Here is a 55,208-nt window from a genome sequence, read left to right as displayed (position 1 = left end):
CGCCCCGGTCGAGAACTACACGGACGAACTGCTCGCCACGTTGCGCTCGATCGCCCCGCGCTCGGCCTCGCGCGATCCGGTCGTGGTGCTGCTTACCCCCGGCATGTACAACTCGGCCTATTACGAGCACTCCTTCCTGGCCGATCGCCTAGGCATCGAGATCGTCGAGGGGGGCGACCTCTTCGTGCGGGACGAGATCGTCTATATGCGCACCACCGAGGGGCCCCGCCGGGTCGACGTGATCTATCGGCGCATCGATGACGACTTCCTCGATCCCCTCGCCTTCCGCCCGGACTCCGCTCTCGGCGTTCCCGGCCTGATGACCGCCTACCGCGCCGGCAATGTCACGCTGACCAATGCCGTCGGCACCGGCGTCGCCGACGACAAGGCCGTTTATTCCTATATGCCTGACATCGTGCGCTTCTTCCTCGGAGAGGAGCCGATCCTACGGAACGTGCCGACGCATCGCTGCCGCGAGCCCGAAGCCTTGGCCTATGTGCTCGACAATCTCGAAAGCCTGGTGGTCAAGGAGGTCTCGGGATCAGGCGGCTATGGCATGCTGATCGGCCCGCATGCCAGCAAGGCCGAGATCGCCGATTTCCGCGCCAAGCTGAAGGCCCATCCCTTCGGCTATATCGCCCAGCCGACCTTGGCGCTCTCGACCTGTCCCTGTTATGTCGAGGAGGGAATTGCCCCCCGCCATGTCGACCTTCGCCCCTTCGTCCTCACCGGCTCGGACAAGATCCGCATCGTGCCGGGCGGCCTGACCCGGGTGGCCTTGAAGGAAGGTTCTCTGGTGGTCAATTCCAGCCAGGGCGGGGGTACCAAGGATACTTGGATCCTGGACCGATGAGGCAGGCCATGCATTGTCTATTATCGCTCCTCCCGCCTCCTCCCGTTCGGACGAAGAGCCATGCTGTCGCGTACCGCTGATAATCTGTTCTGGCTGGCCCGCTATGTCGAACGGGCCGAATATCTCGCCCGCATCCTCGATGCGGCCTATCGGCTGTCCTCCCTGCCGGCCTCCTATGGCGGCCTGACCACGGAATGGGAGAGTGCGGTAGAGACGGCGGGATGCGGCCCAGCCTTCTTTGCCGCCTATGAGGAGGCCAATGAGCGTACGGTCACCGAGTTCCTGGCCTTCTCCGCCGAGAACCCCTCCTCGATCCGGAACTGCTTCGAGATGGCACGCACCAATGCCCGCGGCGTCCGCACGGCGCTGACCGCGGAGATGTGGTCGACCATCAACGACTCCTGGCTCCAGCTCAAGCGCTACAATCCTTCGCATATGAGCCGCGAGGAAGTCTCCCGCTTCCTCGACTGGGTCAAGGGCGTCTCCCTGATGTTCGACGGCTCGGCCTATCGCACCATGCTGCGCAACGATGCCTACGCTTTCGCGCGCCTCGGCCTGTTCCTGGAACGCTCCGACAACACGGCACGTATTCTCGACGTCAAATATCATGTGCTGCTGCCACCGTCCGAAAGCGTCGGCGGCAGTCTCGATTACTTCCAATGGACGGCCATTCTGCGCGCCGTCTCCGCCCTCACCGCCTATCACTGGGTCTACAAGGAAAGCCTCAAGCCGTGGCTGGTCGCCGACCTTCTGATCCTGAACACGCAGATGCCACGTTCCCTCGCTTCATGCTATGAGAACCTCAATGGGAATCTCGATCAACTCGCACAGGTCTATGGCCGGCAGGGCCCGGCCCAGCGCCTGGTGCGCGTGACCCAATCGCGCCTCCAAAATCTGAGTATCGACGAGGTTTTCCAGTCCGGGCTGCATGATTTCATCACCGATTTCATCACCGACAACAACAATCTAAGTGCGGCGATCGCCGAGCAATATCTGATCTGAGAGACTGTTACGGACCATGCGCATCTGCGTCGCCCACGAGACCGTCTATCGCTACGAGCGGCCGGCCAAATCCGTGATCCAGACCCTTCGCCTGACCCCACGCTCGCATGACGGCCAGCATGTGGTGCGCTGGCGCATCGACGTGGACCAGGATGTCAGATTGAGCCAGGCCGAGGATGCGTTCGGCAATATCAGCCATGCCTTCGCGGTGATCGGCAGCATCGACAGCTTGACGGTGCGCGTGGAGGGCGAGGTGGAAACCCATGACAATGCCGGTGTGCTGCTCGGCGTCGTCGAGCGCTTCCCCGTCTCCCTCTATCTGCGCGATACCGATCTCACCCGTGCCGATGTCTCGATCCAGGCGTTCGCCCGCCAGAGCGTAAGCGAGGCCGAGGGCGGTCTTGCCGCCTGCCATGCCCTGATGCAAGCGATCCATAAGCGCATTGACGTCAGCCGCGATCCGAAACGACTGGCATCCGGCCTGGTGGAGGCGTTCGCCGCCGGCAACGGCGTCGCGCAGGACGTCAGCCATCTCTTCATCGCTTGCGCCCGCACGCTCGGCATCCCGGCCCGCTATGTCAGCGGGCTGCTGTGGCAGCCTCAGGCGCAGCAAGGCAGCGCCAGCCATGCCTGGGCCGAGGCCTATGTCGAAGGTCTGGGTTGGGTCGGCTTCGACCCGACGCTGCCGGTCTGTCCGACGGTCCACCATGTCCGTGTCGCGGTCGGCCTGGACTATCTTGGCGCTGCGCCGGTCCGGGGCGCCCATTACGGCGGCGATGGCGAAAGCCTGGAGGTGACGGTCGATATCGCTGAAAAGGGCGAGCGCCCGCAGGCGCAGCATCAGTCACAGAGCTGAGTTTTAAACCCGACCGCCCGTGTCAGGGTCGATGGAGTGTCAAGGCAGGCTGGAATCGTGTTCGTGCTCGTAGCGCACTGCGCCCGGACGCAATTTCGGCGCAAGCTTGCTGATGGCAAACAAAGCGAGGATACCGACAACATAGCCCACCTGCAGGGTTACGGCGATCGCCACCATGTCGATCAAGGCCACGCCAAGGCCGAAGCCGGCCACCCAGATAACGATGGCGCTGCCGACAGACGCGACCACGGCGACGATCGTGAAGGCCAGCACGGGAACGAAGGTTCCGCACACAACCCCTAGCGCCATCGCTACGATGACAGGCCAGATCACGAACATTGTCCTCTCCAAGTATGCCGATGCTCTGTCACCGGAACCCGGTATTTGGCCGCACCCGCCTGCGCGACCGACCCTCGCTTCACCGTATCTGTTCGAGCATTGCCTTGTGTCGTAGCTCCTCCGAAAGAAGGGCGTTTACACCCGGGAAGCTCGATCTCCTTCTTTAGAAAATGCCCCGACAGTGAGCATATTCTCCACGAAGGAAGCAATGCCCTATTCGGATTAGGTAAGCATAATATGCTATCGACGTGACAGGAAAGTAGTTTCTTGGCGTCGAGAGAGGTATGGTGCTGTCCCGACGACTTTTCCAGCGTCAAGCTCCCGCTATCGTCATCCGACCCAGCTTGAGCTCGAGATAGGCAAGGCGTCAGATCGGCGTCAGCACATCTTCGGCGTGTCAGGAAGCGAGCACCTTGCCGGGGTTCATGAGACCCGAGGGGTCGAGCAGGTCCTTGACCGATCGCATCAAGGCCAGCTTGACCGGATCGGCCGTGGCGTAGAGGGCATGGATACGCTTGGAGCCGACACCGTGCTCGGCCGAGAATGAACCGCCACGCAAGCGGATGCCGCCATAAAGCACGGCCTCCACGCCGGCGATATCGTCGGGCGTCAGCGCATCCGCCGCCCGGTTGAGCATGATGTGCAGATTGCCGTCGCCCAGATGGCCGAAGACAAAGGGAGCGAGCCCTGGCGAGACGCCCGCCAGGCCGGCAACACTGGCGCGGACATAGTCGTCCACCTGTGACAAGGGCAGCGAGACGTCGAAACTCGGCGAGTTGGGATAATCGACATAGAGGACTGCGGATTCCTCGCGCAGCCGCCAGATCGCCTGCTCCTGCGCCAGCGAACTCGCCAAGACGGCGCTGGTCTCGGGATGGACGTCCAGCAATTCCTCATAGATCGCCGCCAGTTCTTCCTGCAGTGCCGCTTCGTCGGCACCGCCCAGGGAAAGGATGAGATAGATCTGGTGGTCGAAGGAAAAGTCGGGCGCCGACCAACCGAAATGGCGGGCGGCATAACGGAAGTAATCGGCCCACATCGCCTCGGCCGCGCGCAATTCGCCGACCCGCGCGTCGAGGGCGCGCCGGATGGCGGCAAGTGCCGCGGGCACCGAGCCGAAACCGAACAGGGCGACGGCATGGGCTTTCGGTACGGCGTCCAGTTTGATTGCCACCTTTGTGACGATGCCGAGCGTTCCCTCGGCCCCGATCAATAGATGCTTGAGATCGTATCCGGCGGAATTCTTCACCACCCGGGTGAGATCGGAATAAACAGACCCATCCGGCAGCACCGCTTCCAGGCCGAGGATGCGATGGCGCGTCACACCATTGCGGAAGGCCATGATGCCCCCGGCATTCGTGGAGATCATGCCGCCGATGCTGGCCGACCCCCGTGCCGGGAGGTCGATGCCGGGTTCGAGATGATGGACGAGTGCTGCCTCCTGCAGAGCCTGAAGTGTGCAGCCGGCCTCCACCACCGCCACGCGCTCATCGGCGTCGAGCCGCTCGATCCGGTTCAAGCGGCGTGTCGATACGACGACCTGTCCCGCCGTCGAGATACCGCCGCCGACGAGACCGGTGCGACCACCTTGCGGCACGATCGAGACGCCGTCGCGCAGGCAAAGCCTGACGATCGCAGCGACTTCCCCGGGCGTCGCCGGCGAGACGACGGCTGAGGCGCCGAGATTATCCGGCTCTTCGCCTGGGTCGAGCTCGGCGATCGCCGCGTCGGTACGGATATTCGTGGCAGCGACGATGGAGGCGAGATCGGACAGAAAGTCCGCCGGCAGCCCGTTTTCCTGCGCGATCATCGCCTTACCCCATTACTTTTCGCCGTGAGCGCTCAGGCCGCGCGGCGCAGAGCCTGCGCCATGCAATGAATGCCGCCGCCCGTCTTGGATATCTCGCCGGTGTCGACGGCCGCAACCTCGAATCCGCGTGCCTTGAGCTGGCCGATCAGGCTCTTGCTCGCGGTGGGCGCGATGATCCGGTCATTGCCGAGCGACATGAAGTTGCAGCCGAGCGCCATGGTGTCCTGGAACGGTACGTCGATGATCTCGTGGCCCTTGGCCTTCAGCCAGTCGACGATACCGGGCTCGGTGCAAGCCAGGCATACCGCCGTCAGCTTCGGGGCGATCGGCACCACCATCAGGTCGATATGAACGTAATATTCGTCGATGAAGGCAAGCCGGGTTTCCCAGCCTTCCTTTTCGAACCACTCGGCAACCTGGCGGGCGCCCTCCTCCTGGGTGCGGGCTCCACCGCAGCCGATCAGCACGCAACCTTCCTCGATCACGTTGAAATCGCCGCCCTCGAAGGTGCCAGCCGTCACCATGTCGTAGATCGGAATGCCCATCTTCTCATAGGCCCGGATGGCGGCATAGTTCTCGCCCCGGCGCCACCAATTGGCCATGGCGGTGATGACGACGCCATAGGGGGTCATTACGCTGGAATCGCGCGTGTAGACCTGCATCGGCAATTCGACTTCCGGCTCCAGCCAGTGAATGTTGACGCCGAAATGCTCATAGGCCGAGGCGAGTTCCTTGTGCTGGGCCTGCGCCGTCTGGATGTTGCAGGGCGCCTCGCGCAGATGCTTGCGCGACAAGGAACTGGTCGCCATATGCCGGAGATAGGCCGGAGAGCCGAGCAGAACGTCGGTCAGGCGGTCGGTCTCGTTGCGAAAGCCCCAATGCTTGAGCGGCTTGGTGCCGCCGGCGAGATTCCTGCGACGCAGGGTGAAGGCGTCGTCGACATGGATCTGTTCTATGCGGTTCATGATCGTTTCTCTTTTCATCAGGTGGGGATCCACCATTCGCGCCCGCGAACGGTGGTGACATATTCAGGCCAGCGAAAGCCGATCGGCGGCGGATAATCGGCCAGCGGTGGGATCCAATTGGAGCCGCCGACGCCGCCTCCGGTACGTTCCTCGAATTCGCGACGGGCGGCGGCGCGCGCCTCCCCGTCCTCGATCAGACGAAGGGCCGAGAGCGCGATCGTCTTGGCAGCGGTCGTCACCATCGGATCGATGGTGGCAGGCATGCCGCCCAGCGCATTCATCACCCAGCCCGGATAGGTGTAGCCCTCCGGCGCCCTGAGGGCCGGCCGGGCCACGTAGAAGCGCGCCGTCGGGGCATGCCAGCTCATGTCGGTATAGTCGTCCGAGGTCGAGTTGAGCTGCGAGGGCGGCAGATCCCGCCGCAGGATCGCCTCGGCTTCCTGCGGGGCGATCAAACGCTCGCATTCGGCCAGGAAGGGCTTTTCCATCGGCTCCAGGCCAAGATTGACCTGGATCTCGCGGGCGAGCCGGCAGGCTTCCTCGCCCCAATGCGGCGCTCCAACCGTTGACATCGCGTCCCACACCACGTTGGCGATGGCATGGTTGGCCAGGCCCGGGCGCGACTTGCACACCCAGTGGCGCTCGTAACGGCAGCCGGTCATCTTTGCCGCCATCTCCGCATTGCGGTCGAGCATGGCAGTCGCCTGCTCGGCCATGTCGAGGGTGGGCATGCGCATCATGTACTGGATCTCGGCGAGGCCCGCGGGGAGATTGTCCGCCGTCGCCTGGCCGGCCGTCAGGATCGCCTCGCTGATCGACCAGCCGCCCTGATGGGTCAGCATGGAATCGCGCAGGGCCTTGGAGGCCATGTACATCATCATCAGCGCGTCATTGGCGCCGGGCGCGCGCACGGCGGAATGCGATTGCGGGATCGGTGCTCCCGCCGCCCGGTTCCAGGCTTCCGGCTCGTCGCAGACAAAGCGGTAGATCATCGAATAGGCGGCGCCGCAATGGGTATCCCAACGCACCGTGTTGCACATCGGCAGCATGTAGAAGGGATGGAAGGAGAGCATGCCGTCGAGGCCGTCATAATAGCCCTTGGCGGCATGGAGGGGCTTGGATCCCCTCACCTTCTCGGCCGGTTCGCCAGTGAAGCGCAGCGTGCCGGCGAGGCCGTGGCGCTCCATCGCCTGTTTGGTGGCGAGCAGGCCGCCAAGGCTGGAGGTGCCCAGCGCCGAATGGGGGTCGGTGTGGCCGCCGGCGTGCTCGCTGAGGCCCGGGCGCGGGCGCTTGACGGTGGCCGCATCCTGACAATTGCCAGGCACCGCGTCATATTCGGCATACATGCCGATAACAGGCCCGCCCGGTTTGCTGGTCCAGTGCGCACAGAAGGCCGTCGGCATGCCGGCCGAACCTTCCTCGACGGTAAAGCCATGCCGGCGCAGGAGATCGACATACCAGCGCGCGGATTCGTATTCGCGCCAGGCCGTCTCGCCGAGGTCGAAGATGGTGCGCGTCCAGGTCGACAGATCACCGGCGATGGCATCGACATGCGCGAGCGCCGTTTGCTGAGCTGAACTGGTCACATTCCACCTCCCTGATTGCCATGGAGGATAAGCGGTGAACAACGCTATCAAAAAGTGATAAGTTTTGCTTGTTTGAGCAAATTCCATTCACCAATTCGATACCCACCCAGGGCGCGAGATTTCCGGAGCCTCCTTTGCGTATTCCCTCCACCCAAGCCCTGCGCGCCCTCGACAGCTTCGCGCGCCACGGCAGTGTCTGGCGCGCCGCCGAAGAACTCTTTCTCACGCGCAGCGCCGTCAGCCATCAATTGCGTTTGCTCGAGCGCGATCTAGGCTTCGATCTCCTGGAGCGCAACGGCAAGGGCGTAATGCTGACCGCGCGCGGGCGCCACTATGCCAACGAAGTGCGCAAGGCGCTCACGGTGATCGGCGACGCCTCGCTACAATATGGCGGCAGGGGCGTCGCCGGCACGCTGCAGGTGAGCTGCACCCCTGGTTTCGCATCGCTGTGGCTGTGCACCCATATCGCGGAATTCCAGGAGATGTACCCCGACGTGTCATTGCGCGTGGTGACGCCGCGGCGGCTCGACGACGTCTCCAATCCCGATGTCGACCTCTTCATCACCTTCGGTGATGGCAACTGGCCCAACCGGGCCGTCGAACTGCTGTGCGAAGTGCAGTTCACACCGTTGTGCAGTCCCGCTTTGCTCAACAAGGTCGGTGGTCTCAACGAGCCCTCGGACGTGCTGAGGGCGCCGCTGCTTCACCTGGGCGACTTCGACGATTGGACGCGCTGGCTGGCGCTCGCCAATGTCGAGAATCCCAATGCCGAATGCGGCATGATCTTCTCCGACATGAATCTCGTCTTCGCCGCGGCCACCGCCGGCCAAGGCATCGCCATGGGAGACGAGTTGACCTGCAACACCGCCATGAAGGCCGGCCAGTTGGTCCGCCCCTTCGACCTCGCCATCAAGTCCCCCCGCTCCTATTTCCTGGTGATGGAGCATGCTAAGGCCGGCCATGCCGTGTCGCAGGCCTTCGCGGATTGGTTGAAGTCGGCTTTGGCGCAGACCAGCTCGACGCATCGTTCCAATTATGCTTGAGCGCCTGTAGCGGGCTACCCGTTGGGGTGAATCAAATTTTTCCCCAGAGGCAACAACATTCAATTGTCGTGAACGATAATCACGCTTAGGCTTTGAACGGTTTTCCGGGAGGATATGCATGGCGCAAAGCGGCGGGGTAGCGGCCGGCAAGGCAGCCGGTCATTCGAGCATCGAACACGCTGCCGAGATCCGGGCCCAAGGCATCGGCAAGACATTCGGCAAGTTCGCGGCGCTCAAGGACGTTTCGCTCACCATTGCCCGCGGCGAGTTCCTCACCCTGCTCGGGCCATCGGGCTCCGGCAAGACCACCTTCCTGATGATCCTCGCCGGTTTCGAAAAGCCCACCGTCGGTCGCCTCACCCGCGACGGGACCGATATCACCACTCTCTCCGCCGAAGAGCGCGCCTTTGGCATGGTGTTCCAGGGCTATGCGCTCTTCCCGCACATGACGGTGGAACAGAACATCGCCTTCCCGCTGCATATCCGGAAGATGCCCGGCGACGAGATCCGCCGCCGCGTCGGCGAGATGGTGACCCGCGTCGGCCTCTCCGGCCATGGCCACAAGCTTCCCTCCAAGCTTTCCGGCGGCCAGCAGCAGCGCGTGGCACTGGCGCGGGCGCTGGTGTTCGAGCCGCCTGTGCTCCTGCTCGACGAGCCCTTCTCCGCCCTCGACAAGAACATGCGCAACTCGATGCAGGACGAGGTCAAGCGCCTGCACGAGGAACTCGGCACCACCTTCATCTTCGTCACGCATGACCAGAGCGAGGCGATGGCACTCTCCTCGCATGTGGCAATCTTCAACCATGGCCAACTCCTGCAGGTCGGCACGCCGCAAGAGGTCTATGAGAAGCCGACCAACCGTTTCGTCTCGGAATTCCTGGGCGACATCAACCTCCTGCCGCTGCACGACGTCCAGCGGGAAGCCGGCAACGCCCGCGGCTCCTGCGATGGAGTCCTGCTCGACGTGCCGTCCCAGACCCATGTCGGCAAGACCGGCATCCTGGCCATCCGCCCGGAGCATATGGATATCTCGGTGACCCCTCAGGCGGACGCCGTCAATTGCCTGGCCGGCACCGTGACGGCTTCGACCTATCTCGGCTCCGCCACCAAACTGTCCCTTGCGACCAGGAGCGGCACGCCGGTCAGCCTGACCCTGCCGACGGACAAGGCGACACAAGCCCTGGCGAACGGGCCGGACCTTTGGCTTACCTGGCCGAAGAGCAAGGGCTTCCTGTTGCCCGAAGAGGCCTGAGCCCCAGTTCTATCCGACGGTAAATCCAACAAGAACAAGCAATTAAAGCATAATTCCCACCATCCGCCTTCAGAGACCCAACAGGGGAACATCGGCTATGAATGAAGCCTTCCAGAAAGACTGTCTCGAAATCCTCGCCTCGAAGGTCGAAGCCGGCCAGATCAGCCGCCGGCGCTTCGCCCAGCTCGCCGCCATGGTGCTTGCCGGCGCGCCCTTCGCCCTGCGCGCCGATCCGGCCCGTGCCGATGGCGGCCAGTTGGTGCTGGTCAACTGGGGCGGTGACGCAATCAAGGCCTACGATGCCGCCTATGGCCAGTCCTTTCTCAAGGATACCGGTATCACCGTAAAGGAGGATGGCAGCGGCCCGACCGAGGGCGGCATCATCGCCCAGTCCAAGAGCGGCAAGCCGACCTGGGACATCGTGGACGCCGACCCGTTCTCCGCCATTTCCCTGGGCAAGCAGGGCATGCTCGAGCCCATCGACTATAATGTGGTCGACAAGTCCAAGTTCCGGCCTGGCTTTGGCTGGGAGCATGCCTCCTCGACCTATTTCTTCTCCTATATCATCGCCTATGACGCCTCCAAATATGGCGACAAGGCCCCGACCGGCATGGCCGATTTCTTCGACGTGCAGAAATTCCCGGGCAAGCGTTCGCTCTACAAATGGGGCGCCGGCATGTGGGAGGCGCTCTTGCTGGGTGACGGCGTCGCACCCGAGAAGCTCTACCCTCTCGACCTCAAGCGCGCGCACGACAAGCTGGCCGCCTTCAAGGAAAACATCGTGTCCTATTGGGGTGGCGGCGCCGAGAGCCAGCAGGTGCTGCTGAGCGGCGATGCTTCGATGGCCCTGATCTGGTCGACCCGCGCCTCCATCCTGGAAAAGGATTCCGGCGGGCAGGTCAAGTTCATTTGGGACCAGGGCCTGATCTCGCCTGGTGCCATGGCGGTGATCAAGAACAACCCCGGCGGCAAGGACAATGCGATGAAGTTCATCGCCAGCGCGCAGGATCCCAAGAAGCAGCTGGTGATGTTCGACATGCTCGGACAGGGCCCCGCCAATCCGGCGACCGACGCCCTCATCCCCGCCGATCAGAAGCGCCTCAACCCGGTCGATCCGGTCAATATCGGCAAGCAGGTGGCGCTCGACATGAACTGGTATGCCGAAAATTACGGCGCGGCGCTGGATGCCTACACCAAGATCATTTCGGCCTGACCTTTCATCCACTGCCCGGGCAGGACCCAAGCCCGGGCAGTGAAGACATGCGAGAGCTTTCATGCACAAGCCTTTGTCTTCGCTCTCATTCCTGGTTCTGGCAGGACCGCTTCTGGCGTTCCTGACGTTGGTCTATCTCATTCCCTTCCTTGGCGTGGCCCAATGGAGCATCACGCTGCCCGAACCGGGATTGACGCAATATCAAAGGCTTGCCGGCGATCCCTTGGTGCTCTCGGTCTTCCTGCGCACCTTCCGTATCTGCGCCATGGTGACGGTAATCACCGTCATCGCCGCCTACATGATCGCCTATGTCTGGGTGCGCGGTACGCCGATGCAGCAGCGCCTGGCGGAACTGTGCATCCTCATCCCCTTCTGGATCTCGGTGCTGACCCGCGCTTTCGGCTGGCTCGCTTTGCTGTCCAATCGCGGCCTGGTCAACAGCTGGCTCCAGAGTCTGGGCTTCATCTCGGAGCCGCTGACGCTGGTGCGCAACGAATTCGGCGTCATCATCGGCATGTCGCATTTTCTTATTCCCTTCGCCGTGTTTCCGCTGGCCTCGGCCATGCGCAGCCTGGATGAGCGCGTCTTCCTCGCGGCACGCGGCATGGGAGCCGGTTCGATGCGCATCTTCTGGTCCGTTTTCGTGCCGATGACCTTTTCCGGCATCATCGGCGCCACGCTCATCGTCTTCGTGTTCGCCCTCGGCTTCTTCGTCACACCCGCCATTCTCGGCGGCGGCCGCAGCGTGATGGTGGCCGAACTCATCTATCTGCGCATGTTCCAGAGCCCGGACTGGGGCCTGGGCGCGGCGATCAGCGTCACGCTGGTGGTGATCGTGGCGGTGCTGATGGGCCTGCTGTTCCGCTATGCCCGCCTCGGCGATACGGGAGTGTCCAAATGACGTCGCACCGCCCCGGCCTGATCGCGCTCACCGCGGCCGCCCTCGTCGCCATTTTCCTGCTGCTGCCACTGCTGGCCGTGGTGCCGGTGTCGTTCACGGCGGCCCGCTATCTGTCGATGCCCAACGGTAATTATGCCCTGACCCATTACCGTACGCTCTTCACCAATCCGGACTGGGCCAATGCCATCCTGCTCAGCATCCGCATCGGCGTGGTCTCGTCGGCGCTTGCTACCACGCTGGCGACCTTGTTCTGCGTCGGCATCTGGATGTTCCGCCCCCGCTTCAGCGCGGCCCTTGTCGGCTTCGTGCTGCTGCCGATGATCGTGCCGCCGGTCGTTTCGGCGATGACGCTCTATTTCCTGCTCACGGGACTGTCCCAGGTCAGCTCCGCCATCGGTTTCGATACCTGGCTCGGCGTCGTGCTGGCCCATGTGGTGATGATCGTCCCCTTCTGCGTGGTGCTGATCCTGGTCTCGCTCAGCCAGGTCGACCGGCGCATCGATCTGGCCGCCCGCGGCATGGGCGCCAGCGTCTGGCAGCGCGCCACCAGGATCATCCTGCCCAACATCAAGTTCGGGCTGCTGACGGCGGCTATGCTCTCCTTCGTGCTGTCCTGGGAGGAAATCGGCGTCACCCTCTTCATCACCAGCGTGAACGCCATCACCCTGCCCCGGCTGATGTGGAGCGGCGTACGCGACAACATCGATCCGGCCATCGCCGCGATCTCCGTCATCCTGATCGTGCTGACCACGCTGGTGCTGGTCCTGCGCATGGTCTATTCGAGCCTGCGTTCCGCGCCGAAGCACTAAAAGGTTGCCCTGCCGCCTTTTGCCGCTGTCTCGACCGACGTTGCGCCCGTAGGCGGCAAACGAATCTTGCTCTATGGGAAGATCGCTGCAGCCTGGGGTTCGGGTTCGCATGGGGGCACCGCCGGCGGGCGGCTTGGGAGTTCAGTCGATGACCTATTGCGTCGGGATTTCGGTTCGCGAGGGCCTGGTGATGATCGCGGATACGCGCACCAATGCCGGCATCGACAACATCGCCACATTCCGCAAGCTGCACGTGTTCGAGGAGCCGGGCGAGCGCGTGCTGGCGGTTTGCACCTCGGGCAACCTGTCCGTTAGCCAGGCCGTATTGGACCACATCCAGGAGGGCCTGGAAAATCCCGATACCGGCGCCGTCGACACATTGATGAGCATGCCCAGCATGTTCAAGGCCGCTCAGTTGATCGGCCGGGCCATCCGCGCCGTCTACGCCACCGATGGCCGCAGCCTGGAGGAACATAACAGCCGCTTCGACGTGGCCTTCCTGTTCGGCGGACAGATCAAGGGCGGCAAGATGCGACTCTTCATGATCTATTCTGCCGGCAATTTCATCGAGGTTACGGTCGATACGCCCTATCTGCAGATCGGCGAGCACAAATATGGCAAGCCCATCCTCGACCGCGCCGTGAACTACGAGACGGAAATGCCGGATGCCCTCAAGGTCGGCCTGATCTCGATGGACTCCACCATGCGCTCCAATCTCGGCGTCGGCATGCCGATCGACATTCTCACCGTGCGGCGCGACGCGCTCAAATCCGAGATCAGCCATCGCATCGAGCCGGGCGAGCCCTATTTCCACGATTTGCGCGAACGCTGGTCGGCAGCCTTGCGGGCGGCCCACATCGCCATTCCCAGACCGCCCTACATCATCGGCAAGACAGGCGTGCTCGACACGCCCTGAACCATAACGCATCGGCGCATGTCCTACGGCCAGACAGCGGGACGCCGTGGAAAATCCGTCAAGTCTGGAATGAAGTTAAACAAGAACGTGATGGTTCGTGATCGCCTTGCCGGTCGCGCGGGCTGGAAAGACACCAGCGGGTGACCTAAGGCTGCTCTTCCCCTAGAGCAAAACGCTTTAGCCATCCACGGACGGAGCAGCATGTCACAACCATCGACGCAATCGACCCTCCAGGCCTATGCGCCGACCATCCTTTCCCTTGTTCGCATCGTCGCCGGCCTGATCTTCCTGGCGCACGGCACCCAGAAGCTGTTCGGTTTTCCGGCACTCCCGCCCGATCGCGAGATCGCGCTCTTCAGCCTGATGTGGTTCGGCGGCATTCTCGAGGCCTTTGGCGGTCTGCTCATCGTGATCGGCCTGTTCACCCGCCCCGTCGCCTTCATCCTTTCCGGGCAGATGGCGGTGGCCTATTTCATGTTCCACGCACCGAAATCCTTCTTCCCGGCGCTGAATGGCGGAGACGCCGCCATCCTCTATTGCTTCCTCTTCCTCTATTTCGTTTTCGCCGGCCCCGGATCGATCAGCGTGGATTCGGCACGCAGACGGTAGGATCGAACCGCAGCCACCATGCGGATATCCAGGTCCGCCATGGATCGACAAGGGGCGGATGAAGCGTTAGGTTGCGCTCCCTGAATCGGCGCGGGATTGAATTGGGTTGAAACCGAACCCATTTCGCCTGGGCCGATCCTCCTCGCCATGGAAATGGCCACCTCGGCCACCGGGGCTGGTCGCCTGGAACAGGAAGCGTGGTCACGAAACGCTTGTTGTTCCGGCCCCTCCATTCCAAATGCAGCGCGCTTCCCGGGCCTTTGCCCGATCGCGCGATGCATGGTGAGGATCATGGCCAATACCGGGCCCGTGCCGGTCGTTCATGCGATCCGGCATAGGCCTGTCTCCGCCCGGACTGGATGAATGAAATCGACGCTGCTTTCGATCGCCCTGATCGCCCTTACCCTGACACCTGCTCTAGCGCGCCAGAACAACCGGACCGAAGCCGGTCTCGCCAAACTGGCTCCCGCCGATCGGTTTCAGCAGGCCTGCGACATTGAATTGATGGAAAGGCTGCGCCACGAATCCCGGCCCTACAAACCCGACAGCGTCATCGCCTATGCGCTGGGGGATCCCCATGTGACGGGCGACACCCTCAAGGGCGATGGCGGCGCCTTCCGCAGCGGCGGGATCTGGTACCAATATTCCTTTAGCTGCGAAGCGACACCCGATCGCATGAAGGTGATATCTCTGGACTACAGGATCGGCGAAGCCGTGCCGCGCGACCAATGGGATTCCCACGGCCTCTCCATCCACTGATCCTTCGCAACCTCCGGCGGCGAGCAGACATGAGCCGAGCAGACATGAGCAAGGACGGTTCGATCGGCATCATCCGCCGGATCCAGCGTTTTCCGGTCAAATCCATGGGCAGCGATGCCCTCGACACGGTGGAGCTGCGCTGGAACGGCCTGGCGGGCGACAGGCAATATGCCTTCGTGAAAACCAATGACCGCGGCCGCTTCCCCTACCTCACTGGCCGGGATCTGCCGGATCTGCTGCGCTATCGCGCCCGCTACCTCAAGCCGGAAGATCCCAAGGCCTCGGCGCTAACCGTGGCCTCGCCCAAAGGCGGCGAATACGACATCGACGATCCTGCTTTGTGCCGGGAGTTGAGCGAGGCCGCCGGCGAGCCCGTGCATCTGATGCAACTCGGGCGGGGCCATTTCGACAGCGCCGTCCTCTCGCTGGTCAGCACGACCACGGCAGGGCGCCTGGCGCAGGCCCATGGCGACGACATCGATCTGCAGCGTTTCCGCATCAACCTCCTTGTCGAACCCACGGATACCAAGACCTGGGAGCGCGACTGGCTCGGCAAGCGGGTCGCCATCGGCAATCAGGAGGTCCGGCTGCGCACCGACCGGCCGATCGACCGCTGCGTGATGATCACCCTCGACCCTCAGACGGCCCAGCGAACGCCTGCCATCATGAAGACGGTCGCGCGTCAGTTCGCCAACCAGATCGGCATTTACGGCACCGTGGAGCAGCCCGGGCCGATCAGCCAGGGCGACAGCATCCGCTTCATCGAAGCGTAATTGCTTACGGGGTTTGCGCCGCCCTCAAACAGGACTTGTCCGAACCGCCAGTCTCATACCAAAAGCCTCGAAAATGCCGACGCATTCTCGGCTGGTAATTGCTTAAGGTCGTCCAGCCCCTCAACGGTAGGAGGTGAGCAGTTACCGCGGCTTGAACACCTGACGATTTTCAACACCAAATCAAAAATTTGGCGAAAATCGCCTGAAGAAACCGAGAGTCACTTTCAATGGCTCCTGGTATCAGAAGACCGCCAGAGCGCCCTGGAACATCAGATAGCCGAGGCCGGCCGTGATCAGCAGGCCCACGCTGGTGGCGACATAGCCGGCGAGGATCACCGCGCCGTCGCGCTCCACCAAGCCGAGACCGAGGATGCAGATCGGGATACCGAGCGGGATAGCACCGATGACCGGAATGGCCGGAAGCAGTGCCAGGCCCAGGACAAACCCGACTATGCCGATGATACGACGCGAGCGTGCATCGGCGAAAGGCGCCAGGCGAGGCGTGGCGAACCGCTCGACCCACTGGATCCACGGCTCCGCCCTGGTGACGAGCCGCTGCAGATCCTTTCGGGCGAAACTGCGGCGGGCCAGGAATTGCGGCAACCATAGATTGTCGCGGCCGAGGATCATCTGTGCGGCGATCAAAGTAATGATGAAACCGCAAACGGTGGCAAGGCCGGGAATGGGCAGGCAGATCGGTATGCCGAACAATAGGAACAGAATACCGAAGGCGCGGTTGCGCATGGCGGCCGTCAGGTCACCGAAATAGATACGGTCCTCTCCTTCCGCCGAAGCGATAGCCGCAAGGAGTTCGGATGTTCTGGGGTTACGCGGTTCCAAAATAAGGCTGACTCGTGAGATCCTTGCCGGGCTTATAGTGGGACTCTGCGACAATTTCGAGATGATTGTGGTGTCCAATTCCAAACTGGGCGTCGCACACGTCATTTGCGGATGGGTGTTGTGCTTTTGCCGCACAGTTCCCTTCGCAGCACAGCGTACCATGCTGCATCGCAAGGACTTCGCACTCGTGCTTTCTTGTCGCAGGGGCCCGTTCGCCTGCTTTGTTCGAAAAATCGAAAAAATCGCGAAAAACCCCGTGAAAACGGCCCTCAACTTTTCAAGCTTGTCACTTGACCACCGAAAAGAGGGGGTCCAGACTGGAATTATTCCGATCTGCTATATGAGAGTCTTCCGTTCAGGCCGCCAAATGAATGACGGCGAACATAGAGAGGACAACAGATCGCGAACCGGTTGGAGGACCCCATGGCTTCCGTTTCGCTTCTCGTCAATGGACGGGAAATTACGGCTGATATTGATCCACGTACATTGCTTGTCGATTTTCTGCGCGAGCATCTGAGGCTTACCGGCACCCATGTCGGCTGCGATACCAGCCAGTGTGGTGCCTGCGTGGTGCATATCGACGGCAAGGCCGTCAAATCCTGCACCACCCTCGCCGTTCAGGCCAGCGGCGGCTCAGTGACCACCATCGAGGGTCTCGCCAATAATGGCCAGCTCCACCCGATGCAGGAAGCTTTCAGAGACAATCACGGCCTGCAATGCGGCTTCTGCACGCCCGGCATGATCATGACCTCGGTTGCCATGGTCGACCGGCTCGGCGGCGATCTCGACGAGACCACCATCCGCCATGAGCTCGAAGGCAATATCTGCCGCTGCACGGGCTATCACAACATCGTCAAGGCGGTGGCGGCAGGTGCCAAGGCGATGACCGAAGGCGAAACGCTACAGGCGGCCGAATAACCCTATTCTCTCCTGGGATGCGTCACCTCGAACAAGTTTGGCGGCCTATAGGCACCATCGGCTGACGCTCCAACCTCGAGCTTTTCATCGACTCTCTCGGCGAAGCCTTTGTTTGCCGGGGATTATTCCAATCCTGATGGGGAGAGAATGTTATGAACGCCACAGGCGTGGGCGCACCGGTGCGCCGCAAGGAAGATTTCCGCTTCATTACCGGCAAGGGCAACTATACCGGCGACATCAATCGCCCGGGGCAGGCCCATGCCTATTTCCTGCGCTCGCCGCATGCCCATGCGGCGATCAAGTCGATCGACATCGGCGCGGCCCGCAAGCTGCCGGGTATCATCGAGATCCTCACCGGCGAGGATCTGGCGCAGGACAAGATCGGCGGCCTGATCTGCGGCTGGATGATCCACTCCAAGGACGGCTCGCCGATGAAGGCCGGCGCCCATCCGGCCCTGGCGCAGGGCAAGGTGCGCTATGTCGGCGATCACGTCGCCGTCGTATTGGCCGAGACCCTGGCCCAGGCCAAGGACGGCGCCGAAGCCATCAACGTCACCTATGAGGCACTCCCTTCCAGCGCCGATACCGCCAAGACCCAGGCCAAAGGCGCGCCCCAGGTCCACGCCGAAGCCGAGAACAACACGGTGTTCCAGTGGCACCTCGGCGACAAGGCGGCCTCCGACGCGGCCTTCAAGGCCGCCAAGCACATCACCAAGCTCGACATCGTCAACAACCGGCTGGTGCCCAATGCCATCGAGCCGCGTGCCGCGCTCGGTGATTACGATTCCGGCACCGAGGCCTATACGCTCTACACCACCTCGCAGAACCCGCATGTCGCCCGCCTGGTGCTCTCGGCCTTCATCGGCATTGCGCCCGAACACAAGCTGCGCGTGATCGCCCCCGACGTCGGCGGCGGCTTCGGCTCCAAGATCTTCATCTATGCCGAGGAGACGGTGTGCGTGTGGGCCGCCAAGCGCATCGGCCGGCCGGTGAAATGGACCGGAGACCGCACCGAGGCCTTCCTGGCCGACGCCCATGGCCGCGACCACGTCACCCACGCCGAACTCGCCGTCGACGCGAACAACAAGATCACCGGCCTGCGCGTCCACACCATCGCCAATCTCGGCGCCTATCTGTCGACCTTCTCCTCCAGTGTGCCGACCTATCTCTATGCGCCGCTGTTGTCGGGGCAGTACGATATTCCGGCTGTTTATGCCGAGGTCGACGGCGTCTACACCAACACCGCCCCCGTCGACGCCTATCGCGGCGCCGGGCGGCCGGAGGCGACCTTCGTGGTCGAGCGTCTGGTCGAGGTGGCGGCGCGCGAACTCGGCCTCGATCCCGCCAAGTTCCGCAAGAAGAACTTCGTGAAGTCCTTCCCGCACCAGACTCCGGTGATCATGACCTATGACGCCGGCGATTATAATGCCTCGCTCGACAAGGCGATGGAGCTGCACGACGTCAAGGGTTTCGGCGCCCGCCGCCGTGCCTCCGAGCGGGCCGGCAAGCTGAGGGGCCTGGGCTATTCGGCCTATATCGAGGCTTGCGGCATCGCGCCCTCGGCCGCCGTCGGCTCGCTCGGCGCCGGCGTCGGCCTGTGGGAATCGGCGGAGATCCGCGTCAATCCGATCGGCACCGTCGAGGTGCTGACGGGCTCGCACAGCCACGGCCAGGGCCACGAGACGACCTTTGCCCAGTTGGTCTCCGACCGGCTCGGCATTTCCATCGACTCCGTCGCCGTCGTGCATGGCGATACCGACAAGGTGCAGTTCGGCATGGGTACCTACGGCTCGCGCTCCGGCGCGGTCGGCATGTCGGCCATCGTCAAGGCGGTCGACAAGGTCATCGCCAAGGGCAAGAAGGTCGCCTCCTATGTGCTGGAAGCGTCGGAGGACGACATCGAGTTCAAGGATGGGCGCTTCTCGGTGGCCGGCACCGACAAGGGTCTCGCCTTCGGCGAGGTGGCGCTGCAGGCCTATATCGCCCATAAATTCTCCGGCCAGGACCTCGAGCCCGGCCTGAAGGAAGGCGCCTTCTACGATCCCACCAACTTCACCTTCCCGGCGGGCGTGCATATCTGCGAAGTCGAGATCGATCCCGATACCGGCGTCACCACCATCGACAAATGGACGGCGGTGGACGATTTCGGCGAACTGATCAACCCGATGATCGTCGAAGGCCAGGTGCATGGCGGCATCGCCCAGGGCGTCGGCCAGGCTCTGCTCGAAGGTGCTGTTTATGACAAGGACGGCCAGCTCCTGACCGCTTCCTTCATGGATTATTGCATGCCGCGCGCCGACGACCTGCCCTCCTTCAATGTCGGCATGACCAAGACAGTCTGCCCCTCCAACCCGCTGGGCATCAAGGGCTGCGGCGAGGCTGGTGCGATCGCGGCACCACCAGCGGTGATGAATGCCATCACTGACGCCATCGGTCTCGAAGACATTGCCATGCCGGCCTCCCCCCAGGTCGTGTGGAACGCCGTCCAGCGCGCCGCCAAGGGCAAGAAAGCCGCGGAATAAACGGAGGCGGGTCTTTGGACCCGCCTGGAACCACGAACCGATCAAGCAAGGCGGGTCTGAAGACCCGCCCCCCAGTCTAACCGGGAGCCTCCCATGTATCCGTTCACCTATCAGCGCCCGACTTCCGTCCGGGGAGCCGTCGCCGCCCTCGCCAAGGCCGAGGACGCCAAACTGCTCGCTGGCGGGCACACCTTGCTGCCCACCATGAAGCAGCGCCTCGCCAGCCCCACCACCCTGATCGACCTCACCAAGATCGAGGGCCTCAGCGGCATCGAGGTGAAGGGCCGAAACCTCATCATCGGGGCCACCACCACTCATGGCGAGGTGGCTGACAGCGCCACTGTCGGCGAAGCCATCCCGGCGCTCGCCGCTCTTGCCGGCATGATCGGCGATCCGGCGGTGCGTTCGCGCGGCACCATCGGCGGCTCGATTGCCAACAACGATCCCGCCGCCGACTATCCGGCCGCCGCCCTGGCTCTCAACGCCACCATCATCACCAACAAGCGCAAGATTCCGGCCGACGAATATTTCACCGGCCTGTTCGACACCGCGCTGGAGGAAGGCGAGATCGTGACCAAGATCTCCTTCCCCATTCCGGCCAAGGCTGCCTACCAGAAGTTCCCCAATCCCGCTTCGCGCTACGCCCTGGTCGGCGTGTTCGTGGCCAAGAAGGGAAGTTCGGTACGCGTCGCCGTCACTGGAGCCGGCTCCGACGGCGTGTTTCGCCACACCAAGGCGGAAGAAGCCCTGTCGTCGCGCTTCCACGCCAAGTCGCTCGATGGGGTGAGCCTGTCGTCGAAGGGGCTCAATGGCGACATTCACGCCAGCGCCGACTATCGCGCCCATCTGATCGGCGTTCTGACCAAGAGAGCCGTGGCCGCGGCGAAGTGAGGTAAGCCGAGAACGCGAGCGTCCTCTGGGATCGCAGGTGTCTCGCCTGCTCTTGGCAACGGGACGCTCGCGGAAAGGAAGATGCAGGCGAGACGCCTGCGGTCCCAGGATCATGCCCGAACCAGAATTCTTCACGGATCTTGCGAAAACCCGCCTTGAAGTGGTGATCGCCAACATCACCACGCTCGCGGTGGACGCCATCGTCAATGCCGCCAACACCTCCCTGCTCGGCGGAGGGGGTGTGGACGGCGCCATCCATCGCGCCGCCGGACCGGAACTGGTGGCCGAGTGCCGCATGCTGAACGGCTGCAAGGTCGGCGATGCTAAGATCACCGGCGGATACCGGCTGCCGGCCCGCCACGTCATCCATACCGTCGGCCCGGTCTTCAATGGCGGCGGCCAGGGGGAGGCGGCGAGGCTCGCCTCCTGCTATCGGCGCAGCCTGGAAGTCGCTGCTGCCAACGCCATTGCCTCCATCGCCTTTCCGGCCATCTCCACCGGGATCTACCGCTATCCCGCCGACGAGGCAGCCGGCATCGCCATCGCGACCGTGACCGATACCCTGCCGTTGCTCACGGCGCCCCCTTCGCTGATCGTGTTCTGCTGCTTTGACGCGGGCACGGCCACCCATTACCGCCAGGCCTTCGCGGATGCGGGCCTCGCCCCCTTCTGATGCCGGAGGGCTCAAGAACCGATATCCCACGGTTTCGCTTCGACCTGACGGGACTCGTCCTATAGAGCAAAGTGCGATATCTCTGAATCGTACTTTGCTCTAATTCTTTGTTTTTACGTGTTTTCTTAATCGAAAAGTCTTTCAACTTTTCTGGAAAACACTCTAATGCCGGCAGATTTCAGGAGTTTGCCTTGCCTACCCCCCTTCCCGCTTCCATCGACGCAACAGCCGCCCTGCTCGCCGAGGCCGATTACGTGGCCGGACGAGACCTTGCCACCGTTTTGTTCCTTGCCCTGCGCATGGGCCGACCGCTCTTCCTGGAAGGGGAAGCCGGCGTCGGCAAGACCGAGATCGCCAAGGTGCTGTCCGCGACGCTGGGACGCCCCTTGATACGCCTGCAATGCTATGAAGGCCTCGACATCGCCTCGGCGGTGTATGAATGGAACACCATGGCGCAGATGATCGAGATCCGCCTGGCCGAGGCCGGCGGCAGCGTGGACCGCGCAAGCCTGGGCTCCGATCTCTTCTCCGAACGCTTCCTGATCGCCCGGCCCATCCTGGAGGCTGTGCGCCCTCAGGCCGGTGGTGCGCCGATCCTGCTGATCGACGAACTCGACCGCACCGACGAAGCCTTCGAAGCCTATCTCCTGGAGGTCCTCTCGGATTTCCAGGTCACCATCCCCGAATTCGGCACGGTCAAGGCGGAATCCCCGCCCATCGTGGTGATCACCTCCAACCGCACCCGCGAGATCCATGATGCTCTCAAGCGGCGCTGCCTCTATCACTGGGTCGACTACCCCAGCGCCGAGAACGAGCTCGAGATCCTGCGCCGCAAGGTACCCCATGTACCGGCCAAGCTGTCGCGCGAACTGATCGGCTTCGTACAGGCACTGCGCCGGGAGGACCTGTTCAAGTCCCCGGGCGTCGCCGAGATGCTGGATTGGGCCACCGCCCTGACCGAACTCGACGCTGTGGCGCTCGATCCCGCCCTCGTCTCCGACACGCTCGGCGTGCTCCTGAAATATCAGGACGACATTGCCCGCCTCTCCGGCAGCCAGGCCAAAAGGCTGATCGACAGCGTCAAGGCCGGGGCGCAGACCCATGCCTGAAGGTTGCAGCTTCCTGGCCGAGACGCGCGTTCTTTACCCTCTCCTGGAGGGGGAGGGTCGACGCGAAGCGTCGGGGTGGGGTGAAAAGGTGCGGTCTTGCCGGACTTGGATTGGCGAGACGGAATTCTTGCGAGGTGGTCACCCCACCCCGGACCTCCGGTCCGACCCTCCCCCTCCAGGGGAGGGTAGAAAGTCGTCCCGTTCATCCATGGCGGGAGTGGATGATGGCTGACCCCATGCCAATCACGCCCAGCCGCCTTGCCGACAACATCGCCTATTTCGGCCGCTTGCTGCGCGACGCCGGCCTGCCGGTCGGCCCCGCCAGCGTGCTCGATGCCATCCGGGCGGTGGAGACGGCAGGCCTCGGCGCCAGGCAGGATTTCTACTGGACGCTGCACAGCGTTTTCGTGACGCGGCATGAGCAGTCCCTGCTGTTCCGCCAGGCCTTCGAGTTGTTCTGGCGCCAGCGTGCCCTCACCGAAAAGCTCATCGCCATGATGTCTCCCCAGGCGGTGGCGATGAAGGAACCGCCCAAACCCAAGGCCGGTGCCCAGCGCGTCAACGACGCCTTCTACAAGGAACCGCCTCGCGAGGTGGAGGAAAAGCAGCTCGTCGAGTTCGACGCGCGCCTGACCATGTCGGAGCGCGAGATTCTCAAGCAACGGGACTTCGCCCAGATGACCGCGGAGGAAATCGTCGCGGCCAAGAAGGACATGGCGCAACTGCGCCTGCCCTTCGACATCCAGCCGACGCGCCGCCTCAGGCCTGGGGGCAGCGAGGTCATCGACCTGCGAAGGACGTTGAGGGCTGCCATGCGCAGCGGCGGCGATCTCGTCACCATCGCCTATCGGCAAGCCGGCGAGAAACACCCGCCCCTCGTGGCGCTTTGCGACATATCCGGCTCGATGGCGGATTATTCCCGCCTGTTCCTGCATTTCCTGCATGCGATCTCTGAAAAGGGCCGGCGCGTGCATGCCTTCGTCTTCGCCACGCGGCTGACCAACATCACCCGGTCCCTGCGCACGCGTGACCCGGACGAAGCACTCGAACATGCCTCCCGTGCCGTCAGGGACTGGGATGGCGGCACCCGCATCGCCCATTGCCTGGAACGTTTCAACAAGGACTGGTCGCGCCGCGTGCTCGGCCAGGGCGCCACGGTGTTGCTGATCACGGACGGGCTGGAGCGCCAGGTCGATCCCGGCCTCGCCAAGGAGCTCGATCGCCTGCATCGCTCCTGCCGTCGCCTGATCTGGCTCAATCCGCTACTGCGCTTCGATGCCTTCGAAGCACGGGCCGCCGGCATCAAGGCCATGCTGCCGCATGTTGACGAATTCAGGACCATTCACAATCTGAGGAGCATGGGCGATCTGGTGAAAGCCCTCGACCGCAAGGCCGATGCCTCAGCCGATCCCAAGAGTTGGTTAAAACGCGTTGGTTGACGGGCGATACAGCTCACTTAAGGAGGAAACCTTCCAAATTGTCATAGCCGGGCTTGCCCCCAACCGGACCGGTTGTCCGCTGTAGATCCACAAGCCACCCGCGCAACAGGACCCAAGCCTGAATTGTGGGGTCAAGCCTGGATTGCGGGATCAGGCCTGGCAATGACAAAGGTTGTGCAAAACTCCAAGACGCTCAAGTGAACTGCATTGCGGCTGAAGGCCCTGTTTCAAGGAGCAATTTCGATGAGTGATACTGCCAGCAATTTCGCCTCCGACACCGACATCCTCGCCAGCGCCCAGCACTGGCGGGAACAGGGCAAGGGCGTCGCCATCGCCACCGTGGTGGAGACCTGGGGCTCGGCACCACGGCCGACGGGCTCGAACCTCGTGATCGACGAGGACGGCAATTTTCTCGGTTCCGTCTCCGGCGGCTGTGTCGAAGGTGCGGTGGTCACCGAAGCACTCGACGTCATCCAGCAAGGCAAGCCGCGCCTGCTCGAATTCGGCGTCGCCGACGAGACCGCCTGGCGGGTCGGCCTGTCCTGCGGCGGCACCATTCGGGTCTATGTCGAGAAACTGGACTGAAGGCCCCCTTCTTTCGCAACATTCCCGCAGGCTCTGCCATGAAACTTGCCACCCTCCAGGCCCTCAACCGGGCCAAAGCCGCCCGCAAGGCCGTTCTTCTCGTCACCGATCTCGACACAGGTGAGGAACGTCTGGTCGAGGAAAGCGCGATCCCGGCCGATCCGCTCGCCTCCGTGCTTTCGCAGCAATTGCGGCAGGGTCGCTCCGCCACGATCGAGCAGGACGGCAGGCGCCATTTCATCACTGTCCACGTGCCGCCGGTACGTCTGGTGATGATCGGCGCCGTCCATATCAGCCAGGCCCTGGCGCCCCTGGCCCGACTCGTCGGCCAGGATCCGATCATTGTCGACCCGCGCACCGCTTTTGCCACGCCCGAGCGCTTTCCCGGTGTCAAACTGTTCGCCGAATGGCCCGATATCGCCTTGCCTCCCCTCGGCATAGACCATTACACCGCCTTCGTCGCCCTGACCCACGACCCGAAAATCGATGACGGAGCGCTGATACATGCGCTCGAACGCGATTGCTTCTATGTGGGAGCGCTTGGTTCGCGCAGGACGCATGCGCGCCGCATCGAAAGGTTGTGCGAGGCCGGGGTTGGCGAGGCGGCGCTGGCACGTATCCATGCGCCTATCGGCCTCGACATCGGTGCCATCAGCCCGGCCGAGATCGCCGTCTCGATCATGGCCGAGATCACGAGCGCACTTCGATTGGAAAGCGGCGAGAGGCAACCCAGGCCACCCGCCCTGTCAAAACCCTGTTATAAGTGATTGTTTTTTCATGTTTTTCGGTGAAATTTCTATCGATCAGGCTCTAGGCGGCGTTGCTGTCCATTCGATCCGCAAGGGCGGGCTGGTCCTCAAGAAAGGCACGCATATCCGGCCGACCGAAATCGAAGCGCTGCGCCGCGAAGGGGTCGAGTCCATCGTCATCGCCAGGCTCGATCCCGGCGATGTCGGCGAGGACATTGCCGCCGAGCGCATCGCCGCAAAACTGAGAGGCCATGGCGTGCGAGTAGCCGAGCCTTTCACCGGCCGGGCCAATCTGTTTGCCGAACAGGCCGGCGTGCTGGTAATCGATCGCGACGGCGTCGACAGGGTGAACGCCATCGACGAGAGCATCACCTTCGCAACTCTGCCCGCTTTCGATACGGTCAAGGCCGGCGAGATGATTGCGACGGTCAAGATCATCCCCTTTGCGGTCGAGGCTCCGACATTCGAGCGCGCGCTCGCCAGCCTGGGTGCCCCGATCATCCAGATCGCTCCCTTCCGCCCGCTCAAGGTCGCTGCCGTCTCCACTCTGCTTCCCGGCCTGAAGGAAAGCGTGATCGCCCGCACCCTCCAGGTCCTGAAAGAGCGCCTGGCGCCGGCCGCGGCCAGGCTCGTCCTCGACGAAAGGGTGCCGCACCAGGCCCCTGCCCTGGCGCAGGCGCTCGAGCGCGCCAAGGCGGCGCAGGCCGATCTCACCATCATCTTCGGTGCCTCGGCCATTGCCGACCGGCGCGACGTCATTCCCGCGGCCATCGAGATATCGGGTGGCGCCGTCGAACATTTCGGCATGCCGGTCGATCCGGGCAATCTCCTGCTGCTGGGGCGTTCCGGCACAATGTCTGTGCTGGGCGCACCCGGCTGCGCCCGCTCGCCCAAGGAAAACGGCTTCGACTGGATCCTGCATCGACTGCTGGCCGGCCTGCCGGTCACGCGCGCCGACATCGTCGGCCTCGGCGTCGGGGGCCTGCTGATGGAGATCGTCAGCCGTCCGCAGCCGCGCGCCGCCGCCGAAAAGCCGGGCGCGAGCCCTCCGACCGTCGCGGCCATCGTCCTTGCCGCTGGCCGCTCCACGCGCATGGGCGGCCCGAACAAGCTGCTGGAGGACTATGCCGGCAAGCCGCTCGTCCGCCACGCGGTGGAAGCGGCGCTTGCCAGCCGGGCCAGTTCGGTCACGGTGGTCACCGGCCATCAGCAGGCGGAGGTTCGTGCTGCCCTTGCGGGGCTGGCTGTTACCTTCGTGCATAATCCGGCCTTCGCAGACGGCCTCTCCACCTCGGTGCGCGCCGGCATTGCGACCCTTCCTGTCGAATGTGACGCGGCCCTGATCGCGCTGGGCGACATGCCGCTGGTGGATGGCGCCCTGCTCGACCGGCTGATATCGGCCTTCGAACCCGACAAGGGTGCCCTCATCGTGCTCCCCGTCACGCAGGGGCAGCGCGGCAACCCGGTGATCTGGGCGCGGCGATTCTTCGATGAGCTGCAAGCCATCGAGGGCGATGCCGGCGGCCGACAGATTCTCAAGGCGAACAGCGATGCGGTGGTCGAGATTCCCGTCTCTTCGATCGCCGCGAGCTTCGATGTGGACACCCAGGAGGCGCTAGCGCGGTTGCGACAAATCCCAACCTGACATTTTGTTGCTAAGCCCGGCGCCGGCGCTTTCGTCTACACAGTATGTGCGCAATTATTCAGCAACATTCTTTCCCTTGATGAAGGATAGTATGGCCATCGAAATTTCTGTGTGGATCTAGACGAAATCTAACAGCCATTACACGTTTGTACGACTGGAGCCATTCAGCCGCTAAATCGTTTTTTCGGCGTTACTAGGTCAAAATTGACGCTTCCGGCGCCAGCCGACGCTATAAAATTCGCCGGGCTGCATAAATATTTCGTGATTTCCAGAAACTTCGCCTTCGAGACCACCACGGTGATTGTCAGTTTGCAAAGCGCTTGCTATGACAGGAAATCGTCGAATGACTGCCTGTCTCTTAGGCAAAAATCCCGCCAAAGGGAGACCAGGAGAAGCAAGGACGGCGTCGACAGAGGGGAAAGTTTGTAGACGATGGCAGAGTTTTTACAGCAGCTCATCAACGGGCTGGCGGTAGGATCGCTATATGGTCTCATCGCCGTAGGTTACACGATGGTGTTCGGCATCATCGGCATGGTGAACTTCGCTCATGGCGATCTGTTCATGCTCTCAGCGATCATCGCCTTCATCTGTTTCGTGATCCTGGTCACCTTGCTCGGCCTTTCGTCGGTCATCGTGGCCTTGCTGGTGGTGATGGCAATCGGCATGGTCCTCACCAGTGTCTGGAACTGGGCCATCGAGCGCATCGCCTACCGTCCTCTGCGCGGCTCCTTCCGCCTTGCTCCCCTGATCTCCGCCATCGGCGTCTCCATGGCACTGTCGAACTTCGTACAGGTCAGCCAGGGCGCCGAGTCCAAGGCGATCCCCCACGCGGTGGACGCCGCCCTCAGCGCCAAGTACCAGATCTGGTCGGAGGTCTCCGCGGACGGGCGCGCCATGGACGCCTCGCTCTCTCTCAAGGCCATCCTGATCTTCGTCACCACCGCCGTGTTGCTGGCGATCTTCTGGTACATCGTGTCCAGGACCTCGCTCGGCCGCGCCCAGCGCGCCTGTGAGCAAGACCGCAAGATGGCCGCCCTGCTGGGCGTCGATGTCGATCGCACCATTTCCATCACCTTCATCATGGGTGCGGCCCTGGCCGCCGTTGCCGGCCTGATGTTCCTGGTGCTCTATGGCTCCGTGAACTTTCGTGACGGCTTCGTGCCTGGTGTGAAGGCCTTCACCGCCGCGGTGCTCGGCGGCATTGGCTCCCTGCCCGGCGCCGTGCTGGGCGGCATGCTGATCGGCCTGATCGAGAAACTCTGGGAAGGTTCCTTCGAGGGCGACGTTGCGGCCTATCGCGACGTCGCGGTGTTCTCCGTGCTCGCCATCACGCTGATCTTCATGCCGCAAGGCCTGCTGGGACGCCCCGAAGTGGAGAAGGTGTGATCATGGCCGCAACCGGCACCACGCGCATTTCATCGGCCGAGCTGTTCAAGGATCTCATCTTCTGGGCCGTGATCTCCACCTGCATGTTCCTGCCTGTGGTGGGGCTGACGACCTATTCCGACCAGGCGACCAACAGTTTTCGCTTCAACCTCCTCAATCCCGATTTCGGCTTCGGCAAGCGCTTCGGCGGCTTGATCACCACCGCCGTCCTCGTCGGCCTCATCGTCCTGATCCGCCTGTTCGTCCTGCTGCGCCCGCAGCGCCCGGAACACAAGGCGCCCTCCAAATTCGCGGCGACCATGACGCGGATCGGCATGTCGCCCTGGGTGATGTGGTTCGGCGCCGGGCTTGCCGTCGTCTTCCCGCTGGTCATGCTGTGGGGCCTCGGCGACAAGGGGTCTCTGAAGTGGATCGACAGCTACGGCATCCAGATCATGATCTACATCATGCTGGGTTGGGGGCTGAACATCGTGGTCGGCATGGCCGGCCTGCTGGACCTGGGCTATGTCGCCTTCTATGCCGTCGGCGCGTATTCCTACGCGCTTTTGTCCGTCTATTACGGCATGACCTTCTGGGAGTGCCTGCCGATCGCGGGCTTCCTCGCCGCACTCTGGGGCATCATCCTCGGCTTTCCCGTGCTGCGCCTGCGCGGCGACTATCTCGCCCTCGTCACGCTCGCCTTCGGTGAAATCATCCGCAGCGTGCTGGTGAACTGGAAATCCTTCACCCACGGCAATGACGGCATCACCTCGATCAAGCCGCCCACCTTTTTCGGCATCCCCTTCACCGCCGGGCCGAACGGTTTTGCCAAGACCTTCGACCTCGCCTTCTCGCCGATCTACGGCAAGATCTTCTTCTACTATGTCATTCTCATTCTCGCGGTGATGACGGCCTATATCACCAGCCGTATGCGCCGGCTGCCGGTTGGCCGCGCCTGGGAAGCGTTGCGCGAAAACGAGATCGCCTGCCGCTCGCTCGGCATCAACACCACCACCACCAAGCTCGCGGCTTTCGCCAGCGGTGCCTTCTTCGGCGGCCTCGCCGGTGCCTTCTTCGCAGCCAAGCAAGGCTTCATCAATCCCGAGAGCTTCGTGTTCCAGGAATCGGTGATGGTGCTCGCCATCGTAGTGCTCGGCGGCTCGGGCAGCCTGCTCGGCGTGGTCGTGGCCGCCATCCTGCTCGTCGGCGGTTCGGAGATCCTGCGTGAACTCACCTTCATGAAATGGATCTTCGGACCCGATTTCGACCCGAGCCAGTATCGCCCTATGATCTTCGGCCTCGCCATGGTCTCGATGATGCTGTGGAAGCCGCGTGGTCTCATCTCCAATCGCGCTCCGACCGTCTATCTGAAGGAACGCAAGATCGTCTCCGGCGCCCTTGTACAGGAAGGTCACGGATGAGCGCGCCCGGGAACAACGACATGATCGACCCTGCCCTCGCCTCGCACGCCCATCCTGAACAGCACTGGCATGGCGATCCGATCCTCAAGGTCGAGAAGCTGACCATGCGGTTCGGAGGCCTTACCGCCGTCAACGCCGTCTCGTTCAATTGCGGCCGGGGCGACATCACCGCTTTGATCGGCCCCAACGGTGCCGGCAAGACCACGGTGTTCAACTGCATCACCGGCTTTTACAAACCAACGGAAGGCCGGATCGGCCTGCGTCACGGTTCGGCGGCGGCCTGGGACGAATTCGACGCCCTGACCGCCACCACCCTGCAAAAGCTCAGCCATGGCCAGGATACGCTCTATCTGCTCGAGCGCATGCCGGATTTCATGGTCTCCCGCCAGGCAAAGGTTGCCAGAACCTTCCAGAACATCCGCCTCTTCGCAGGCATGACGGTGCTGGAGAACCTGTTGGTCGCCCAGCATGTTCACCTGATGCGCGCGTCGGGCTTCTCCGTCTTCGGCATTCTCGGCCTGCCCACCTACAGCCATGCCGAGAAGGCCGCGGTCGAGAAGGCGAAATACTGGCTCGACAAGACCGGCCTGATGGCGCGTGCCGACGATCCGGCTGGCAGCTTGCCCTATGGCGACCAGCGCCGCCTGGAGATCGCCCGCGCCATGTGCACCGAGCCGGTCCTGCTTTGCCTGGACGAACCGGCGGCCGGCCTCAATCCGAGGGAAAGCCTCGATCTCAACAAGCTGCTGCGCACGATCCGTAACGATCACGAGACCTCTCTTCTCCTGATCGAGCACGACATGTCCGTGGTCATGGAGATTTCGGACCATGTGGTGGTGCTCAATTACGGCACCAAGATCTCTGACGGCACGCCCGAGCAGGTCCGCAACGATCCTGCCGTGATCGCCGCCTATCTCGGCACCGACGAGGAAACGGAGAGTTGAACATGTCCTCGCCCCTGCTGACCGTGCGTGGCGTCCACACCTATTACGGACAGGTGCACGCTCTCAAAGGTGTCGACGTCGACATCAACCCGGGTGAGATCGTCACCATCATCGGCGCCAATGGGGCCGGCAAGTCCACCTTGATGATGACGGTTTTCGGCTCGCCCAAATGCCGTGTCGGTTCGATCTCCTTCGACGGGCAAGACATCACCGATATGCCGATGCATGAAATCGCCCGGCTGCGCATCGCCCAGTCCCCCGAGGGACGGCGCATCTTCCAGCGCATGACGGTCTACGAGAACTTGCAGATGGGTGCCGAGATCGACGGCAATGCCCATTTCGCCGAGGACCTCGAGCGCATGTATACGCTCTTCCCCCGTCTGAAGGAGCGTGCCAGCCAGCGTGGCGGTACACTTTCAGGTGGCGAACAGCAGATGCTGGCGATCGCCCGCGCCCTGATGAGCCGGCCTCGGCTCTTGATGCTGGACGAGCCCTCGCTCGGCCTCGCGCCTCTCATCGTCAAGCAGATCTTCGACGCGGTGCGGGTGCTCAACGAGACTGAGAAATTGACCGTTTTCCTCGTCGAGCAGAATGCTTTCCATGCACTGCGGCTAGCGCATCGAGGCTATGTCATGGTCAACGGCGCGATCACCATGTCCGGCACCGGCAAGGAACTGCTCGCCCGGCCCGAAGTGCGCGCAGCCTATCTGGAAGGGGGTCATTGAGATGGAAACCTATCTCTATGAGGACAAGCTGTTCGTCTTCGTGCTCGTCACCTTGCTGATGGGTGGCTGGGCCGCCTGGATGACCGGCAAGGCCAGCGCCTCGACCTGGAGCCGCTACCCGATCTTGTTCTTCTATCTGGTGCTGCTGACCATGGCGGTGCGCTTCCTCCACCAGGCGCCGTTCGGGGGCAACATGTTTTCCCCCTATTACTTCGTGGTCGATCTCGTCATCATCCAGCTCATCGGCCTCCTGTCTTATCGCGTCCGGCTCGCCAAGCAGATGGTCGGCAAATATGGCTGGATGTTCCAGCGATCGGGAGCACTTGGCTGGAGCGCACGCTCGAGCGGGGAATGATCGAATACAAGCAACAACGAAATCGGATGAGCTGTACGCGCAACTTTGGCTGACGGCCTCGTTCACGTCCTGACTATCCGCAGACCGGAGCCGCAAGCTCCACCAAGCCACTGGGAGAACGACATGAAAAAAGTCTGGTTGACAGGCGCAGCGCTGGCGGCAGGCCTGCTGCTCAGCACGTCCGCCTTCGCGCAGATCAAGATCGGCATCGGTGCACCGATCACCGGTCCGAGTGCTGCCTCCGGAGCCCAGATCAAGCAGGGCGCGGAACTCGCCATCAAGAACCTCAATGCGGCTGGCGGCGTGCTCGGACAGAAGCTGGAATCGACAGTCGGCGACGACCAGTCCGATCCCAAGCAGGGCGTTTCGGTTGCCAACAAGTTCGTCGGCGACGGCGTGACCTGGGTGGTAGGACACTACAACTCCGGCGTGACCATCCCCGCTTCGGAGGTCTATGGCGACAACGGTATCGTCGCCATCACCCCCGCCGCCACCAACGAAAAGGTAACCGACCGCAAGCTCTGGGGCATGTTCCGCACCTGCGGCCGCGACGACCAGCAGGCCAAGGTCTGGGTGGACTATGTCAAGGCCACCTATCCCGGCAAGAAGGTCGCCATCGTCCATGACAAGACCACTTATGGCCAGGGCTTGGGCGAAAACGCCAAGAAGCTGATGGCGGCCGACGGCATGAAGGAAGTCCTGTTCGAAGGTGTGAACACCGGCGAGAAGGACTATTCGGCCATCGTTACCAAGCTCAAGGCGGTTGGCGCCGACGTGCTGATCTATGGCGGCCTCTACACCGAAGCCGCTCTGATCCTCAAGCAGCTGCGCGACCAGGGCATGCAGACCGTGATGGTCTCCGGCGACGGCCTGGTCTCCTCGGAATTCGCCACCATTGGCGGCGATGCCGTGATCGGCACCCAGATGTCCTTCGCGCCCAAGGCCGAGGATGATCCGTCCAACGCCGCCATCGTCAAGCAGTTCAAGGACAGCGGCTTCACCCCGGAAGGCTATACGCTGAAGGCCTATGCGGCGGTTCAAGTCCTGGCCCAGGCCGCGGAACAAGCCAAGTCCGCCGATCCGCAGAAGATCGCCGAGGTAATGCACTCCGGCAAGGCCTTCAAGACGGTGATCGGCGATGTCTCCTATGACGACAAGGGCGACATGAAGCAGATCGACTACGTCATCTTCTCCTGGAAGAAGGGCCCAGACGGCAAGATCGACTTCTTCCAGAACAAGTAATCTGCCTTCTTTTCCACGATACCTCAATCGCCCCGGTTCGCTGGGGCGATTTCTTTGAAGGCCCCCTCTTCACGGCTCGGATTGGGCCGTGACGTAGGACATGACGCAGGGAGAGAGGACTAACCCGCCCTCCCCTTTGCGAATTCGCCTGAATTTCCGTGACAAGCCGTTGGAAATTTAGACAATGGCGTCATCGGGTGCAGCCGAACCGATCCAGAAAAGAACGGTCTGCGCCCAGTACAACAGGGAAGAACCCCCATGAACAAACTTTCATTGGCCGGCGCTGTACTCGCGGCGGGCCTCGCCTTGGGCGGTAGCGCGCAGGCGCAGATCAAGCTCGGCGTCGGCGGCCCGATGACCGGCCCTGCCGCCTCCTACGGCCTGCAGACCAAGGCAGGCGCCGAGATGGCGGTGAAGGACATCAACGCCAAGGGCGGCGTGCTCGGCCAGAAGATCGACGTCAGCGTCGGCGACGACCAGGCCGATCCCAAGCAGAGCGTCTCGGTCGCCAACAAATTCGTAGGCGACGGGATAACCTGGGTCATCGGCCATGTGACCTCCGGCGGCGCCATCGCTGCTTCGGATGTCTATGCCGACAACAACATCATCAACGTCACGCCGTCGGCCTCCAGCGAGAAGCTGACCGATCGCGGTTTGTGGAACACCTTCCGGACCTGCGGCCGCGACGACCAGCAGTCCAAGGTGTGGGCGGACTATGTCCTGGCTCATTTCAAGGACAAGAAGATCGCCATCGCGCATGACAAGCAGACCTATGGCGAAGGTCTTGCCAAGGGTGCGAAGAAATACCTCAACGATTCCGGCGTGAAGGAAGTGCTTTACGAGGGCGTGAACGCTGGTGAGAAGGACTATTCCGGTCTCGTCACCAAGCTGAAGTCCAGCGGTGCCGACGTGCTGCTGTGGGGCGGCTACTACACCGAGGGTGCGCTGATCCTCAAGCAGTTGCGCGACCAGGGCGGCAAGACCATCATGATGGGCGCCGACGGCCTCAACTCGCCAGAATTTGCCACCATCGGTGGTGATGCCGTGGTCGGCACGCTGATGACCTTCGCGCCCAAGATCGAAGACTACCCGGCCAATGCCGATCTGGCGAAGCGCTTCCGCGAGGGCGGCACCGATCCGGCCGGCTTCACCCTGCTGGCCTATGCCGGCGTGCAGGTGCTGGCCCAGGCGGCCGAAGAAGCCAAGTCCGCCGATCCGCAGAAGATCGCCGAGGTCATGCATTCGGGCAAGAAGTTCCAGACCGTGATCGGCGAGATCTCCTACGACAAGAAGGGCGACCTGGCCCAGCCGGCCTATGCCATCTACAGCTGGAAGAAGGCCGCGGACGGCAAGATCGCCGCCGAGCAGAACCCCTCCTGAGGCCTCTGTCTCCATCGCGATGAATGAACATGACCCGCTCCGGTTCCACCGGGGCGGGTTTTTATCTGGCGGAATTGGCGCTCTTTCGAAAAGCCCTGAACGGGCCTTCCCCTCTAAAACCAATCCCGCGTGAAGTTTGACGCGCTGACCGGTATCAGCCGAGCTTGCTCAGGATCGGAAAGGTGTTCTGCAGCCAGATCGCGAAATCGGCCATGCCGCCGGTCAGGAAGGCAACGCCTGCGACCACCAGCAGCCCGCCCATCGCCTTCTCCACCGTGCCGAGATGAGTCCGGAAGGAGCGCAGGAAACGCATGAAGGGGTTCATGGCAAAGGCGGCCACCACGAAAGGCAGTCCCAGGCCGAGCGTGTAGATGGCGAGCAAGGTCACCCCCTGGCTGACGCTGCCATCCTTGCCCGCCACGGCGATCACCGTGCCCAGAACCGGCCCGATGCAAGGCGTCCAGCCAAAGGCGAAGGCCAGCCCCATCACGAAGGCGCCCCACGGGCCGGAGCCTGTGCCGGCCTGCAGGCGCGCCTGGCGATAGAGCAGGGAAATGCGCAGGATCCCGAGAAAATGCAGGCCCATGGCGATGATGACGATACCTGCCAGCAGATAGAAGGGATCGATCGAGTTGGCCCATGAGGCGGGGAGAATCCCCTTCTCGGCCAGGGCGCTGAGGCCATTGGCCATCGCCCTGCGCAGGACGAGGAGATAGGAGGCGCCGGCACCGAGAGAGATGAAGATGGTGGCAAGGCCGGCCACGAAGCACAGGGCCGAGATCACCGCACGGCGGCGGATACTCTTGTCGATGGTCTGTCCCGTCATCTCGTCCAGCGTGGAGCCGGCTAGGAAGGTCAGATAGGGCGGCACCAGCGGCAGCACGCAGGGCGAGAGGAAGGAGAACAGGCCGGCCACGAACACGGCAGGCAAGGTAATATCGGCCATGGACCCATCCAGAACAGGCATTTACGCGTCTGCACCGCCTTTGGGCGGCGAAACCCTTGCTCTAGCGCGCCCACGCCTTTTGCCCAAGCCCGTTTCGTCGAACTCCCTGTCTCGTGATCGGAAGTGATACCAGGAGGCATTGAAAATGACTCCTGGTTCCGTCCCGCGATTTTCGCCAAATCTTTGATTTGGTGTCGGAAATCGCGGAGTGTTCAAGTCTCGTATGGGTCAGCATATTCGAGACTTGGTATGATGTCGCAGGGCTGCCTCGGCATGAGGCCGATTGTCTCGCTCCGCCGGCGGTGCCAAGCTGCCGACGATCGGAGAACGATTCATGCGCAATCTCATTACCGATGTCGCCGGCGTGCTGGTCGGCAATGCCGAAGACGCCAGGATCGCCTCCGGCACGACGGCGGTGGTGTTCGAGGAGCCGGCCGTGGCCGCCGTCGACGTGCGCGGCGGCGCACCGGGCACGCGGGAAACCGACCTGCTCGCCCTGGAGCGGACGGTCGAGCGCATTGATGCGATCGCCTTGTCGGGCGGTTCGGCTTTCGGCCTGGAAGCCGGCGCCGGCATCGGGGCCTGGCTGGCCGAGCACGGCCGCGGCTTCCAGGTCGGCGCCGTCAGGGTTCCGATCGTTCCCGGTGCCATCCTGTTCGACCTCCTCAATGGCGGCGACAAGCGATGGGGACGCTATCCGCCCTATCGCGAACTCGGTTTCGCCGCGGCCGGGGCAGCGGCCGATACGTTCGCGCTGGGATCGGCCGGCGCCGGGCTGGGCGCCACCACGGCCGGTCTGAAAGGCGGGCTCGGTTCGGCCTCTGTACGATGCGGGCTTCATACCGTCGGGGCGCTGGTGGCCGTCAATGCCCTCGGCAGCGCGACCATCGGCGACGGCGCTCATTTCTGGGCAGCGCCTTATGAGCAGGCGGGGGAGTTCGGCGGCCTCGGCCTGCCAGCTCCATGGCCTGATGATGCGCTGGCGTTGCGCCACAAGGCCATGCAGGCCGGCAACACCACGATTGCGGTGGTGGCGACCGATGCCGTGCTCACCAAGGCACAGACCAAGCATTTCGCAGTGATGGCGCAGGATGGTCTCGCCCGGGCTATTCACCCGATCCATACCCCGCTCGACGGCGATATCGTGTTTGCCGCCGCCACGGGGCGCCTAGCGCTCACTGAGCCGATCGGCGATCTGATCGCCCTCGGCACCGCGGCGGCGCATGCCCTGGCACGGGCCTGTGCCCGCGCCATCTACGAAGCAAGCGCCCTGCCCTTCCCCAGCGCTCTCCCCAGTTGGCGGGATCGCTTCCAGGGAGTGCAGAGGTCCTCGTCCGCCGTATAGTCGGAATTCTGATTTGCAGGTGACTTTCCTGTGTCATTGCGAGCGAACAACGGAATTACGGCTCAGATCCTGGGCTGTATTTCCAAAAACGGGCGAGGACGCCCGCGCTCCCAGGCACCGCCTCAACGATTGCAATAGGCGGCCGGCTCTGGCAGGTACTGCCCGTTCACCGTGACCTTTCCAGCCCAGGATATGCCATGTCTCGCCCGATCATCATTGCCCCCTCCATTCTCTCGGCCGATTTCGCCGCACTCGGCGCGGAAGTCCGGGCGATCGAGGAGGCCGGCGCCGACTGGGTGCATTACGATGTGATGGACGGGCATTTCGTGCCGAACCTCACCATCGGCGCCGGCGTCGCTGCCGCCTTGCGCCCGCATGTGCGCACCAAGCTCGATGCCCATCTGATGATCTCGCCGGCCGATCCCTATCTGGAGGATTTCGCCAAGGCCGGCTGCGACACCATTACCATCCACGCCGAGGCCGGCCCGCATCTGCATCGCTCGTTGCAGCATATCAGGAAGCTCGGCAAGCGCGCGGGCGTGGCAATCAATCCGGGCACCTCGCCGGAGGTGGTCGACTATGTGCTCGACCTCGCTGACCTCATCCTGGTGATGACGGTCAATCCCGGCTTCGGCGGCCAGGCCTTCATCCCCGAGACCTTGTCGAAGATATCAGCCATCCGGGCCCGAGTGGGCAAGCGCGACATCGATATCGAGGTCGATGGCGGCATCACGCCAGAAACCGCACCGTTGGTGGTGCGGGCCGGCGCCAATGCGCTCGTCGCCGGTTCCTATGTATTCAAGGGCGGTCCATCCGCCTATGCCGCCAACATCGCCGCCATTCGCGAGGCTGCGACCGCCGCCCGCTGAGATATCGCGGCTCTCCCGTTTTCGATTTGCGTTTCACTTTCCCGGTGCCGCGCCTAAAAGGGCGCAAAAGGACCCTGCCATGATCCCACGCTATAGCCGCCCGCAAATGGTCTCCATCTGGGCGGAGCAGTCCCGTTTCCGCATCTGGTTCGAGATCGAGGCCCACGCCACCGACAAGCTGGCCGAGCTCGGCGTCGTGCCCAGGGAAGCGGCTGCCAAGGTCTGGGAGAAAGCCAGGGACGCAACCTTCGACGTGGCCCGCATCGACGAGATCGAACGGGAAGTGAAGCACGACGTCATCGCCTTCCTCACCCATCTCGGAGAGATCGTCGGCCCGGAAGCACGCTTCCTGCATCAGGGCATGACCTCTTCGGACGTGCTCGACACCTGCTTTGCCGTGCAGCTTTCGCGGGCCGCCGACCTGTTGATCGCCGATGTCGACGAGGTGCTCGCGGCCCTTCGCAAGCGTGCCTTGGAACATAAATACACGCCCACTATCGGCCGCAGCCATGGCATCCATGCCGAGCCGGTCACCTTCGGCCTCAAGCTCGCCCAGGCCTATGCCGAGTTTGCACGCAACCGCGAGCGCCTCGTCGCCGCGCGCAAGGAAATCGCCACATGCGCGATATCGGGCGCCGTCGGCACCTTCGCCAATATCGATCCGGCTGTAGAGGCCTATGTGGCGGAGAAGATGGGCCTTGCCGTCGAGCCGGTCTCGACGCAGGTGATCCCGCGCGATCGCCACGCGATGTTCTTTGCGACTCTCGGTGTCGTCGCCTCCTCGATCGAACGCCTCGCCACCGAAATCCGCCATCTCCAGCGTACCGAAGTGCTGGAAGCCGAGGAGTTCTTCTCCGCCGGGCAGAAGGGCTCGTCGGCCATGCCCCACAAGCGCAATCCCGTGCTGACCGAAAACCTCACCGGCCTCGCCCGCATCGTGCGCTCGGCCGTGACGCCGGCCCTGGAGAACGTGGCGCTCTGGCATGAGCGCGACATTTCGCACTCCTCCGTCGAACGCATGATCGGTCCCGACGCTACAGTCACGCTGGATTTCGCCCTGGCTCGCCTTGCCGGTGTGATCGACAAGCTGATGATCTACCCGGAAAACATGCGCCGCAATCTCGACCGCCTCGGCGGCCTGCACAACTCGCAGCGCGTGCTGTTGGCCCTCACCCAGGCCGGCGCCAGCCGCGAGGATTCCTACCGCCTGGTTCAGCGCAACGCCATGAAGGTCTGGCGTGGCGAAGGCGATTTCCTCGCTTTCCTCAAGGCCGATCCTGAGGTCTCCGCCCTGCTTTCGGATGCAGCTCTCGAAGCGATGTTCGACGAGGGCTACCATTTCAAGCATGTCGACACGATCTTCGATCGCGTCCTCGGCTCAGAAACCTGAGCCAAGGCGCGGGAACCTGCGCCGAAATCGAGCGTTCGCTTGATAGTTGTGGACGAGCGGCGCCGCGGGAGCATCCTGGCTTCCGGTTCGCCGCCTCGCTCCAATGCAGATTCGTTGATCGGGCCACAGGCACGATCAACGAATCTGCAAGATATCAAAGATTTGCAGAGTTTCTCGGCGAGACCTGTTCGCCGGCCTCGTCGGGAAACTCTGCTTGGAATAGGCTCATGGTCTTGAGTCGCGGCGGCCTCGATCGCCTGACGATGCACTCAATCGAGCCGGGGAAACATCGACGTGCGCATTTCCGATACCGACATCCTGATCGTACCGGGCCTCGGCAATTCCGGCCCGGGTCACTGGCAGTCGCGCTGGCAGGCGAAGCTCTCGACCGCCCGCCGCGTCGAGCAGGACGACTGGGACCATCCCGAGCGTGAAGCCTGGGTGAACAGGCTCGTGGAGGCGGTGCAGGGATCGAGCCGGCCAGCCATCGTCATCGCCCATTCGATCGGCGTGATCACCACCGTGTTCGCGGCCGAGCGTCTGAAGGGGCATGTCATCGGTGCGATGCTGGTGGCGCCGTCAGATTGGGACAAGCCGGATCTGCTGCCGGGCTATGATCTCAATTTCAATCCGATCCCGATGACGGCCCTGCCCTTCCCGTCGCTCCTGGTGGCGAGCCGGAATGATCCCTATTGCGAGATCAACCGCGCCAGTTCCTTTGCCGAGGCCTGGGACAGCGAATTCGTCGATGCGGGCGAAGCCGGCCATATCAATGTGGAATCCGGCCACGGTCCCTGGCCGGAAGGCCTGTTGCGCCTGGCTTCGTTCCTGTCAAAACTCATGCACGAGAGCCAATAGCGCTCCAAAAAGGGCTCAGTAATTCGGGCCCGCTGGCCCCGCATGGCCGCGCGCAGCCTTCAAAGCGGCCTGGGCGCCGGCGGTAAGGAAGGCCCAATCCGAACCGATGCCCATGATGTCGAAGCCAAGCTCGGCATTGCGGGCCGCCGCTTCGCCGTCGCCGCAATAGATCGCCGTCAGCTTGTTGCGGGCTTTGGCCGCGGCGAGAACCCGTTTGATCACTTCGACCGATTCCGGGAGTTGATGATCGAGCCTGGCGCCCTTGCTCAGGCTGATCGACAGATCGCTTGGCCCGACGAAGACGCCATCGAGACCCGGCACGTCGAGGATCTCCTCCAGCGCATCGGCCGCCTGCCGCGTTTCGATCATCGCGAGCGCAATCAATTGATCGTTGGCGGCGGTGCGATAGCTTTCCGTCTCCGCACCGAACAGGGAAATGGCGCGGGTACCGCCCCAGCTCCGACCGCCAACCGGCGGGTATTTCAAGGTGTCGACCAAGCGGCGGGCATCCTCCACCGAATTGATCATCGGCAGGATGGCGAGCTCGGCGCCAACATCATAGAGCCGCGCGGCATCGCCGAAACCGTCCAGGCCGACCCGCACGCCCGTCGGTGTGTTGGCCAGATGTGCTGCGCTGATCGCATCACGCGCTTCGCCGAAGGAAGCCTCGCCATGCTGCAGGTCGATGATGACGGCGTCGAACCCGGCGCGACCGAGCGCCTCTGCCATACGCGGATAGCCCGCCCCCATCCAGGCCGCAAAGATCTTTTCGCCTTTGGCCAGGCGCGTGCGCAGCGTGGGGGCAGTCATCGCATTTCCGATCACATTGCTGCGATGCCCCGCCGAGGCGGGGCATCGTGAAAGATGGGTTGAATGAACACGGCCAAACGCCGTCGCTCAAACGCCGTTTTGGATTTCCTGCACAGCACGGCCGAGCAACTCGGTCATGACCTGGCGGACCTGCGGCTCGCTCATGCTCAGATTGGCTTCGGCGAAATCGCTGAGCACCTTGCGCACCACGTCGTGGTCGCCGGCCTCCTCGAAGTCCGACAGGACGACTGATTTGGCGTAGGCGTTGGCTTCGTCACCCGAAAGGCCGAGTTTTTCGGCGGCCCACAGGCCAAGGAGCTTGTTCCGGCGAGCGGTCGCCTTGAAGCGCAGATCCTCATCATGGGCGAACTTGCTTTCGAAAGCCTCTTCCCGCTTGTCGAAGGTGGTCATCCGTTAAAATCCTGTTCAGCTACCGGTTTTCCTTGAAGGACCGGCCATGCCTGTTGCATATAGGCGCGCAATCCCCAAATCAAATTAATGCGCCGTAACGCCCTCTCCTCCCGGGATGCCGGGCGTCTTGAAACTACACTCACGCCGGGCACTAGAAAATGTGCTTTGGCTCGATTCGTGAAGCTTGGTTCTGATCGGGCGCCCTGCCTGCACGAAGATTGTGCGCGGGGGCATGATCGGGTAAGTTGGCCGTGTCTCCGGTTTGCGCTCGCAAATCGAATCGCCAATTGCGCCGGCCACGGATCGCATTTCCAGGAGCCCAGGCCCTTTGACGGATTTTCTCAAACCACGGTACATCCCGATGAACCGCCGCCGCCGCATTTACGAAGGCAAGGCGAAGGTCCTCTATGAGGGTCCCGAGCCCGGCACGCTGATCCAGCACTTCAAAGACGACGCCACCGCATTCAATGCCAAGAAGCACGAGGTCATCGACGGCAAGGGCGTGCTCAACAACCGCATTTCCGAATATCTGTTCCAGAACCTCAACGATATCGGTGTGCCCACCCATTTCATCCGCCGCCTCAACATGCGCGAGCAGTTGATCCGCGAGGTGGAGATCATTCCTCTGGAGATCGTGGTCCGCAACGTCGCCGCCGGTTCCATCGCCACGCGCCTTGGCATCGAGGAAGGCACCCAGCTTCCCCGCTCGATCGTCGAATTCTACTATAAGAACGATGCCCTCAACGACCCGATGGTATCGGAAGAGCACATCACCGCTTTCGGCTGGGCCAGCCCGCCTGAGCTCGACGACATCATGGCGCTGGCCATCCGCGTCAACGACTTCCTGTCCGGCCTGTTCCTCGGCGTCGGCATCCGCTTGGTCGATTTCAAGATCGAATGCGGACGCCTGTGGGAAAACGACATCATGCGCATCGTGCTGGCGGACGAGATCTCGCCGGACTCCTGCCGCCTGTGGGACACCAAGTCGAACGACAAGCTCGACAAGGATCGCTTCCGCCGCGACATGGGCGGGCTCGTCGAAGCCTATACCGAAGTCGCCCGCCGTCTCGGCATCATGAACGAGATGGATAATGTCGTCGTCAAGGGGCCCAAGCTGGTTCAGTGATCGCCTTGAGTGCAACAATGCGTAAGGGGCTCGCGCGTTACGGCGTTCGAGCCCTTTTCGCTGGCGTGGGTCTCCTGACCCTTGCTGGCTGTAGCCTGTTCGACCTGTGGGCCGGCGATCCGGCCGTGTCACTGCCGGATTCCCGTTCCTGGGTGGTGTTGCCGATGCGGGCCTTCGTCTCCCGTGAGAATATCCGCGTCGACGGGCTGCAACTCTGCACCAAAATGCGCTGTGGCTATGATGCGGCGATCGAGCGCTTTACCGTCACTGGCCCGGATGCCCTGGCGATCGAGCGTTCCTTGGCCGAGCCCCAGCGGCTTGCCGCACTGCTTGCCAAACCCGACGCCAAGGCCAAGATCCCGCCCCCCAAGGTGAGCGTCGACAGTTTCGGCTCCGGCGATTGGAAGGGCATTCAGCTCGCGATGACGGGCGGCAAGAAAGCCCACCACATCAACGCCTATGCCGTCGGGCAGCGCAAGGCAGGCGAGACCAGCTTCATCGTCGTCATTGCCGGCGAACCGCGCATCGCCAGGAAGCTCATCGACGAGGCGACGCAGTAGCGCCCGTAGCGCCACGCCGAAAAGTGAATGCTGCTTTTCGGCATGATACGACAACAGCGACCTGCTACGGAATCGGATACCGTCCATGGACGACAAGAAACTCAGCAAATTCATGAGCCTCGTGCTTCGCCACGCGCCTGAGACGGCCGACCTGGTGCTCGACGCGCAAGGCTGGGTCGAGATCGACGATCTCACCAAGGCCGCCGCCGAACAGTTGGGAGCCGGCCGGCAGGACATCGAACGGGTTGTCAGGGAAAGCGACAAGCAGCGCTTCGTCATCGCCGGCACGCGCATTCGCGCCAACCAAGGCCACAGCGTCGATATCGATCTCGGCCTTGCCGCCACCGTGCCGCCTGCCGATTTGTGGCACGGCACCGCAGCCTGCAACCAGGCCGGCATTTTCGCCGCTGGCCTCCAAAAACGCTCGCGCCAGCACGTGCATCTGTCCGATGACCACGATACCGCCCGCAAGGTCGCGATAAGGCGCGCCGGCCCCTGGATCATCCTGCAGGTGGATGCCCGGGCGATGCAGGCGGAGGGGCTGCGGTTCTATCACAGCGACAACGGTGTCTGGCTGACCGAGGCCGTACCATCCCGTTTCCTCAGCGTGTTCAAGACATTTTCCCGGCCCGATCGGCAAGGCAATGATTGAACCATCGCCCGGACTGCTTTAAGCGCAAGCCAAAGATTTCTCTTCGTTGGAAGGCAGGTGCTGCATGAAGGCCCGTGTGATCGTTACGCTCAAGAACGGCGTCCTCGACCCCCAGGGCAAGGCGATCGAAGGCGCTCTTGCTTCGCTTGGCATCAAGGATGTCGCTGGTGTGCGCCAGGGCAAGGTGTTCGACATCGAACTTGGCCAGGCTGATGCCGAGACGGCGCGTGAAACGCTGAAAGCCGCATGCGAAAAGCTCCTCGCCAACACGGTGATCGAGAATTACAGCATCGACATCGCCTGATGTCATACCGGCTGCGGTCTTGCCTGGCCCGGCTGGTTGCAGCCGCGCTGTGCCTGGCCGGAGCCGACAATGCGTGTCTCGCGGAAGAACTTGTCGAGACCGGCGGCTTCAGCCTGCGCTATGATGACACCGTCTGGGTCAGGGAGACATCCGCGCCGCCGACCTTGCTCGCCTTGCGCTGCGCCGCCCCGGCCTGCCCCCCGCACGCGGTTGCGACCTTCCTGTCCGACGAACGAACCCTGCCGCTCCCGGGCTTTGCCGCCTTCGGTCCCGGAGCCGCGACAGGGGCCATGATCGAGCTGCGGATCCAGAGTCTCACCCCCGGCTCGCGCATTCGCGCCCGCCAGCCAGTCGAACCGATCATGTTAGGTGGCGCGACGGGCTATCGCGGCCTCTATGACATCGAAGACCGGGCTTTGGCGAAGACTGCCGCCGCCGTCGCCTTGCTGCGGCTTGATAACACCACCCTGGAAATAAGAATGAAGGCCGACCGGCTGACGCCGGCCGACCTGATCCTGTTCGATCGCCTCTTGGAGAAAATCGAGCTCAAAGACTGAGAGCGCCGGCGTTACCGGCCCGGCCTATCGAGCTCTACACGGTCGACGCCTTGAGGCCGGCGACACCCGCGACGATGGCGAAGGCGCTGACGATCTTCATGGCCGTCAGCGGCTCACGCAGGAAGATGTAGCCGAAGATCACCGTTCCGAGCGTACCGACGGCCGTCCAGATCGGATAGGCGACACTGACCGGCAGGCTCTTGAGCGCCAGGGTCAGCAGGCCGACGCCGCCGATCACGGCGATGACGGTTATGGCCGTCGGAAGCGGACGGGTGAACCCCTCCGCATATTTCATGCTCAGGGCGAAAATCACTTCGAAGACCGCTGCTGCGGCCAGATAGAGCCAAGCCATGATGGTTATCCTTTGCAAAATTGAATTCATCTCATGTGAAACATGAGCCTTCCCCGCCGTATTAAGTGATTGACTTTCAAAACAACAAATTCGAAGTTCTCACTCGATGGATGATTTCAATTCATGCATAACAATCCTGGGCCCGACCACGACGTGATGCCGATGCGCGTGGGAAAGATAGCGCGGCCACGGGATGAAGCCTGGCCCGTCGTGTCAGCTCGGAGCCGATGATGCGCCGCTTGCCGCCCCTCGCCTCCCTGCGCACCTTCGAGGCTGCTGCACGGCAGGAAAGCTTCAAGAAGGCAGCGGCTGAACTCGGCGTCACCGCGACCGCCGTCAGCCATCAGATTCGCCAGCTCGAAGCCTATCTCGACGTCTCCCTGTTCGAACGGCAGACCCGCAGGGTTCGCCTGACCGTTGAAGGCCGCAGCCTCTATCCGGCTTTGCGCGCCGCCCTGGACGCCATGGCCGACGCTGTCGAAACCGTCAGGAAACGCCCACGCCGGCGTATTGCGACCCTCTCGGCGACCGTCGCCTTCACGGCAAAACTGCTCGTGCCGCGCGTCGCCACGCTGCGCAGCCTGCATCCTGGCTGGGATCTGCGCCTGCACGCCTCCGACGACACCGTAGACCTCAACGCCGGCGATGCGGACGCCGCCATCCGCTATGGGCTCGGCCACTATGCCGGCATGACCGCCCTCCCCTTGCTGACGGACAGATTCGCACCGGTCTGCAGTCCCCGCCTGCCCGTGTATGAACCGATCGATCTCCCCAGCGCAGCGCTCCTGCATTTCGACTGGGGCCCGATCGCCTCGACGGTGGACGTTCCCAATTGGCGTAGTTGGGCCCGGCGCGCCGGCATCGAGCACCTCGATCCAGACAGCGGCATCAGCTTCAACGACGAAAGCAGCGCCATCCAGGCTGCCATCGCCGGCCAGGGCGTTGCTCTGCTGAGCCTGTCGCTGGTCGCCGACGAACTTGCCTCGGGCGTGCTGGTGCAGCCCTTCGGCCCGATCATGGAGGGGCTGAAGTTCAGCTTCGTCTATCCGGAAGGCGCGGAGAACCGGCCGGCGGTAGCCGTGCTGAAGGACTGGGTCCTGGCCGAGTTTGCCGAGGGTACTCCTCGCTCATCCGGGCAAGACGGCAAGACTGCCGCCACACCCGGGCATTCAGGGTAGTTTCGCCCAGTTTCCGGGCTCGGCTTCCACTCTTTGCTTGACCCCGCTGCCCCTCTGGAACCATATGCGCACGCATGGCAGAGGCTGGACGCCACAGTCTCCAGGCATCATTGCCGCAACGAACAAGCAGGATCCGATGAAAGCAGCTGTCGTCATTTTTCCCGGTTCCAACCGTGAAGGGGACGTCGCCAAGGCCCTCAGGCAGGCCGGCGCACATGTCGACATGATCTGGCATGCCGACACCGAGCTGCCGGCAGGAACCGATCTGGTCGTGCTCCCCGGCGGCTTCTCCTATGGCGATTATCTGCGTTGCGGCGCCATCGCCGCCCGTGCCGCCATCATGGATGCCATCCGCCACCACGCCGAACGTGGCGGCCTCGTGCTCGGCATCTGCAACGGCTTCCAGATCATCACCGATGGCGGCCTGCTGCCCGGCGTGCTGATGCGCAATGCCGATCTCAAATTCATCTGCAAGCGTGTTCATCTCAGGGTAGAGCGCACCGATACGGCCTATACCAACATCTATCGCCAGGGGCAGGCCATCGATGTCTGCGTCGCCCATGGCGAGGGCAACTACTTCTGCAGCTCCGAGACCTTGACGCAGCTCGAAGGCGACGGCCTGGTGGCTTTCCGTTATTGCGATGCCGCCGGCAAGGTCAGCGCCGCGACCAATCCCAACGGCTCGCTCAACAATATCGCCGGGATCTATTCGGCCAATCGGCGCGTTCTCGGCATGATGCCGCATCCCGAAAACCTGATCGATCCGCTGGCCGGCGGCACGGATGGCCGCGGCCTGTTCACCAGTGTCGTCAACGCCATGGCTTCGGCCTGATCGTCGACGACGATGCAGGATTGAGAGCCAATGACGCGCAAGGTTCACCTGATCACCACGGGCGGCACGATCGCCTCCCGGCGTGACGAAAGCACCGGCGACGTTGTCGCCGGCCTCGACGGACAGGCGCTGCGCGCCATGCTGCATGATCCGCTGCCCGGGATCGAGATCGAGGTTGAGGAGTTCTGCAACCTCAACAGCTTCGCCATCGACCTGCCCATGGCCTTCGCCTTGGCCACTCGCATCAACGAGCTTCTGGCGCTGGAAGATTGCGAGGGTGTGGTCGTCACCCACGGCACCGACACCATGGAGGAGAGCGCCTATCTCGCCGACCTCCTGCTCGCCTCGGACAAGCCTGTGGTCTTTACCGGCGCCCAGCGCGCAGCCGATGAGCCCGATGCCGACGGCCCGCGCAACATTGCCGATTCCATCCGCCTCGCTGCGGCGCCCGCCGCGCGCGGGCTTGGCGCGATGATCTGTTTCGAGCAGGAATTCCACGCCGCCCGAGACGTGAGCAAGACGCATACCTCGCGCACCGACACCTTCATGTCCTGGGAACACGGCAAGCTCGGCGAGATCGACGCAGGTGCGATCTGCCTGCATCGTCGCCCGGCCCTGCGGCGCGCCTACGCACCCAGCACCATCGAGCCCAATGTCACGCTGATCCGCCTCGCCATGGGCATGGATGGCGGTTATCTCAATTATGCCGCCGATCACGGCAGCAAGGCTATCGTGCTGGAAGGGTTCGGACGCGGCAACACTCCGCCAGCCGTGACCAAGGCCGTCGCTGATGTCATCAAGCGTGGCGTTCCGGTGATCATCTGCTCGCGCTGTCCGCGTGGTCGGGTGCTGCCCGTCTATGGCAATGGCGGGGCTACCGATCTCCAGCGCGCCGGAGCCATCTTCGCCGGAGACCTCAGCGGCCATAAGGCACGTCTTCTCGCCGCTGTCCTGCTTGGCCAGGGTCTCGACATGGAAGCGCTGCGGGCGGAAATCGAGTATCTGGGCGGTTGACCGCCCCGCGTCGGGTTACCCCGCTTGTCACCAGTGCCATCTGCACCAAGGGCCATGCCTGCCATCGGCCCGGTTCGAAGCGTCTATTCAATCGTTTTCAGTCCGCAAGAAATCAGACCCGAGCTGTCATGGCGGCCCGTATTGCGCCGCCATGACAGCCAGGATGGCTCAAGCGGCTTCGCTGAGCGTCACCGTCGTTTCGGTGTTGATCGGGGGATGAGGCACCAGGCTGGCTTTGCTCTCATCGGCCCACCGCGCCAATCTTACGATGCGGACCTTGTCGAGGTCGGTATCCGCAGCCTCCACCGGCTCCACGGTACTGAGCCCGGCATTGGAAACGAAGAAAGTGTGGTCCCCGAAGATTGAGATGAGTTCCTGAACGATCGGATTGGATTCGGGAATGACCCGGCTATCCATCTGGGTCAGAGCGCGTTCGATTCGCACCGATGTCAGCTTCATGGCGTCGTCCTTTCGGGTTGAGTGGCTTGTCTGTCGACGGAGTGACGTCACGGCTGTCCTGCTCACCATCGGCATTAATCGCCTCCCGCCCCTCAGGCGGTTCGAGACGTGGAAGACACTCCGGCTGCCTCATTGTCAGCCCGGCATCCATGTCCCGGCGTCAGGAACTTCGCCGACGCCCATCCTTGTCGCGAAATCTGGCCATAGTCTGCCTCAAGCATGACCATTGCGTGAAAGAGCCGCCTCAGGCGGCCGCTTCCAGGGCCTCAAGCAATTCCTCTTCGCTGATCTGTCCCTCGGTGCGCGGCGCGACGACCACTTGCTTGCCCAGCAGATGCTTTACCTTGTGCGCCACCGGCAAACAGCGCCGATCATCGCGGTGGTAGACGTGGTAGCCGTCACCCGGGTTCACGCCGACATCCAGCGCGCAGCCCTTGCTGACGAAATGCCAGACACCGTTGCCGTCCACTATTCTGACCTTGTTCATCGAAATCTCCATATCTTCAAAAAACGGGCGGCCACCCGCAGGTAACAGATGGCCCCCGGCCGCAAGCGCCCGGAGCAAACTGCCGTTCTTTACAGGGTGATCACCGGAGCTGGCGGCGCCAAAACAGGCCCATCGTCCGGACGAGCCGGATTCCGCCCTTGGGATGGCACCCTCTATGCATGGTGAATGGGGCCATTGTCCGGCGCTGCCACGTCGACGGCTTGGCCATTCGTGCCAACTGCATGCCTCGGGCGCAGTCCAGCCATGCGAGATGCGCTCGCAAGCAAAATTCCATCTCGTCCGGCCGCGCTGTTAACGTTGTCGCAGAAATTCTGCATGAATCTGCTATCGCGTGTGCGATTTGGCACATCCTGCGCCGGTGATTCATATCAGGTCGTGCGCAGGCACACAGCGGGTTGCCAGCCCGCCACGGTGATGCGATTCTGATTTCGGTCCACTGGAGCAGGCATATGAACCCTCATTCTTCCCGTCAGCGTCTTGCTTGGGGCTTGTCCGGAGCCGTTGCGCTCTCGCTGCTGCTGGCCGCCTGCGGTCCGCGCTCCGGCGAAGCCGGCCGGCCGGACGTTTCCAACCAGCAGCCGGTCGTCACGGCGGACGGCACCCAGCAGTTTCCCGTGCCGCAGGCCGGCCGGGCAACCCTTGCCCACAAGCTGACCCAACTCGTCTCGGGCCGCATCGCGGATGCCCGCATCTCCAACGGCTGGCGCACGCCTGCCGCGGCGAAAGCCCATCCAGACGAGTATGCCGCCTGCGTCAGCGCCGATTCCGGCAGCGGCCAGCAGGTCTTCCTGATCGTCACCAATGGCGCGCGAACCGGCGACGTCATCTCCGGCTCCAAGGCGGCCGAGCGTTGCGCCGACGGCAATCGCGTCACGCAATGGGCTACCTTGCCGGAGGCCATGGGCCAGAGCTGATCGGAGCTCCTGCGTTCATTCGACTTGATAAAAAATGGCGGCCCGTGGCCGCCATTTGCATTTGTAGCGCTGTGCGCTTCTTGTCTGCCCTCTGCCGCCACGTCCCTCAGAAGGCGCGATAGGTCAGGACCGTGCGCGTATTCGCGATGCCGGGGATGGACTGCACCTTCTCGCCGACGAAATGACCGATATCGACATCGTCATTCACGTAGAATTTGGCGAGCACGTCGAAGTCGCCGGCAATCGAATAGATTTCCGAGGCGATTTCAGCTTCGGCCAAGGCGCTGGCGACCTCATAGGTGCGGCCGAGCTGGCATTTGATCTCCACGAAAAAGGTCCGCATTGCCGATACTCCGAGACTGGAAACGATAATCTGCCCACAGGAAGGCCAACAAATTTGCGGTGTCAATGCGGATCGCGACGCCTGCATGCGATCAATGGTTTACATTCGGCTCGGATACCCCTATCGCCTGCCGTGAACAGAAGCGCTGGAGCGCTGCGCTGGGGCTTGCCGGCCGGAGCCATAGGCCGTCCGCCTGATCCCTGCCGAAGCGCTGCATTGACAGGAGACTGATCCGGCATGTCCGTCCACTCGGAACCCGCCATCACAGCCGAACTCATCGCCCAGCACGGGTTGAAGCCGGATGAGTATCAGCGGATCCTGGATCTGATCGGACGCGAGCCGACCTTCACCGAGCTTGGTATCTTCTCGGCGATGTGGAACGAGCACTGCTCCTACAAGTCCTCGCGCCTCCATCTCAAGAAGCTGCCCGTCACCGGCAAATGCGTGATCCAGGGCCCGGGCGAGAATGCCGGCGTGATCGACATCGGCGATGGGCTCGCCGCCGTCTTCAAGATGGAGAGCCACAACCACCCCTCCTATATCGAGCCCTATCAGGGCGCGACGACGGGCGTCGGCGGTATCCTGCGCGACGTCTTCACCATGGGCGCGCGCCCGATCGCCTGCATGAACGCTCTGTCCTTCGGTGCGCCCGATCATCCCAAGACCCAGCACCTCGTTTCCGGCGTGGTCGCGGGGGTCGGCGGCTACGGCAATTCCTTCGGCGTGCCGACGGTCGGCGGCCAGGTTCGCTTCCACACCCGCTATGACGGCAACATCCTGGTCAACGCCTTCGCGCTCGGCCTCGCCGAGCAGGACAAGATCTTCTACGCCAAGGCCACCGGCGTCGGGAACCCGATCGTTTATCTGGGCTCCAAGACCGGCCGCGACGGCATCCACGGCGCCACCATGGCCTCGGCGGAGTTCGACGACAAATCCGAGGAAAAGCGTCCCACCGTGCAGGTCGGCGATCCCTTTGCCGAGAAGCTGCTGCTCGAAGCCTGCCTGGAACTGATGGCGACCGATGCCATCATCGCAATCCAGGACATGGGCGCGGCCGGCCTCACCTGCTCGGCCGTGGAAATGGGCGCCAAGGGCGATCTCGGCATCGAGCTCCACCTCGAAAAGGTGCCGGTGCGCGAAGCCGGCATGACCGCCTATGAAATGATGCTGTCCGAAAGCCAGGAACGCATGCTCATGGTGCTCAAGCCCGGCAAGGAAGCTCAGGCCGAGGCAATCTTCCGCAAATGGGGCCTCGATTTCGCTGTGGTCGGCAAGACGACGGACGATCTGCGCTTTCGCATCTTCCACAATGGCGATCTGAAGGCGGATTTGCCGATCAAGGAACTGGGCGACGAAGCGCCCCTCTACGACCGCCCCCATGTCCCCTCGCCCAAGCAACCGGTGCTCGAGGCCGGATCGCTCAAGACGAGCCTGTCGATCGGCGAAGCACTGCTCAGCCTGATCGGCTCTCCGGAACTGGCATCCAAGCGCTGGGTCTACGAGCAATATGACACGCTGATCCTCGGCAACTCGATCCAGACGCCAGGCGGCGATGCTGCCGTGGTGCGCGTGCTCGACGGCCCCAAGGGACTGGCGATGACTTCCGACGTGACACCGCGCTATTGCGAAGCCGATCCGGTCGAGGGCGGCAAGCAGGCCGTCGCCGAAGCCTGGCGCAACATCTCGGCCGTGGGCGGCCTGCCGCTCGCCGTGACCGACAATCTCAATTTCGGCAATCCCGAGCGCCCCGACATCATGGGCCAGTTCGTCGGCTGCCTCGACGGCATCGGACAAGCCTGCCGTGCCCTCGATTTCCCTATCGTTTCCGGCAATGTCTCGCTCTACAACGAGACCAACGGCCGCGGCATCCTGCCGACCCCGACGATCGGCGGTGTCGGCCTCGTCGATGACGTTGCCGTGACGGCCTCGATCGCCTTCAAGGCTGAGGGCGAGACCGTCATGCTGGTCGGCGTTTCAGGCACCTGGCTCGGACAATCAATCTGGCTCGCCGAGGTTCTCAAGCGTGAGGAAGGCGCCCCGCCGCCGGTCGACCTTGCCGTCGAAAAGCGTCATGGCGACTTCATCCGGGGCCAGATCCGCGCCGGCAACCTCAAGACCTGCCATGATATTTCGGATGGCGGCCTTGCCGTCGCCGTCGCCGAGATGGCGCTGGGACGTGGCATCGGTGCGGACCTGTCGCAGGCCCCGCAGGGCAGCGAGCCGCATGCCTTCTGGTATGGCGAAGACCAGGCCCGTTATGTCGTCGCGCTTGCGAGCGAAAAGGCCGAGGCCTTCGCCAAGGCGGCAGCCGATGCCGGGGTCCCCGTCACCACGCTGGGCACAACCGGCGGCAATGCCTTGATCCTGCCCGAAGGCCGGCCCATCCTGGTTTCGGCGCTGAGCGAGCGTCACGAATCGTTCCTGCCGACGCTGATGGGCTCTACGCGCCAAGCTGCCTGACAAGTCGCCTGAAGAGGATCTATTTCCAATGCCGATGCCGGCCGCCGACATTGAAGCGATGATCAAGGAAAGTTTCCCCGATGCGAAGATCGAAATTCGCGATCTCGCCGGGGATGGCGATCACTACGCCGCGACGGTGATTTCCGAAGCATTCCGGGGCAAGTCCCGCGTCCAGCAGCACCAGATGGTCTATGCGGCGCTCAAGGGCAAGATGGGCGGCGTGCTGCACGCGCTTGCGCTCTCCACGAGCGCCCCCTGATCGATAAATTATGTTAGGTTGAGCCCTGACATTGCGCGCGAGTGTGCTTACATACTCGGCATTATCCGCGTCAGATCCAGCATTACCAAGATCGAGATTGAGCCATGAGCGATATCGCCACCTTCATCGAAAACGAGATCAAGTCCAACGACGTCGTGCTCTTCATGAAGGGCAACAAGGCGTTCCCGATGTGCGGGTTCTCCGGACAGGTCGTGCAGATCCTCGATTATCTCGGGGTCGACTACAAGGACCATGACGTGTTGCAGAATCCAGACCTGCGCAGCGGCATCAAGGACTTCTCGAATTGGCCGACGGTACCGCAGATCTACGTCAAGGGCGAATTCCTGGGCGGCTGCGACATCGCTCGCGAAATGTTCCAGTCTGGCGAGTTGGTAACCTTCCTGCAGGAAAAGAATATCCCGGTAAAGGCTCCGGCCAAGGCCTGATCGCCACTGCAAACCAGTAAGCTTGCCGCAGATACCAAGCCAGGCTGACAGCCTGGCTTTTTCGTTGGCAGGACCTGAGCCGGAGAGACCCATGAGCAAATTGCTGATCGTCGGGACGGTGCGCCTGCCGGCCGCCAATCTGTCCGCAGCGCGCCCGGCCATGAAGCGCATGGTGGAGAGCAGCCGCGCCGAAGAGGGCTGCGAAGAATATTCCTACGCCGAGGACGTCTTCGATGCCGGTCTCATCCATGTGAAGGAGATCTGGCGCGACCACGCCGCCCTGGACCGCCATTTCGCCTCACGGCACATCGCCGAATGGCGGGCGAGTTGGCCCGGCCTCGGCATCGGCGAGCGAAATCTGCGCTGCTATGAGATCGGGGCGCCCCGAGCGACGTGAGGCTCGGGCATTGGCGGTGCTCCCTTGGAGCAATACGCTCTAGCGGCCCTTCATCACGTTGACGATCACCACGCCGAGGATCGCCAGTGCGCCGCCCAGCATGCCGACGGGCGTGGGTACCTCGCCGAGCCAGAGGAAGCCGATCAGCGTGGCCGTCGGCGGCACGCCATAGAGGAAGTTGGACGCCCGCGCCGCCGAAAGGCGCTTGAGGGCAATGGCCCAGGTGACGTAGCCGATCGCGGTGGGAAAGATCACGAGATAGGCGACGGCCCAGTTCACCTCGGCCGGGGCAACCGCCATGGCCTGGATCGTGGCCGGCACCGCCGGCAGCAACGGCAGGGCGCCGATGAACAGGATCCAGGCGGTGATTGCCAGAGCAGGAAACCGTCCGAGCAAGGGCTTTTGCAACACGCTGGCAATGGCAGCGCAGACGGCGGCGCCGAAGATCATCAGCGCGTTGGGATCGAGCCTGAAGCCCGTATCCGTCGCTACGGCGATCAGGGCGACACCGGCGAAGGAGGTGGCGGTGCCGACCCAACCCCAGCGCCCGAAGCGTTCGCCGAGCGCGAAGATCGCAATCAGAGCGGTAAGCACCGGCATGGTGTTGATGATGAAGCTGGCCGGGCCGGCCGGCACGGTCTGCTCGCCGGTGTTGAGCAGCACGGCATAGACGGCAATGAACAGCACGGCCGCAATGGAGAGGCGCAGGAAATCCCGCGGCAGCGGCATGGGCGGACGCAAAGCCACCAGATAGGCCAGACCGATGGCCCCGGCCGCGACGTAGCGGGCTGCGGCAAGTTCCATCGGCGTCAAGGCCGTCAGGCAGACGCGGATCAGCGCGAAGGACGAGGCCCAGGAGAGAATGGTCACCAGAATGGCACCGAAGGCGACCGCGTCGAATCCGCTCTTCTTGTTGGCTACCTCAGCCTCACAGGCCACGCTGCTCATTTTCGTCTCCCAACTCTCAATTGTATTCCTGACCTAGCCTCCTTCGACGTGCTTGAAAAGCACCTCAATCAATGATCTTGTGTGCCTATGGTTCACAGCTCACCCAACCTTCCCCCCCTCGACACGCTCGAAACCTTCGCGCGGGCAGCGCGCCTCGGCTCCTTCTCGGCTGCAGCCGAGGAGAGTGGCGTCACCCATGGCGCCGTCTCCCGCCAGGTGTCGCGCCTGGAGCGCTGGATGGGCTTACGCCTGTTCGAGCGCAAAGCCCGCGGCGTCAACCTGACGCCGGAGGGCATGCGATTCTTTGCTCGGACGGAAGAAGCCCTGGCCCTGCTCGGCAATAGCGGCGAGCGCTGGTCGCCGCGCCGCGCCAAGGCCGTTGTACGCCTATCGGTGACGCCCTCGGTCGCCTCGCTCTGGCTGTTTCCCCGGCTTGCGCGCCTGGAAGGCAGCGACATCCACCTCGAACTGGTCCTCGAACACCGGCTGGCGGATCTGGGCGAAGGCAGCGATCTGGCCGTTCGTTGCGGCAAGGGGCCCTGGGCCGGCGTGCGCGGCGTGCAGCTCTGGCAGGAGAAGACCTTTCCGATCGCCTCTCCTGCTCTTGCCAAACGCCTGCGGCACGGCAATGACGCGCACGCCTTGCTCGAACTGCCGATCCTGCACGATTCCAATATCGAAGGATGGCGACGCTGGCTGTCGCCCGAGGGCGTGGATTATGTGCCGCGCGGCCAGGACCGCCGCTTCGAAGACTACAACCTGGTCATCGATGCGTGTTGCC

At 63.0% G+C, this 55,208-nt stretch carries 59 protein-coding genes (2 of these 59 running past the window's edge); 46 read left to right on the top strand and 13 right to left on the bottom strand.

Annotated features, from left to right (window positions below):
* The 3 genes in view from AB4037_RS26435 to AB4037_RS26425 are tightly spaced (at most 60 nt apart) and all read left to right on the top strand, a layout consistent with a single transcriptional unit that may run on beyond the window.
* Window positions 1-853, top strand: partial view of a circularly permuted type 2 ATP-grasp protein gene (locus AB4037_RS26435; protein WP_441773493.1) — the 3' portion only. 563 nt of this gene lie to the left of the window's left edge; only the last 853 of its 1,416 coding nucleotides appear in the window; its start codon lies off the left edge, out of view; the stop codon is at window positions 851-853.
* 60 nt (window positions 854-913) lie between these two features.
* On the top strand, window positions 914-1,855 hold the full coding sequence (locus AB4037_RS26430) for an alpha-E domain-containing protein (RefSeq protein ID WP_434956825.1): 942 nt from the start codon (window positions 914-916) through the stop codon (window positions 1,853-1,855).
* A gap of 16 nt (window positions 1,856-1,871) precedes the next feature.
* The gene (locus AB4037_RS26425; protein WP_441773492.1) at window positions 1,872-2,711 is read left to right on the top strand and encodes a transglutaminase family protein; all 840 of its coding nucleotides are present in this window, start codon (window positions 1,872-1,874) and stop codon (window positions 2,709-2,711) included.
* Window positions 2,712-2,750: 39 nt separating this feature from the next.
* Here the strand turns inward: AB4037_RS26425 and AB4037_RS26420 are convergent, their stop codons facing one another.
* The 4 genes from AB4037_RS26420 to AB4037_RS26405 all read right to left on the bottom strand — a co-directional run bounded on the left by AB4037_RS26420 (window position 2,751) and on the right by AB4037_RS26405 (window position 7,411).
* A complete protein-coding gene (locus tag AB4037_RS26420) occupies window positions 2,751-3,050 on the bottom strand; it encodes a hypothetical protein (RefSeq protein WP_441773491.1) in 300 nt (99 codons plus the stop codon).
* A gap of 397 nt (window positions 3,051-3,447) precedes the next feature.
* Window positions 3,448-4,860 carry an FAD-binding oxidoreductase gene (locus AB4037_RS26415; RefSeq protein WP_441773490.1) on the bottom strand — a complete coding sequence of 471 codons (1,413 nt, stop codon included), beginning with the start codon at window positions 4,858-4,860 and terminating at the stop codon, window positions 3,448-3,450.
* A gap of 32 nt (window positions 4,861-4,892) precedes the next feature.
* Complete coding sequence (locus tag AB4037_RS26410) at window positions 4,893-5,825, bottom strand: dimethylarginine dimethylaminohydrolase family protein (protein WP_434956829.1); 933 nt, start codon at window positions 5,823-5,825, stop codon at window positions 4,893-4,895.
* Between the two features lie 17 nt (window positions 5,826-5,842).
* Window positions 5,843-7,411 carry an amidohydrolase gene (locus AB4037_RS26405; protein WP_441773489.1) on the bottom strand — a complete coding sequence of 523 codons (1,569 nt, stop codon included), beginning with the start codon at window positions 7,409-7,411 and terminating at the stop codon, window positions 5,843-5,845.
* Window positions 7,412-7,545: 134 nt separating this feature from the next.
* Here AB4037_RS26405 and AB4037_RS26400 point away from each other — a divergent pair, with 134 nt between their 5' ends.
* The 9 genes from AB4037_RS26400 (at window position 7,546) to AB4037_RS26360 (ending at window position 15,686) form a co-directional block, all read left to right on the top strand.
* Window positions 7,546-8,454 carry a LysR substrate-binding domain-containing protein gene (locus AB4037_RS26400; protein WP_434956831.1) on the top strand — a complete coding sequence of 303 codons (909 nt, stop codon included), beginning with the start codon at window positions 7,546-7,548 and terminating at the stop codon, window positions 8,452-8,454.
* 118 nt (window positions 8,455-8,572) lie between these two features.
* Window positions 8,573-9,706, top strand: a complete 1,134-nt coding sequence (locus AB4037_RS26395) for an ABC transporter ATP-binding protein (RefSeq protein WP_441773488.1) — start codon at window positions 8,573-8,575, stop codon at window positions 9,704-9,706.
* 97 nt (window positions 9,707-9,803) lie between these two features.
* Window positions 9,804-10,919: an ABC transporter substrate-binding protein gene (locus tag AB4037_RS26390; RefSeq protein WP_441773487.1), complete on the top strand. Its 1,116-nt coding sequence runs from the start codon at window positions 9,804-9,806 to the stop codon at window positions 10,917-10,919.
* Between the two features lie 61 nt (window positions 10,920-10,980).
* The gene (locus AB4037_RS26385; protein ID WP_434956834.1) at window positions 10,981-11,820 is read left to right on the top strand and encodes an ABC transporter permease; all 840 of its coding nucleotides are present in this window, start codon (window positions 10,981-10,983) and stop codon (window positions 11,818-11,820) included.
* Window positions 11,817-12,629 (top strand): ABC transporter permease, encoded by an 813-nt coding sequence (locus AB4037_RS26380; RefSeq protein ID WP_434956835.1) that lies wholly within the window; start codon window positions 11,817-11,819, stop codon window positions 12,627-12,629. Before AB4037_RS26385 ends, AB4037_RS26380 begins: the two co-directional genes overlap by 4 nt.
* Before the next feature lie 148 nt (window positions 12,630-12,777).
* Complete coding sequence (locus tag AB4037_RS26375) at window positions 12,778-13,545, top strand: peptidase (RefSeq protein ID WP_434956836.1); 768 nt, start codon at window positions 12,778-12,780, stop codon at window positions 13,543-13,545.
* Window positions 13,546-13,746: 201 nt separating this feature from the next.
* The gene (locus AB4037_RS26370) at window positions 13,747-14,154 is read left to right on the top strand and encodes a DoxX family protein (RefSeq protein WP_441773486.1); all 408 of its coding nucleotides are present in this window, start codon (window positions 13,747-13,749) and stop codon (window positions 14,152-14,154) included.
* Between the two features lie 363 nt (window positions 14,155-14,517).
* Window positions 14,518-14,913, top strand: a complete 396-nt coding sequence (locus tag AB4037_RS26365) for a DUF930 domain-containing protein (RefSeq protein ID WP_434956838.1) — start codon at window positions 14,518-14,520, stop codon at window positions 14,911-14,913.
* A gap of 29 nt (window positions 14,914-14,942) precedes the next feature.
* Window positions 14,943-15,686 carry an MOSC domain-containing protein gene (locus tag AB4037_RS26360; protein ID WP_441773485.1) on the top strand — a complete coding sequence of 248 codons (744 nt, stop codon included), beginning with the start codon at window positions 14,943-14,945 and terminating at the stop codon, window positions 15,684-15,686.
* Between the two features lie 240 nt (window positions 15,687-15,926).
* Here AB4037_RS26360 and AB4037_RS26355 read toward each other — a convergent pair whose 3' ends face one another.
* Window positions 15,927-16,526, bottom strand: coding sequence for an exopolysaccharide biosynthesis protein (locus AB4037_RS26355; RefSeq protein WP_441773484.1), 600 nt, complete (start codon window positions 16,524-16,526; stop codon window positions 15,927-15,929).
* Window positions 16,527-16,949: 423 nt separating this feature from the next.
* On the opposite strand from AB4037_RS26355, the gene AB4037_RS26350 reads away from it, so the two are divergent.
* The 16 genes from AB4037_RS26350 (at window position 16,950) to AB4037_RS26275 (ending at window position 34,489) form a co-directional block, all read left to right on the top strand.
* Window positions 16,950-17,444, top strand: a complete 495-nt coding sequence (locus AB4037_RS26350) for a (2Fe-2S)-binding protein (RefSeq protein WP_441773483.1) — start codon at window positions 16,950-16,952, stop codon at window positions 17,442-17,444.
* Between the two features lie 152 nt (window positions 17,445-17,596).
* Window positions 17,597-19,966, top strand: a complete 2,370-nt coding sequence (locus tag AB4037_RS26345) for a xanthine dehydrogenase family protein molybdopterin-binding subunit (protein WP_441773482.1) — start codon at window positions 17,597-17,599, stop codon at window positions 19,964-19,966.
* Window positions 19,967-20,059: 93 nt separating this feature from the next.
* Complete coding sequence (locus AB4037_RS26340; RefSeq protein WP_434956843.1) at window positions 20,060-20,857, top strand: FAD binding domain-containing protein; 798 nt, start codon at window positions 20,060-20,062, stop codon at window positions 20,855-20,857.
* A gap of 112 nt (window positions 20,858-20,969) precedes the next feature.
* A complete protein-coding gene (locus AB4037_RS26335) occupies window positions 20,970-21,530 on the top strand; it encodes an O-acetyl-ADP-ribose deacetylase (RefSeq protein ID WP_441773481.1) in 561 nt (186 codons plus the stop codon).
* A gap of 191 nt (window positions 21,531-21,721) precedes the next feature.
* Window positions 21,722-22,639: an AAA family ATPase gene (locus AB4037_RS26330; protein WP_434956845.1), complete on the top strand. Its 918-nt coding sequence runs from the start codon at window positions 21,722-21,724 to the stop codon at window positions 22,637-22,639.
* A gap of 221 nt (window positions 22,640-22,860) precedes the next feature.
* Entirely contained in the window at window positions 22,861-24,078 is a 1,218-nt protein-coding gene (locus AB4037_RS26325; protein WP_441773480.1) for a vWA domain-containing protein, read from the top strand.
* Between the two features lie 243 nt (window positions 24,079-24,321).
* On the top strand, window positions 24,322-24,663 hold the full coding sequence (locus AB4037_RS26320; protein WP_434956847.1) for an XdhC family protein: 342 nt from the start codon (window positions 24,322-24,324) through the stop codon (window positions 24,661-24,663).
* Between the two features lie 38 nt (window positions 24,664-24,701).
* Window positions 24,702-25,430, top strand: coding sequence for an XdhC family protein (locus tag AB4037_RS26315; RefSeq protein ID WP_441773479.1), 729 nt, complete (start codon window positions 24,702-24,704; stop codon window positions 25,428-25,430).
* Between the two features lie 10 nt (window positions 25,431-25,440).
* Window positions 25,441-27,057 (top strand): NTP transferase domain-containing protein, encoded by a 1,617-nt coding sequence (locus tag AB4037_RS26310; protein ID WP_441773478.1) that lies wholly within the window; start codon window positions 25,441-25,443, stop codon window positions 27,055-27,057.
* Between the two features lie 432 nt (window positions 27,058-27,489).
* Window positions 27,490-28,443 carry a branched-chain amino acid ABC transporter permease gene (locus AB4037_RS26305; RefSeq protein WP_434956850.1) on the top strand — a complete coding sequence of 318 codons (954 nt, stop codon included), beginning with the start codon at window positions 27,490-27,492 and terminating at the stop codon, window positions 28,441-28,443.
* Between the two features lie 2 nt (window positions 28,444-28,445).
* On the top strand, window positions 28,446-29,843 hold the full coding sequence (livM, locus tag AB4037_RS26300) for a high-affinity branched-chain amino acid ABC transporter permease LivM (protein ID WP_441773477.1): 1,398 nt from the start codon (window positions 28,446-28,448) through the stop codon (window positions 29,841-29,843).
* A 20-nt stretch (window positions 29,844-29,863) separates the two neighbouring features.
* The gene (locus AB4037_RS26295; RefSeq protein ID WP_434959651.1) at window positions 29,864-30,787 is read left to right on the top strand and encodes an ABC transporter ATP-binding protein; all 924 of its coding nucleotides are present in this window, start codon (window positions 29,864-29,866) and stop codon (window positions 30,785-30,787) included.
* A 2-nt stretch (window positions 30,788-30,789) separates the two neighbouring features.
* Complete coding sequence (locus AB4037_RS26290; RefSeq protein ID WP_434956852.1) at window positions 30,790-31,512, top strand: ABC transporter ATP-binding protein; 723 nt, start codon at window positions 30,790-30,792, stop codon at window positions 31,510-31,512.
* Window position 31,513: 1 nt separating this feature from the next.
* Complete coding sequence (locus AB4037_RS26285) at window positions 31,514-31,867, top strand: DUF6867 family protein (protein WP_434956853.1); 354 nt, start codon at window positions 31,514-31,516, stop codon at window positions 31,865-31,867.
* A gap of 123 nt (window positions 31,868-31,990) precedes the next feature.
* The gene (locus AB4037_RS26280; RefSeq protein ID WP_441773476.1) at window positions 31,991-33,109 is read left to right on the top strand and encodes a branched-chain amino acid ABC transporter substrate-binding protein; all 1,119 of its coding nucleotides are present in this window, start codon (window positions 31,991-31,993) and stop codon (window positions 33,107-33,109) included.
* A 258-nt stretch (window positions 33,110-33,367) separates the two neighbouring features.
* On the top strand, window positions 33,368-34,489 hold the full coding sequence (locus tag AB4037_RS26275) for a branched-chain amino acid ABC transporter substrate-binding protein (RefSeq protein ID WP_434956855.1): 1,122 nt from the start codon (window positions 33,368-33,370) through the stop codon (window positions 34,487-34,489).
* A gap of 154 nt (window positions 34,490-34,643) precedes the next feature.
* Here the strand turns inward: AB4037_RS26275 and AB4037_RS26270 are convergent, their stop codons facing one another.
* On the bottom strand, window positions 34,644-35,435 hold the full coding sequence (locus AB4037_RS26270; RefSeq protein ID WP_434956856.1) for a cytochrome c biogenesis CcdA family protein: 792 nt from the start codon (window positions 35,433-35,435) through the stop codon (window positions 34,644-34,646).
* 334 nt (window positions 35,436-35,769) lie between these two features.
* Between AB4037_RS26270 and AB4037_RS26265 the strand changes: the two genes are divergently transcribed.
* From AB4037_RS26265 to AB4037_RS26250, 4 genes are all read left to right on the top strand, one after another.
* Window positions 35,770-36,780, top strand: coding sequence for a P1 family peptidase (locus tag AB4037_RS26265; RefSeq protein ID WP_441773475.1), 1,011 nt, complete (start codon window positions 35,770-35,772; stop codon window positions 36,778-36,780).
* A gap of 197 nt (window positions 36,781-36,977) precedes the next feature.
* The gene (gene rpe / locus AB4037_RS26260; RefSeq protein ID WP_441773474.1) at window positions 36,978-37,649 is read left to right on the top strand and encodes a ribulose-phosphate 3-epimerase; all 672 of its coding nucleotides are present in this window, start codon (window positions 36,978-36,980) and stop codon (window positions 37,647-37,649) included.
* A gap of 79 nt (window positions 37,650-37,728) precedes the next feature.
* Entirely contained in the window at window positions 37,729-39,039 is a 1,311-nt protein-coding gene (purB, locus tag AB4037_RS26255) for an adenylosuccinate lyase (protein WP_434956859.1), read from the top strand.
* Window positions 39,040-39,333: 294 nt separating this feature from the next.
* A complete protein-coding gene (locus tag AB4037_RS26250) occupies window positions 39,334-39,897 on the top strand; it encodes an RBBP9/YdeN family alpha/beta hydrolase (protein WP_434956860.1) in 564 nt (187 codons plus the stop codon).
* A gap of 15 nt (window positions 39,898-39,912) precedes the next feature.
* Here the strand turns inward: AB4037_RS26250 and AB4037_RS26245 are convergent, their stop codons facing one another.
* Window positions 39,913-40,707 (bottom strand): HpcH/HpaI aldolase family protein, encoded by a 795-nt coding sequence (locus AB4037_RS26245; protein ID WP_441773473.1) that lies wholly within the window; start codon window positions 40,705-40,707, stop codon window positions 39,913-39,915.
* 87 nt (window positions 40,708-40,794) lie between these two features.
* A complete protein-coding gene (locus AB4037_RS26240; protein ID WP_311938783.1) occupies window positions 40,795-41,118 on the bottom strand; it encodes a DUF1476 domain-containing protein in 324 nt (107 codons plus the stop codon).
* A 361-nt stretch (window positions 41,119-41,479) separates the two neighbouring features.
* Here AB4037_RS26240 and purC point away from each other — a divergent pair, with 361 nt between their 5' ends.
* The 5 genes from purC (at window position 41,480) to AB4037_RS26215 (ending at window position 44,317) form a co-directional block, all read left to right on the top strand.
* Window positions 41,480-42,244, top strand: a complete 765-nt coding sequence (purC, locus tag AB4037_RS26235; RefSeq protein ID WP_434956862.1) for a phosphoribosylaminoimidazolesuccinocarboxamide synthase — start codon at window positions 41,480-41,482, stop codon at window positions 42,242-42,244.
* Window positions 42,245-42,261: 17 nt separating this feature from the next.
* Entirely contained in the window at window positions 42,262-42,804 is a 543-nt protein-coding gene (locus tag AB4037_RS26230; protein WP_441773472.1) for a hypothetical protein, read from the top strand.
* Between the two features lie 85 nt (window positions 42,805-42,889).
* Entirely contained in the window at window positions 42,890-43,456 is a 567-nt protein-coding gene (locus tag AB4037_RS26225; protein ID WP_441773471.1) for an RNA 2'-phosphotransferase, read from the top strand.
* A gap of 64 nt (window positions 43,457-43,520) precedes the next feature.
* Window positions 43,521-43,760, top strand: a complete 240-nt coding sequence (gene purS, locus AB4037_RS26220; protein ID WP_149254815.1) for a phosphoribosylformylglycinamidine synthase subunit PurS — start codon at window positions 43,521-43,523, stop codon at window positions 43,758-43,760.
* Complete coding sequence (locus AB4037_RS26215; protein ID WP_441773470.1) at window positions 43,760-44,317, top strand: hypothetical protein; 558 nt, start codon at window positions 43,760-43,762, stop codon at window positions 44,315-44,317. Before purS ends, AB4037_RS26215 begins: the two co-directional genes overlap by 1 nt.
* 34 nt (window positions 44,318-44,351) lie before the next feature.
* Here AB4037_RS26215 and AB4037_RS26210 read toward each other — a convergent pair whose 3' ends face one another.
* The gene (locus tag AB4037_RS26210; protein WP_441773469.1) at window positions 44,352-44,699 is read right to left on the bottom strand and encodes a DMT family transporter; all 348 of its coding nucleotides are present in this window, start codon (window positions 44,697-44,699) and stop codon (window positions 44,352-44,354) included.
* Window positions 44,700-44,896: 197 nt separating this feature from the next.
* Between AB4037_RS26210 and gcvA the strand changes: the two genes are divergently transcribed.
* The 3 genes from gcvA (at window position 44,897) to AB4037_RS26195 (ending at window position 47,693) form a co-directional block, all read left to right on the top strand.
* Complete coding sequence (gene gcvA / locus AB4037_RS26205) at window positions 44,897-45,847, top strand: transcriptional regulator GcvA (RefSeq protein ID WP_441773468.1); 951 nt, start codon at window positions 44,897-44,899, stop codon at window positions 45,845-45,847.
* Window positions 45,848-45,983: 136 nt separating this feature from the next.
* Window positions 45,984-46,679 (top strand): phosphoribosylformylglycinamidine synthase subunit PurQ, encoded by a 696-nt coding sequence (gene purQ / locus AB4037_RS26200; RefSeq protein WP_434956868.1) that lies wholly within the window; start codon window positions 45,984-45,986, stop codon window positions 46,677-46,679.
* 30 nt (window positions 46,680-46,709) lie between these two features.
* Complete coding sequence (locus AB4037_RS26195; RefSeq protein ID WP_441773467.1) at window positions 46,710-47,693, top strand: asparaginase; 984 nt, start codon at window positions 46,710-46,712, stop codon at window positions 47,691-47,693.
* Between the two features lie 168 nt (window positions 47,694-47,861).
* Here the strand turns inward: AB4037_RS26195 and AB4037_RS26190 are convergent, their stop codons facing one another.
* Window positions 47,862-48,152: a hypothetical protein gene (locus AB4037_RS26190; protein WP_441773466.1), complete on the bottom strand. Its 291-nt coding sequence runs from the start codon at window positions 48,150-48,152 to the stop codon at window positions 47,862-47,864.
* 244 nt (window positions 48,153-48,396) lie between these two features.
* Window positions 48,397-48,639, bottom strand: a complete 243-nt coding sequence (locus AB4037_RS26185; protein ID WP_434956871.1) for a hypothetical protein — start codon at window positions 48,637-48,639, stop codon at window positions 48,397-48,399.
* Between the two features lie 470 nt (window positions 48,640-49,109).
* Here AB4037_RS26185 and AB4037_RS26180 point away from each other — a divergent pair, with 470 nt between their 5' ends.
* Window positions 49,110-49,574 (top strand): hypothetical protein, encoded by a 465-nt coding sequence (locus tag AB4037_RS26180; RefSeq protein WP_434956872.1) that lies wholly within the window; start codon window positions 49,110-49,112, stop codon window positions 49,572-49,574.
* A 106-nt stretch (window positions 49,575-49,680) separates the two neighbouring features.
* On the opposite strand, the gene AB4037_RS26175 is transcribed toward AB4037_RS26180, so the two are convergent.
* Window positions 49,681-49,917, bottom strand: a complete 237-nt coding sequence (locus tag AB4037_RS26175; protein WP_068294951.1) for an Lrp/AsnC ligand binding domain-containing protein — start codon at window positions 49,915-49,917, stop codon at window positions 49,681-49,683.
* 237 nt (window positions 49,918-50,154) lie between these two features.
* Here AB4037_RS26175 and purL point away from each other — a divergent pair, with 237 nt between their 5' ends.
* From purL to AB4037_RS26155, 4 genes are all read left to right on the top strand, one after another.
* A complete protein-coding gene (gene purL, locus AB4037_RS26170) occupies window positions 50,155-52,377 on the top strand; it encodes a phosphoribosylformylglycinamidine synthase subunit PurL (RefSeq protein ID WP_441773465.1) in 2,223 nt (740 codons plus the stop codon).
* 28 nt (window positions 52,378-52,405) lie between these two features.
* A complete protein-coding gene (locus AB4037_RS26165; protein WP_105862715.1) occupies window positions 52,406-52,636 on the top strand; it encodes a BolA/IbaG family iron-sulfur metabolism protein in 231 nt (76 codons plus the stop codon).
* Between the two features lie 104 nt (window positions 52,637-52,740).
* Entirely contained in the window at window positions 52,741-53,082 is a 342-nt protein-coding gene (gene grxD, locus AB4037_RS26160; RefSeq protein WP_434956874.1) for a Grx4 family monothiol glutaredoxin, read from the top strand.
* 91 nt (window positions 53,083-53,173) lie between these two features.
* Entirely contained in the window at window positions 53,174-53,479 is a 306-nt protein-coding gene (locus tag AB4037_RS26155) for a putative quinol monooxygenase (RefSeq protein ID WP_434956875.1), read from the top strand.
* Between the two features lie 39 nt (window positions 53,480-53,518).
* On the opposite strand, the gene AB4037_RS26150 is transcribed toward AB4037_RS26155, so the two are convergent.
* Window positions 53,519-54,427, bottom strand: coding sequence for a DMT family transporter (locus AB4037_RS26150; protein ID WP_441773464.1), 909 nt, complete (start codon window positions 54,425-54,427; stop codon window positions 53,519-53,521).
* An 87-nt stretch (window positions 54,428-54,514) separates the two neighbouring features.
* On the opposite strand from AB4037_RS26150, the gene AB4037_RS26145 reads away from it, so the two are divergent.
* A protein-coding gene (locus tag AB4037_RS26145; RefSeq protein ID WP_441773463.1) for a LysR family transcriptional regulator crosses the window boundary here: on the top strand, window positions 54,515-55,208 show its 5' portion. The gene runs 233 nt beyond the window's last position; 694 of the gene's 927 nt are visible here — the first part of the coding sequence; its start codon is at window positions 54,515-54,517; its stop codon lies off the right edge, out of view.

The organism is Labrys sp. KB_33_2 (assembly GCF_052114505.1).
In the GTDB taxonomy this organism is placed as follows: Bacteria; Pseudomonadota; Alphaproteobacteria; order Rhizobiales; family Labraceae; genus Labrys.
The sequence above is the reverse complement of the archived record's forward strand: the minus strand, read 5'-3'. Positions and strand labels throughout refer to the sequence as shown.

Coding starts and splice junctions, on each gene's coding strand:
- AB4037_RS26360 (WP_441773485.1), top strand. CDS start 14,943: ATGAGCCGAGCAGACATGAGCAAGGACGGTTCGATCGGCATCATCCGC.
- AB4037_RS26335 (WP_441773481.1), top strand. CDS start 20,970: ATGCCCGAACCAGAATTCTTCACGGATCTTGCGAAAACCCGCCTTGAA.
- AB4037_RS26245 (WP_441773473.1), bottom strand. CDS start 40,707: ATGACTGCCCCCACGCTGCGCACGCGCCTGGCCAAAGGCGAAAAGATC.
- grxD (WP_434956874.1), top strand. CDS start 52,741: ATGAGCGATATCGCCACCTTCATCGAAAACGAGATCAAGTCCAACGAC.
- AB4037_RS26370 (WP_441773486.1), top strand. CDS start 13,747: ATGTCACAACCATCGACGCAATCGACCCTCCAGGCCTATGCGCCGACC.
- AB4037_RS26425 (WP_441773492.1), top strand. CDS start 1,872: ATGCGCATCTGCGTCGCCCACGAGACCGTCTATCGCTACGAGCGGCCG.
- AB4037_RS26210 (WP_441773469.1), bottom strand. CDS start 44,699: ATGAATTCAATTTTGCAAAGGATAACCATCATGGCTTGGCTCTATCTG.
- AB4037_RS26395 (WP_441773488.1), top strand. CDS start 8,573: ATGGCGCAAAGCGGCGGGGTAGCGGCCGGCAAGGCAGCCGGTCATTCG.
- AB4037_RS26290 (WP_434956852.1), top strand. CDS start 30,790: ATGTCCTCGCCCCTGCTGACCGTGCGTGGCGTCCACACCTATTACGGA.
- AB4037_RS26410 (WP_434956829.1), bottom strand. CDS start 5,825: ATGAACCGCATAGAACAGATCCATGTCGACGACGCCTTCACCCTGCGT.
- AB4037_RS26195 (WP_441773467.1), top strand. CDS start 46,710: ATGACGCGCAAGGTTCACCTGATCACCACGGGCGGCACGATCGCCTCC.
- AB4037_RS26420 (WP_441773491.1), bottom strand. CDS start 3,050: ATGTTCGTGATCTGGCCTGTCATCGTAGCGATGGCGCTAGGGGTTGTG.
- AB4037_RS26380 (WP_434956835.1), top strand. CDS start 11,817: ATGACGTCGCACCGCCCCGGCCTGATCGCGCTCACCGCGGCCGCCCTC.
- AB4037_RS26155 (WP_434956875.1), top strand. CDS start 53,174: ATGAGCAAATTGCTGATCGTCGGGACGGTGCGCCTGCCGGCCGCCAAT.
- AB4037_RS26390 (WP_441773487.1), top strand. CDS start 9,804: ATGAATGAAGCCTTCCAGAAAGACTGTCTCGAAATCCTCGCCTCGAAG.
- purB (WP_434956859.1), top strand. CDS start 37,729: ATGATCCCACGCTATAGCCGCCCGCAAATGGTCTCCATCTGGGCGGAG.
- purS (WP_149254815.1), top strand. CDS start 43,521: ATGAAGGCCCGTGTGATCGTTACGCTCAAGAACGGCGTCCTCGACCCC.
- AB4037_RS26305 (WP_434956850.1), top strand. CDS start 27,490: ATGGCAGAGTTTTTACAGCAGCTCATCAACGGGCTGGCGGTAGGATCG.
- AB4037_RS26180 (WP_434956872.1), top strand. CDS start 49,110: ATGAACCCTCATTCTTCCCGTCAGCGTCTTGCTTGGGGCTTGTCCGGA.
- AB4037_RS26375 (WP_434956836.1), top strand. CDS start 12,778: ATGACCTATTGCGTCGGGATTTCGGTTCGCGAGGGCCTGGTGATGATC.
- AB4037_RS26215 (WP_441773470.1), top strand. CDS start 43,760: ATGTCATACCGGCTGCGGTCTTGCCTGGCCCGGCTGGTTGCAGCCGCG.
- AB4037_RS26385 (WP_434956834.1), top strand. CDS start 10,981: ATGCACAAGCCTTTGTCTTCGCTCTCATTCCTGGTTCTGGCAGGACCG.
- AB4037_RS26280 (WP_441773476.1), top strand. CDS start 31,991: ATGAAAAAAGTCTGGTTGACAGGCGCAGCGCTGGCGGCAGGCCTGCTG.
- AB4037_RS26265 (WP_441773475.1), top strand. CDS start 35,770: ATGCGCAATCTCATTACCGATGTCGCCGGCGTGCTGGTCGGCAATGCC.
- AB4037_RS26175 (WP_068294951.1), bottom strand. CDS start 49,917: ATGCGGACCTTTTTCGTGGAGATCAAATGCCAGCTCGGCCGCACCTAT.
- AB4037_RS26190 (WP_441773466.1), bottom strand. CDS start 48,152: ATGAAGCTGACATCGGTGCGAATCGAACGCGCTCTGACCCAGATGGAT.
- AB4037_RS26310 (WP_441773478.1), top strand. CDS start 25,441: ATGTTTTTCGGTGAAATTTCTATCGATCAGGCTCTAGGCGGCGTTGCT.
- AB4037_RS26345 (WP_441773482.1), top strand. CDS start 17,597: ATGAACGCCACAGGCGTGGGCGCACCGGTGCGCCGCAAGGAAGATTTC.
- AB4037_RS26185 (WP_434956871.1), bottom strand. CDS start 48,639: ATGAACAAGGTCAGAATAGTGGACGGCAACGGTGTCTGGCATTTCGTC.
- AB4037_RS26295 (WP_434959651.1), top strand. CDS start 29,864: ATGATCGACCCTGCCCTCGCCTCGCACGCCCATCCTGAACAGCACTGG.
- AB4037_RS26230 (WP_441773472.1), top strand. CDS start 42,262: ATGCGTAAGGGGCTCGCGCGTTACGGCGTTCGAGCCCTTTTCGCTGGC.
- AB4037_RS26315 (WP_441773479.1), top strand. CDS start 24,702: ATGAAACTTGCCACCCTCCAGGCCCTCAACCGGGCCAAAGCCGCCCGC.
- AB4037_RS26270 (WP_434956856.1), bottom strand. CDS start 35,435: ATGGCCGATATTACCTTGCCTGCCGTGTTCGTGGCCGGCCTGTTCTCC.
- AB4037_RS26150 (WP_441773464.1), bottom strand. CDS start 54,427: ATGAGCAGCGTGGCCTGTGAGGCTGAGGTAGCCAACAAGAAGAGCGGA.
- AB4037_RS26325 (WP_441773480.1), top strand. CDS start 22,861: ATGATGGCTGACCCCATGCCAATCACGCCCAGCCGCCTTGCCGACAAC.
- AB4037_RS26225 (WP_441773471.1), top strand. CDS start 42,890: ATGGACGACAAGAAACTCAGCAAATTCATGAGCCTCGTGCTTCGCCAC.
- AB4037_RS26240 (WP_311938783.1), bottom strand. CDS start 41,118: ATGACCACCTTCGACAAGCGGGAAGAGGCTTTCGAAAGCAAGTTCGCC.
- purQ (WP_434956868.1), top strand. CDS start 45,984: ATGAAAGCAGCTGTCGTCATTTTTCCCGGTTCCAACCGTGAAGGGGAC.
- purL (WP_441773465.1), top strand. CDS start 50,155: ATGTCCGTCCACTCGGAACCCGCCATCACAGCCGAACTCATCGCCCAG.
- livM (WP_441773477.1), top strand. CDS start 28,446: ATGGCCGCAACCGGCACCACGCGCATTTCATCGGCCGAGCTGTTCAAG.
- AB4037_RS26285 (WP_434956853.1), top strand. CDS start 31,514: ATGGAAACCTATCTCTATGAGGACAAGCTGTTCGTCTTCGTGCTCGTC.
- AB4037_RS26275 (WP_434956855.1), top strand. CDS start 33,368: ATGAACAAACTTTCATTGGCCGGCGCTGTACTCGCGGCGGGCCTCGCC.
- rpe (WP_441773474.1), top strand. CDS start 36,978: ATGTCTCGCCCGATCATCATTGCCCCCTCCATTCTCTCGGCCGATTTC.
- purC (WP_434956862.1), top strand. CDS start 41,480: ATGAACCGCCGCCGCCGCATTTACGAAGGCAAGGCGAAGGTCCTCTAT.
- AB4037_RS26430 (WP_434956825.1), top strand. CDS start 914: ATGCTGTCGCGTACCGCTGATAATCTGTTCTGGCTGGCCCGCTATGTC.
- AB4037_RS26415 (WP_441773490.1), bottom strand. CDS start 4,860: ATGATCGCGCAGGAAAACGGGCTGCCGGCGGACTTTCTGTCCGATCTC.
- AB4037_RS26165 (WP_105862715.1), top strand. CDS start 52,406: ATGCCGATGCCGGCCGCCGACATTGAAGCGATGATCAAGGAAAGTTTC.
- AB4037_RS26320 (WP_434956847.1), top strand. CDS start 24,322: ATGAGTGATACTGCCAGCAATTTCGCCTCCGACACCGACATCCTCGCC.
- AB4037_RS26350 (WP_441773483.1), top strand. CDS start 16,950: ATGGCTTCCGTTTCGCTTCTCGTCAATGGACGGGAAATTACGGCTGAT.
- gcvA (WP_441773468.1), top strand. CDS start 44,897: ATGATGCGCCGCTTGCCGCCCCTCGCCTCCCTGCGCACCTTCGAGGCT.
- AB4037_RS26365 (WP_434956838.1), top strand. CDS start 14,518: ATGAAATCGACGCTGCTTTCGATCGCCCTGATCGCCCTTACCCTGACA.
- AB4037_RS26340 (WP_434956843.1), top strand. CDS start 20,060: ATGTATCCGTTCACCTATCAGCGCCCGACTTCCGTCCGGGGAGCCGTC.